Source organism: Citrobacter gillenii (assembly GCF_013337685.1).
GTDB lineage: Bacteria > Pseudomonadota > Gammaproteobacteria > Enterobacterales > Enterobacteriaceae > Citrobacter > Citrobacter gillenii.
In genome coordinates this window covers 57,672-115,342 of sequence record NZ_SUQN01000010.1, presented here as the reverse complement: position 1 = coordinate 115,342, position 57,671 = coordinate 57,672, and the positions used below count along the sequence as shown (strand labels likewise).

The 57,671-nt window shown below is 52.5% G+C and carries 50 protein-coding genes and 2 pseudogenes (2 of these 52 cut by a window edge); 24 read left to right on the top strand and 28 right to left on the bottom strand.

Going from position 1 to position 57,671, the window contains the following annotated elements; genetic code table 11:
• Positions 1-162, bottom strand: the start of a protein-coding gene (gene fabR, locus FCH32_RS21310; RefSeq protein WP_003028862.1) for an HTH-type transcriptional repressor FabR. It extends 474 nt beyond the left edge of the window; 162 of the gene's 636 nt are visible here — the first part of the coding sequence; it begins with the start codon at positions 160-162; the stop codon falls past the left edge of the window.
• 191 nt (positions 163-353) lie between these two features.
• Here fabR and sthA point away from each other — a divergent pair, with 191 nt between their 5' ends.
• Positions 354-1,754 (top strand): Si-specific NAD(P)(+) transhydrogenase, encoded by a 1,401-nt coding sequence (sthA, locus tag FCH32_RS21305; RefSeq protein ID WP_096758790.1) that lies wholly within the window; start codon positions 354-356, stop codon positions 1,752-1,754.
• On the opposite strand, the gene oxyR is transcribed toward sthA, so the two are convergent.
• The 4 genes from oxyR to argC form a co-directional block, all read right to left on the bottom strand.
• Positions 1,737-2,654, bottom strand: coding sequence for a DNA-binding transcriptional regulator OxyR (gene oxyR / locus FCH32_RS21300; protein ID WP_115259743.1), 918 nt, complete (start codon positions 2,652-2,654; stop codon positions 1,737-1,739). The genes sthA and oxyR overlap by 18 nt on opposite strands.
• Before the next feature lie 292 nt (positions 2,655-2,946).
• The gene (gene argH, locus FCH32_RS21295) at positions 2,947-4,320 is read right to left on the bottom strand and encodes an argininosuccinate lyase (RefSeq protein WP_174361478.1); all 1,374 of its coding nucleotides are present in this window, start codon (positions 4,318-4,320) and stop codon (positions 2,947-2,949) included.
• 107 nt (positions 4,321-4,427) lie between these two features.
• The gene (argB, locus tag FCH32_RS21290) at positions 4,428-5,204 is read right to left on the bottom strand and encodes an acetylglutamate kinase (RefSeq protein WP_117343671.1); all 777 of its coding nucleotides are present in this window, start codon (positions 5,202-5,204) and stop codon (positions 4,428-4,430) included.
• Between the two features lie 7 nt (positions 5,205-5,211).
• On the bottom strand, positions 5,212-6,216 hold the full coding sequence (gene argC / locus FCH32_RS21285) for an N-acetyl-gamma-glutamyl-phosphate reductase (RefSeq protein ID WP_115259745.1): 1,005 nt from the start codon (positions 6,214-6,216) through the stop codon (positions 5,212-5,214).
• A 155-nt stretch (positions 6,217-6,371) separates the two neighbouring features.
• On the opposite strand from argC, the gene argE reads away from it, so the two are divergent.
• The 6 genes from argE (at position 6,372) to gldA (ending at position 15,449) form a co-directional block, all read left to right on the top strand.
• On the top strand, positions 6,372-7,523 hold the full coding sequence (gene argE, locus FCH32_RS21280) for an acetylornithine deacetylase (protein WP_096758795.1): 1,152 nt from the start codon (positions 6,372-6,374) through the stop codon (positions 7,521-7,523).
• A 280-nt stretch (positions 7,524-7,803) separates the two neighbouring features.
• Positions 7,804-10,455, top strand: a complete 2,652-nt coding sequence (ppc, locus tag FCH32_RS21275) for a phosphoenolpyruvate carboxylase (protein WP_115259747.1) — start codon at positions 7,804-7,806, stop codon at positions 10,453-10,455.
• 211 nt (positions 10,456-10,666) lie between these two features.
• Positions 10,667-12,400, top strand: coding sequence for a phosphoethanolamine transferase CptA (locus tag FCH32_RS21270; RefSeq protein ID WP_137400463.1), 1,734 nt, complete (start codon positions 10,667-10,669; stop codon positions 12,398-12,400).
• A gap of 151 nt (positions 12,401-12,551) precedes the next feature.
• Positions 12,552-13,403 carry a helix-turn-helix transcriptional regulator gene (locus FCH32_RS21265; RefSeq protein WP_135912757.1) on the top strand — a complete coding sequence of 284 codons (852 nt, stop codon included), beginning with the start codon at positions 12,552-12,554 and terminating at the stop codon, positions 13,401-13,403.
• A gap of 268 nt (positions 13,404-13,671) precedes the next feature.
• Positions 13,672-14,334 carry a fructose-6-phosphate aldolase gene (fsa, locus tag FCH32_RS21260; RefSeq protein ID WP_153880619.1) on the top strand — a complete coding sequence of 221 codons (663 nt, stop codon included), beginning with the start codon at positions 13,672-13,674 and terminating at the stop codon, positions 14,332-14,334.
• Between the two features lie 11 nt (positions 14,335-14,345).
• On the top strand, positions 14,346-15,449 hold the full coding sequence (gene gldA, locus FCH32_RS21255; protein ID WP_135912759.1) for a bifunctional L-1,2-propanediol dehydrogenase/glycerol dehydrogenase: 1,104 nt from the start codon (positions 14,346-14,348) through the stop codon (positions 15,447-15,449).
• A gap of 106 nt (positions 15,450-15,555) precedes the next feature.
• Here gldA and katG read toward each other — a convergent pair whose 3' ends face one another.
• From katG to FCH32_RS23285, 3 genes and pseudogenes are all read right to left on the bottom strand, one after another.
• Positions 15,556-17,736: a catalase/peroxidase HPI gene (katG, locus tag FCH32_RS21250; RefSeq protein ID WP_117343664.1), complete on the bottom strand. Its 2,181-nt coding sequence runs from the start codon at positions 17,734-17,736 to the stop codon at positions 15,556-15,558.
• A 167-nt stretch (positions 17,737-17,903) separates the two neighbouring features.
• Positions 17,904-18,791 (bottom strand): methylenetetrahydrofolate reductase, encoded by an 888-nt coding sequence (gene metF / locus FCH32_RS21245; RefSeq protein WP_096758802.1) that lies wholly within the window; start codon positions 18,789-18,791, stop codon positions 17,904-17,906.
• Positions 18,792-18,948: 157 nt separating this feature from the next.
• Positions 18,949-19,276: pseudogene (locus FCH32_RS23285) on the bottom strand (LysR family transcriptional regulator); the annotation flags it as partial.
• On the opposite strand from FCH32_RS23285, the pseudogene FCH32_RS23515 reads away from it, so the two are divergent.
• Positions 19,258-19,362, top strand: a pseudogene (locus tag FCH32_RS23515) (carboxymuconolactone decarboxylase family protein); the annotation flags it as partial. The pseudogenes FCH32_RS23285 and FCH32_RS23515 sit on opposite strands and share 19 nt — an antisense overlap.
• 100 nt (positions 19,363-19,462) lie before the next feature.
• On the opposite strand, the gene metL reads toward FCH32_RS23515, so the two are convergent.
• Both metL and metB read right to left on the bottom strand, forming a co-directional pair.
• Positions 19,463-21,895 carry a bifunctional aspartate kinase/homoserine dehydrogenase II gene (metL, locus tag FCH32_RS21240; RefSeq protein ID WP_115259753.1) on the bottom strand — a complete coding sequence of 811 codons (2,433 nt, stop codon included), beginning with the start codon at positions 21,893-21,895 and terminating at the stop codon, positions 19,463-19,465.
• 2 nt (positions 21,896-21,897) lie between these two features.
• Positions 21,898-23,058 carry a cystathionine gamma-synthase gene (gene metB, locus FCH32_RS21235; protein WP_096758808.1) on the bottom strand — a complete coding sequence of 387 codons (1,161 nt, stop codon included), beginning with the start codon at positions 23,056-23,058 and terminating at the stop codon, positions 21,898-21,900.
• 265 nt (positions 23,059-23,323) lie between these two features.
• Here metB and metJ point away from each other — a divergent pair, with 265 nt between their 5' ends.
• A complete protein-coding gene (gene metJ, locus FCH32_RS21230; RefSeq protein WP_003825168.1) occupies positions 23,324-23,641 on the top strand; it encodes a met regulon transcriptional regulator MetJ in 318 nt (105 codons plus the stop codon).
• A 120-nt stretch (positions 23,642-23,761) separates the two neighbouring features.
• Here metJ and FCH32_RS21225 read toward each other — a convergent pair whose 3' ends face one another.
• The 3 genes from FCH32_RS21225 to rpmE form a co-directional block, all read right to left on the bottom strand.
• Positions 23,762-25,186, bottom strand: a complete 1,425-nt coding sequence (locus FCH32_RS21225; RefSeq protein ID WP_174361477.1) for an MFS transporter — start codon at positions 25,184-25,186, stop codon at positions 23,762-23,764.
• Between the two features lie 89 nt (positions 25,187-25,275).
• Positions 25,276-25,956, bottom strand: coding sequence for an oligogalacturonate-specific porin KdgM family protein (locus FCH32_RS21220; RefSeq protein ID WP_096758810.1), 681 nt, complete (start codon positions 25,954-25,956; stop codon positions 25,276-25,278).
• Between the two features lie 336 nt (positions 25,957-26,292).
• Positions 26,293-26,508 (bottom strand): 50S ribosomal protein L31, encoded by a 216-nt coding sequence (rpmE, locus tag FCH32_RS21215; RefSeq protein ID WP_096758811.1) that lies wholly within the window; start codon positions 26,506-26,508, stop codon positions 26,293-26,295.
• A 332-nt stretch (positions 26,509-26,840) separates the two neighbouring features.
• On the opposite strand from rpmE, the gene priA reads away from it, so the two are divergent.
• The 7 genes from priA to rraA all read left to right on the top strand — a co-directional run bounded on the left by priA (position 26,841) and on the right by rraA (position 34,819).
• Positions 26,841-29,039, top strand: a complete 2,199-nt coding sequence (priA, locus tag FCH32_RS21210) for a primosomal protein N' (RefSeq protein ID WP_115259756.1) — start codon at positions 26,841-26,843, stop codon at positions 29,037-29,039.
• Between the two features lie 156 nt (positions 29,040-29,195).
• A complete protein-coding gene (cytR, locus tag FCH32_RS21205; protein ID WP_096758813.1) occupies positions 29,196-30,221 on the top strand; it encodes a DNA-binding transcriptional regulator CytR in 1,026 nt (341 codons plus the stop codon).
• Between the two features lie 93 nt (positions 30,222-30,314).
• A complete protein-coding gene (gene ftsN, locus FCH32_RS21200; RefSeq protein ID WP_115259758.1) occupies positions 30,315-31,280 on the top strand; it encodes a cell division protein FtsN in 966 nt (321 codons plus the stop codon).
• Positions 31,281-31,372: 92 nt separating this feature from the next.
• Positions 31,373-31,903 (top strand): ATP-dependent protease subunit HslV, encoded by a 531-nt coding sequence (gene hslV, locus FCH32_RS21195; RefSeq protein ID WP_003028805.1) that lies wholly within the window; start codon positions 31,373-31,375, stop codon positions 31,901-31,903.
• A 9-nt stretch (positions 31,904-31,912) separates the two neighbouring features.
• The gene (hslU, locus tag FCH32_RS21190; protein WP_096758815.1) at positions 31,913-33,244 is read left to right on the top strand and encodes an HslU--HslV peptidase ATPase subunit; all 1,332 of its coding nucleotides are present in this window, start codon (positions 31,913-31,915) and stop codon (positions 33,242-33,244) included.
• Between the two features lie 67 nt (positions 33,245-33,311).
• On the top strand, positions 33,312-34,241 hold the full coding sequence (gene menA, locus FCH32_RS21185; protein ID WP_117343660.1) for a 1,4-dihydroxy-2-naphthoate polyprenyltransferase: 930 nt from the start codon (positions 33,312-33,314) through the stop codon (positions 34,239-34,241).
• A gap of 92 nt (positions 34,242-34,333) precedes the next feature.
• Positions 34,334-34,819, top strand: a complete 486-nt coding sequence (gene rraA, locus FCH32_RS21180; protein ID WP_115259760.1) for a ribonuclease E activity regulator RraA — start codon at positions 34,334-34,336, stop codon at positions 34,817-34,819.
• Between the two features lie 39 nt (positions 34,820-34,858).
• Here the strand turns inward: rraA and FCH32_RS21175 are convergent, their stop codons facing one another.
• From FCH32_RS21175 to zapB, 3 genes are all read right to left on the bottom strand, one after another.
• Positions 34,859-35,248 (bottom strand): hypothetical protein, encoded by a 390-nt coding sequence (locus FCH32_RS21175; RefSeq protein ID WP_117343659.1) that lies wholly within the window; start codon positions 35,246-35,248, stop codon positions 34,859-34,861.
• Positions 35,245-35,913, bottom strand: a complete 669-nt coding sequence (locus tag FCH32_RS21170) for a hypothetical protein (RefSeq protein ID WP_174361476.1) — start codon at positions 35,911-35,913, stop codon at positions 35,245-35,247. The genes FCH32_RS21175 and FCH32_RS21170 overlap by 4 nt, the downstream gene beginning before the upstream one ends.
• Positions 35,914-36,005: 92 nt before the next feature.
• On the bottom strand, positions 36,006-36,251 hold the full coding sequence (gene zapB, locus FCH32_RS21165) for a septal ring assembly protein ZapB (protein ID WP_115259761.1): 246 nt from the start codon (positions 36,249-36,251) through the stop codon (positions 36,006-36,008).
• Between the two features lie 428 nt (positions 36,252-36,679).
• On the opposite strand from zapB, the gene FCH32_RS21160 reads away from it, so the two are divergent.
• The 4 genes from FCH32_RS21160 to fpr all read left to right on the top strand — a co-directional run bounded on the left by FCH32_RS21160 (position 36,680) and on the right by fpr (position 41,085).
• Positions 36,680-37,525, top strand: a complete 846-nt coding sequence (locus tag FCH32_RS21160) for an MIP/aquaporin family protein (RefSeq protein ID WP_096758820.1) — start codon at positions 36,680-36,682, stop codon at positions 37,523-37,525.
• Positions 37,526-37,546: 21 nt separating this feature from the next.
• Positions 37,547-39,055 (top strand): glycerol kinase GlpK, encoded by a 1,509-nt coding sequence (gene glpK, locus FCH32_RS21155; RefSeq protein ID WP_096758821.1) that lies wholly within the window; start codon positions 37,547-37,549, stop codon positions 39,053-39,055.
• Positions 39,056-39,232: 177 nt separating this feature from the next.
• The gene (gene glpX / locus FCH32_RS21150; protein WP_174361475.1) at positions 39,233-40,243 is read left to right on the top strand and encodes a class II fructose-bisphosphatase; all 1,011 of its coding nucleotides are present in this window, start codon (positions 39,233-39,235) and stop codon (positions 40,241-40,243) included.
• A 95-nt stretch (positions 40,244-40,338) separates the two neighbouring features.
• Positions 40,339-41,085, top strand: a complete 747-nt coding sequence (fpr, locus tag FCH32_RS21145; protein WP_096758823.1) for a ferredoxin--NADP(+) reductase — start codon at positions 40,339-40,341, stop codon at positions 41,083-41,085.
• 86 nt (positions 41,086-41,171) lie between these two features.
• Here fpr and FCH32_RS21140 read toward each other — a convergent pair whose 3' ends face one another.
• On the bottom strand, positions 41,172-41,594 hold the full coding sequence (locus FCH32_RS21140) for a DUF805 domain-containing protein (RefSeq protein WP_096758824.1): 423 nt from the start codon (positions 41,592-41,594) through the stop codon (positions 41,172-41,174).
• Positions 41,595-41,819: 225 nt separating this feature from the next.
• Here FCH32_RS21140 and FCH32_RS21135 point away from each other — a divergent pair, with 225 nt between their 5' ends.
• Both FCH32_RS21135 and tpiA read left to right on the top strand, forming a co-directional pair.
• Positions 41,820-42,419 carry a YiiQ family protein gene (locus FCH32_RS21135; protein WP_096758825.1) on the top strand — a complete coding sequence of 200 codons (600 nt, stop codon included), beginning with the start codon at positions 41,820-41,822 and terminating at the stop codon, positions 42,417-42,419.
• Positions 42,420-42,527: 108 nt separating this feature from the next.
• Complete coding sequence (tpiA, locus tag FCH32_RS21130) at positions 42,528-43,295, top strand: triose-phosphate isomerase (protein WP_096758826.1); 768 nt, start codon at positions 42,528-42,530, stop codon at positions 43,293-43,295.
• 41 nt (positions 43,296-43,336) lie between these two features.
• On the opposite strand, the gene FCH32_RS21125 is transcribed toward tpiA, so the two are convergent.
• From FCH32_RS21125 to cpxP, 10 genes are all read right to left on the bottom strand, one after another.
• Entirely contained in the window at positions 43,337-44,809 is a 1,473-nt protein-coding gene (locus tag FCH32_RS21125) for a DASS family sodium-coupled anion symporter (RefSeq protein ID WP_174361474.1), read from the bottom strand.
• A 112-nt stretch (positions 44,810-44,921) separates the two neighbouring features.
• Positions 44,922-46,226, bottom strand: coding sequence for an SLC13 family permease (locus FCH32_RS21120; RefSeq protein ID WP_174361473.1), 1,305 nt, complete (start codon positions 46,224-46,226; stop codon positions 44,922-44,924).
• 86 nt (positions 46,227-46,312) lie between these two features.
• The gene (locus FCH32_RS21115; protein ID WP_174361472.1) at positions 46,313-48,550 is read right to left on the bottom strand and encodes a toxin-antitoxin system YwqK family antitoxin; all 2,238 of its coding nucleotides are present in this window, start codon (positions 48,548-48,550) and stop codon (positions 46,313-46,315) included.
• A gap of 1 nt (position 48,551) precedes the next feature.
• Positions 48,552-49,580 (bottom strand): DUF4097 family beta strand repeat-containing protein, encoded by a 1,029-nt coding sequence (locus FCH32_RS21110; RefSeq protein ID WP_174361471.1) that lies wholly within the window; start codon positions 49,578-49,580, stop codon positions 48,552-48,554.
• Between the two features lie 50 nt (positions 49,581-49,630).
• The gene (locus FCH32_RS21105; RefSeq protein ID WP_174361470.1) at positions 49,631-50,302 is read right to left on the bottom strand and encodes a hypothetical protein; all 672 of its coding nucleotides are present in this window, start codon (positions 50,300-50,302) and stop codon (positions 49,631-49,633) included.
• Positions 50,303-50,367: 65 nt separating this feature from the next.
• The gene (locus FCH32_RS21100) at positions 50,368-51,129 is read right to left on the bottom strand and encodes a CDP-diacylglycerol diphosphatase (RefSeq protein WP_174361469.1); all 762 of its coding nucleotides are present in this window, start codon (positions 51,127-51,129) and stop codon (positions 50,368-50,370) included.
• Between the two features lie 103 nt (positions 51,130-51,232).
• Positions 51,233-52,222, bottom strand: coding sequence for a sulfate/thiosulfate ABC transporter substrate-binding protein Sbp (gene sbp, locus FCH32_RS21095; RefSeq protein WP_096758830.1), 990 nt, complete (start codon positions 52,220-52,222; stop codon positions 51,233-51,235).
• Between the two features lie 199 nt (positions 52,223-52,421).
• The gene (gene pfkA, locus FCH32_RS21090) at positions 52,422-53,384 is read right to left on the bottom strand and encodes a 6-phosphofructokinase (protein ID WP_117343655.1); all 963 of its coding nucleotides are present in this window, start codon (positions 53,382-53,384) and stop codon (positions 52,422-52,424) included.
• Positions 53,385-53,568: 184 nt separating this feature from the next.
• Positions 53,569-54,471, bottom strand: coding sequence for a CDF family cation-efflux transporter FieF (gene fieF / locus FCH32_RS21085; RefSeq protein WP_096758832.1), 903 nt, complete (start codon positions 54,469-54,471; stop codon positions 53,569-53,571).
• A 147-nt stretch (positions 54,472-54,618) separates the two neighbouring features.
• Positions 54,619-55,119 carry a cell-envelope stress modulator CpxP gene (cpxP, locus tag FCH32_RS21080; protein WP_117343652.1) on the bottom strand — a complete coding sequence of 167 codons (501 nt, stop codon included), beginning with the start codon at positions 55,117-55,119 and terminating at the stop codon, positions 54,619-54,621.
• Positions 55,120-55,269: 150 nt separating this feature from the next.
• On the opposite strand from cpxP, the gene cpxR reads away from it, so the two are divergent.
• Together cpxR and cpxA are read left to right on the top strand one after the other, a co-directional pair.
• Positions 55,270-55,968 (top strand): envelope stress response regulator transcription factor CpxR, encoded by a 699-nt coding sequence (gene cpxR / locus FCH32_RS21075; RefSeq protein ID WP_005121756.1) that lies wholly within the window; start codon positions 55,270-55,272, stop codon positions 55,966-55,968.
• Positions 55,965-57,338: an envelope stress sensor histidine kinase CpxA gene (gene cpxA, locus FCH32_RS21070; RefSeq protein ID WP_096758834.1), complete on the top strand. Its 1,374-nt coding sequence runs from the start codon at positions 55,965-55,967 to the stop codon at positions 57,336-57,338. Before cpxR ends, cpxA begins: the two co-directional genes overlap by 4 nt.
• 66 nt (positions 57,339-57,404) lie before the next feature.
• Here the strand turns inward: cpxA and yiiM are convergent, their stop codons facing one another.
• Positions 57,405-57,671: the 3' end of a 6-hydroxyaminopurine reductase gene (yiiM, locus tag FCH32_RS21065; RefSeq protein ID WP_096758835.1), read on the bottom strand. It continues 408 nt past the right edge of the window; only the last 267 of its 675 coding nucleotides appear in the window; its start codon lies beyond the right edge, outside the window; it ends in the stop codon at positions 57,405-57,407.

The window sequence follows — 57,671 nt, the reverse complement described above, 5'->3', positions numbered from 1 at the left end:
GCGAAAATGGCGATAAAATGAGGTTGGCGCAATGCCCGCTTCACGAGCAACTTCACGTAAACTGAGGCTGGCAAAACTGCGCTCTGCACTCAATTGACTAAATGCGGCCTCAACCAGCGAACGCCGGGTTTTTTCTTTTTGTTGCGCTCTAACGCCCATCACGATGTCTGAATCCTTCCTTATACCTTGCTGGCACTATACCAGAGATTAGGCGGTTGGCATGGCTTTGTGAATGATTGTTTACGCGCAGTTTGTGCTTCGACTTCGCAAAAAAGCACAACGATAATTGGGTTATCCTGACAACGATGTTACTATTCTGTTGCTTTTATGTATAAGAACAGGTAAGCCTGACCATGTCACATTCCTACGATTACGATGCAATAGTAATAGGTTCCGGCCCCGGCGGCGAAGGCGCTGCAATGGGTCTGGTTAAGCAAGGCGCGCGCGTCGCCGTTATTGAGCGCTATCATAACGTCGGCGGCGGTTGTACCCACTGGGGCACCATCCCATCTAAAGCACTCCGCCACGCCGTCAGCCGTATCATTGAATTCAATCAGAACCCACTTTACAGCGACCATTCCCGGCTTCTTCGCTCTTCTTTTGCCGATATTCTTAACCATGCCGATAACGTCATTAATCAGCAAACGCGTATGCGGCAAGGATTTTACGAGCGAAACCACTGTGAAATTTTGCAGGGGAATGCCCGTTTTGTTGACGAACACACCCTCGCTCTGGAGTGCCACGACGGTACGGTGGAAACGCTCACGGCAGATAAATTTGTTATTGCCTGCGGTTCGCGTCCCTACCACCCAAATGATGTCGATTTTTCTCATCCGCGCGTTTACGACAGTGATTCTATACTCAGCCTGCACCATGAACCTCGCCACGTTCTGATCTATGGTGCGGGCGTCATTGGCTGTGAATATGCGTCGATCTTCCGGGGAATGGACGTCAAAGTTGATTTGATCAATACCCGTGACCGTCTGCTGGCGTTTCTTGATCAGGAGATGTCCGACTCGCTGTCTTATCACTTCTGGAACAGCGGCGTGGTGATTCGCCATAACGAAGAATACGAGAAAATTGAAGGCTGCGATGATGGCGTCATCATGCACCTGAAATCCGGAAAGAAACTAAAAGCCGACTGCCTGCTGTACGCCAACGGTCGTACCGGTAACACCGATTCATTAGCGCTGGAGAATATTGGCCTGAAGACGGACAGCCGCGGCCAGCTAAAAGTGAACAGCATGTACCAGACGGCGCTGCCGCATGTGTATGCCGTAGGGGATGTGATCGGTTATCCGAGCCTTGCTTCCGCAGCCTACGATCAAGGCCGTATCGCCGCCCAGGCGCTGGTCAAGGGTGAGGCCACCGCGCACTTGATCGAAGATATTCCGACAGGCATTTACACCATTCCCGAAATCAGCTCCGTCGGTAAAACTGAACAGCAACTGACGTCAATGAAAGTCCCTTACGAGGTTGGCCGCGCGCAGTTTAAACATCTGGCACGCGCACAAATCGTCGGGATGAGTGTCGGAACATTGAAGATTCTGTTCCATCGGGAGACCAAAGAGATTTTAGGGATCCACTGCTTTGGCGAACGCGCTGCCGAAATTATTCATATCGGTCAGGCAATAATGGAGCAAAAAGGTGGTGGTAACACCATCGAGTACTTCGTTAACACCACCTTTAACTACCCAACCATGGCGGAAGCCTATCGGGTAGCTGCACTGAACGGCCTAAACCGCCTGTTTTAACGTGTTGTCGAAATGGCCATCCATTGCACCACGGATGGCCTCTGCCAGCTGTTCATAACGGCTGCGCAGCGGCGAACCCGGACGGTACACCAGACCAATGGTACGACGCGGTTCTGGTTTAATACACGGCACATAGACCACACCATCACGCTTACGCTCCGGTGGGACAGCCAGCGCGGGCAGTAAAGTAATCCCGCTGCCTGCTGCCACCATGTTACGCAACGTTTCCAGACTGGTTGCCCGGAAATGGGTGTCTTCATCAGCACCGGCTTCAAAACAAAAGCCCATCGCCTGGTCACGCAAACAGTGACCATCTTCGAGCATCAACAGTTTTTCACCAGCCAGATCGGACATCGGTACGCGGTCGCGATTTGCCCATGGGTGATCTTCATAGATCGCCAGCATCATCGGCTCATCAAACAGCGGTACCTCGATAAACGCTTCACTCTCTTTCACCAGCGCCAAAATCACGCAGTCGAGTTTACCGCTGTCCAGTTGCGCCAGCAGCTGATGCGTTTGCGCCTCATGCAGGTACATTTCCAGTTTCGGGAAGGTCTGGTGCAACATAGGAATAATATGCGGCAGCAGGTAAGGTCCTACCGTTGGGATCAAACCAATATGTAGCGGGCCAGACATTGTCTCACCCTGTTGGCTTGCCATCTCCTTGAGCACTTTGACCTCGCGCAACACGGTGCGCGCCTGATCCACCAGCAGTAAACCCGCTTGAGTGAACAGCACTTTACGACTCGTCCGCTCCAGCAGCATAACGCCAAGCTCATCTTCGAGTTTGCGGATTTGCCCACTCAGCGTTGGCTGGCTGACGTGACAGGAGTCTGCCGCTCGTCGGAAGTGACGGTGTTCGGCAAGTGCTACCAGGTATTCAAGATCACGAATATTCATTATTCATCCTCCATTGCCACGATAGTTCGTAGCGATAGGTAGCATAGCAACGAACGATTATCCCTATCAAGCATTCTGTTTAATAATGCACCACAGAAACGGAACGGTACCCCTTTAACCCTTGAAGCTACTGTCCGTTCTCATACTCGAAATAACTAAAGCCAACGTGAACGTTTGCGGACCTCTGGTCCGCTTTTTTTTGCATAAAAAAGCCCGGCTTGATGCCAGGCTCAGATAACTATTTGCCGGATGGCGACGCGAAGGCGTTTACCGCCATCGGGCAAAACACACGTTACGCCAGGCGCGCCTTCGCGTAGTCGATCGCCTGCGCTACCTGCTGCGGTGAAACGCCCCCTTTCGCCACACGCTTATCGAGGCACGACTGTAGCGAGAGGATCGGGTACACGTCATCGCCAATCACGGCGCTGAATTTTTGCAAATCAGCCAGTGACAGTGCTTCCAGCGGTTTGCCCTGACGAATCGCCTCAACTACCGTTTCACCCACGATATGGTGTGCTTCACGGAACGGGACGCCTTTCGCCACCAGATAATCGGCCAGCTCCGTAGCGTTGGCATAGCCCTGCTGCGCGGCTTCCTGGCAACGTGGGCGTTTTACCTGAATACCGTCCAGCACCAGCGCCGCCATATGCAGGCAGTCCAGCCAGGTATCGAGTGCATCGAACAGCCCTTCTTTGTCTTCCTGCATATCCTTGTTATACGCCAGCGGCAGTCCTTTCAGCGTCATCATCATGCCAGTCAACGCACCTTGCACGCGGCCACATTTGCCACGAATCAGCTCTAATGCGTCCGGATTTTTCTTCTGCGGCATTAATGATGAACCGGAGGTTACGCGATCGGACAGTTCCACAAAACCGGCTTCCCCGGTATTAAAGAAAATCAGATCTTCAGCAAAGCGTGACAGGTGAACCATACCGATAGAGGCATCAGAGAGGAGCTCCAGCACATGGTCACGATCGGATACGCTGTCCAGACTATTGCGGGTCGCCGAGGCGAAACCCAGCCAGCCAGCCAATTGTTCGCGATCGATTTCATAGGCGGTACCCGCCAGTGCACCGCAGCCTAACGGGCTGACATCCAGACGCTTGAGCGTATCCTGCAAACGGCTCTCATCACGCGCCAGCATTTCAACATAGGCCAGACACCAATGAGCAAACGTCACCGGCTGGGCACGCTGCAGGTGGGTATAACCCGGCATGACGGCATCCTGATTATTCTCTGCTGTCACCACCAGCGCGCTTTGCAACTGACTGTTAGCAGACAACAATTCAAGCACCGTGTCTTTGCACCACAGTTTAAGATCGGTTGCCACCTGGTCATTACGGCTACGCCCGGTATGCAGTTTTTTACCCAACGGCCCGACTTTATCGATGAGCTTGCCTTCTACCCAACTGTGAATATCTTCCGCATCGCTTTGCAGGATCTGTTGCGGGTCGAGGCGTACTTCTTCCAGCAGTGTATTCAACGCCTCTTCCAATTGACATTGTTCATCAGCAGTCAACACACCGACCGTGACCAGCGCTTTGGACCAGGCCACAGAGCCGACGATATCCTGCTCGGCCAAGCGGTAGTCGAAGCGCAAAGAGTCGTTGAACTGTTTGAACCGCTGATCTGCTGCCTGTGTAAAACGCCCACCCCAAAGTGCCATAACGAATTTCCTTAATATGATATTTTGCCCGGTGGCGCTACGCTTACCGGGCCAACAAAACCCATGCAGGCCGGATAAGGCGACGCTGCCATCCGGCACAGTAATAGTTAAGCCAGAATACGCGTACCGATCGGCGTGCCGTTAAACAGCGCCGGGAGTTGTTCGGCATGACGCCAGGAAGCGATATCCACTGGACGCCCCAGCGTACGTGCCGCGTCCAGCGCCGCGTTCACCTTCACAATCATGCCATCGGTGATAATACCCTGCTCAATCAGCTGTTCTGCTTTGGCTGCGGTCATTTCGGCAATCCGCTGGCCTTTACCATCCAGAATACCGCTGACGTCAGACAACAGGATCAGATCCGCACCCAGCGTTGCCGCCAGCGCCGTCGCAGCCTGATCGGCATTGACGTTCATCAGTTGCCCTTCTTCCGTGACGCCTATCGAGCTGACGACCGGTAGAAAACCGTTTTCCAGTAGCGTGTTAATCAGCTTAGGAGAACCAGGCTGTGCCAGTCCAACATGACCTAACGCTACATCGAGCTGGGTCACTTTTACGCTGTCACCATCGCCAAGGTACAGACCAACAGCGTCAATATGGTGTTTCTTCGCCCACGCCAGCAGCGTTTTATTCGCCGTTCCGGCCAGGGCACCGGTAATGATGTCGATCTGGTCGGCTGGCGTCACGCGCAGACCATTTTTCTTTGTCACCGGCAAGTTGAGCCCTTTCATCAGCTCGTCAACCACGCAGCCGCCACCGTGCACAATGACCAGCGGACGCTGGTGCGACTCGCGATAATTGACCAGAGCGGTAAACAAACGCTCCAGCGCCTCTTCGCTATCCAGTAAAACGCCGCCCAGCTTGATAATTAATGGATTCATCATTGCACCCTTAAAGAAGAGACTGCGTTTCAGCAAAGCCGAAACGGATATTTGCGCACTGCATCGCCTGTGCGGCAGCGCCTTTCAATAAATTATCTTCGGTTGCCACCACAATCAGGTGCTCGCCCTGAACGGCAAAACCGATATCGCAGAACGGTAAACCCACCACATTTTTCAGGGCCGGGACACCGTTGTCATACAGACGAACCAGCGGTTTATCACCATAGGCCTGCTGCAGTGCTTGCGCCACCTGCGCATGGGTCACGCCCGGCTTCAAACGACAGGTGATGGTTTCCAAAATTCCGCGCGGGAAGTTGCCCAGATGCGGAGTAAAAATCACGTCCGCCCCCAAATGTGTGGCGATCTCCGGCTGATGGCGGTGGGTAAATACACCATACGGTTGCAGGCTCACTTCACAGAAGCTGTTCGAGATGGCAGCTTTACGTCCTGCTCCACTCACACCACTGGTGGCGTTAATTACCGGCCACTGGCTGAGATCAAGCAGGTTGGCATCAATCAGAGGCTTAAGCGACAACTGCGCCGCCGTGGGATAGCAACCCGGTACAGCAATCAGATTCGCGTCTTTTAGTTTGCTTGCACTCCACTCCGCCAGCCCGTAGACCGCTTGCTCCAGCAGCTCAGGATGCTGATGAGTAAAGCCATAATACTTTTCATAGAAGGCGCCGTCGTTAACACGGAACGCACCAGAGAGGTCAAACACCACACAGCCCGCTTCCAGAAACTGTGGCGCCAGGTCATGACTAACCTCATGGGCCGTCGCCAGAAACACAACGTCTACCCCTGCGCTAAACTCGCGGATATCCGACATGGGTTGCAACGGCAAATCAACAATGCCCTTTAACTGCGGATGTAAATCAGAGATTAATTTTCCTGCATCATTGCTTTGCGCTGAGACAGTCAAAGCGGTTATGTTCATATCAGGATGGCGATTTACATAGGTCACAAGCTCTGCACCAGCATAGCCACTGGCGCCCACAATCAGCGTATTCAACATCGGGGCTGTTCACCTTCTTATATTCGGTTGCCAGGTATAAGCCTTTATCACCTCACCTTACACTTGGTGGGTTTTATTTCGCTCAACATTATTGTATTTTTATTCACAAATACTGCATGAATATTGATACTATCATGACCCGAGGTGTGTCAACAATGAAAAACAATTTACCGCCATTTATCGAGATTTACCGCGCTCTGATTGCCACACCATCGATCAGCGCCACCGAAGAAGCGCTCGATCAAAGTAATGCAGGTTTAATCACTCTGCTGGCGGATTGGTTCAAAGATTTAGGCTTCAGCGTTGAGGTACAACCGGTTCCCGGCACCCGTAATAAATTCAATATGCTGGCAAGTACAGGCACCGGTGCAGGCGGCCTGCTGCTCGCCGGTCATACCGACACCGTACCGTTTGACGACGGACGTTGGACGCGCGATCCGTTCACCCTGACCGAACATGACAACAAGCTCTACGGACTGGGTACGGCGGATATGAAAGGTTTCTTCGCGTTTATTCTCGATGCACTGCGTGATGTCGATGTGAAACAGCTGAAAAAGCCGCTCTACATCCTGGCCACCGCCGATGAAGAGACCAGTATGGCGGGCGCACGCTACTTCTCTGAAAATACGGCGATTCGCCCGGATTGCGCGATCATCGGTGAGCCAACATCCCTGCAGCCAATTCGCGCACACAAAGGCCATATTTCCACGGCGGTACGCGTACTCGGCCAGTCTGGCCATTCCAGCGATCCAGCGCGCGGCGTGAACGCCATTGAACTGATGCACGATGCCATCGGCCATATTATGCAGTTGCGCGACTCGCTGAAAGCACGCTATCACCACGATTCATTCACCGTGCCTTACCCGACGCTGAACCTCGGCAGCCTGCATGGCGGCGATGCCTCCAACCGTATTTGCGCCTGCTGCGAACTGCACATGGATATCCGCCCGTTGCCGGGAATGACGTTAAGCGACCTGAATGGCTTACTGACGGACGCGCTGGCCCCGGTGAGCGAACGCTGGCCTGGCCGACTGACGGTTTCCGAGCTGCACCCGCCGATCCCGGGTTACGAATGCCCGCCGGATCACCAACTGGTCGAGGTGGTGGAAAAACTGCTCGGCGAGAAAACCGATGTGGTGAACTACTGCACAGAAGCACCGTTTATCCAGACGCTGTGCCCGACGCTAGTACTGGGACCAGGTTCCATTAATCAGGCACATCAACCAGATGAATATCTGGAAACACGCTTCATTAAGCCAACCCGCGAATTAATTACCCAGGTTGTGCATCATTTTTGCTGGCATTAACCGAACGTCGCCTTGCTAATCCTTTAGTGGTAAGCAAGGCGATTCTTTTAACATTTGCATAAGCAACGCTTATTTGACGCGATGTGAATTAAATAACGTAAATTCCCGCCATTTTTTCGTTTGCTGAACCGATTTCGCAGCAATTGACGTCAGGTGTTTTACGTGGCTTTATAAAAGACGACTAAAAAGTTAAGTCCGAAAGATTTCGCGTTGCAGCCAATGCCGCTGGGACACGAAAGATACAGGACATATTCAAAACAGATGGGGTGTCTGGGATCATATGAACGAACAATATTCCGCGTTGCGTAGTAATGTCAGTATGCTCGGCAAAGTGCTGGGAGAAACCATCAAGGATGCGCTGGGAGAGAACATTCTCGATCGCGTAGAAACAATCCGTAAGCTGTCTAAATCATCCCGCGCTGGCAATGAAGCGAACCGTCAGGAACTGCTCACTACGCTGCAGAATCTGTCTAACGACGAGCTGCTGCCAGTTGCCCGTGCGTTTAGTCAGTTCCTGAACCTGGCCAATACCGCCGAACAGTACCACAGCATTTCGCCAAAAGGCGAAGCTGCCAGCAACCCGGAAGTGATTGCCCGTACCCTGCGTAAACTGAAAGACCAGCCTAACCTCGATGAAGCGACAATCAAAAAAGCCGTGGAATCGCTGTCTCTGGAGCTGGTCCTGACCGCACACCCAACCGAAATCACCCGCCGTACGTTGATTCATAAAATGGGTGAGGTTAACGCATGCCTCAAGCAGCTTGATAACAAAGACATCGTCGATTACGAACGCCACCAGTTGATGCGCCGCCTGCGCCAGCTAATCGCCCAATCATGGCACACGGATGAAATCCGTAAACTGCGTCCCAGCCCGGTTGATGAAGCCAAATGGGGCTTCGCCGTGGTTGAAAATAGCCTGTGGGAAGGTGTACCGAACTATCTGCGTGAACTGAATGAACAGCTGGAAGCGCATCTGAACTACAAGCTGCCAGTCGATTTTGTCCCAGTCCGATTCACCTCGTGGATGGGCGGTGACCGTGACGGTAACCCGAACGTAACGGCAGATATCACCCGCCACGTGCTCCTGCTCAGCCGCTGGAAAGCGACCGATCTGTTCCTGAAAGACATCCAGTTTCTGGTTTCTGAACTGTCGATGGTCGAAGCCACGCCTGAGCTATTAGCGCTGGTGGGTGAAGAAGGCGCGGCAGAACCCTATCGCCATCTGATGAAAATGCTCCGTTCGCGTCTGATGACGACCCAGGCCTGGCTAGAAGCGCGACTGAAAGGCGAAAAATTGCCGAAACCTGCAGGTCTGCTGACACAAAACGAGCAGCTATGGGAACCGCTGTACGCGTGTTATCAGTCACTGCAAGCCTGCGGTATGGGCATCATCGCCAATGGCGAACTGCTCGATACCTTGCGCCGAGTGAAATGTTTTGGCGTCCCGCTGGTGCGTATCGATATTCGTCAGGAAAGTACCCGTCATACCGAAGCGCTGGGCGAACTGACCCGTTACCTGGGCATTGGCGACTACGAAAGCTGGTCAGAAGCAGACAAACAGGCCTTCCTGATCCGAGAACTGAACTCCAAACGTCCACTGCTGCCACGCAGCTGGGAACCGAGTAACGATACCCGCGAAGTCCTCGATACCTGTCGGGTGATTGCCGAAGCACCTCATGGTTCTATTGCTGCCTACGTGATCTCGATGGCGAAAACACCGTCGGATGTGCTGGCCGTTCACCTGCTGCTGAAAGAAGCTGGCATTGGTTTTACCATGCCGGTAGCGCCGCTGTTTGAAACGCTGGACGACCTCAACAATGCTGACGATGTAATGACTCAGTTGTTGAATATCGACTGGTACCGCGGTCTGATTCAGGGCAAGCAGATGGTCATGATTGGCTACTCTGATTCCGCAAAAGACGCAGGCGTGATGGCGGCGTCCTGGGCGCAATATCAGGCGCAAGATGCGTTGATCAAAACCTGCGAAAAAGCCGGCATTGAACTGACGTTGTTCCACGGCCGGGGTGGTTCAATCGGCCGCGGTGGCGCTCCGGCCCATGCGGCACTGCTCTCACAACCACCTGGCAGCCTGAAAGGCGGACTGCGCGTCACTGAGCAGGGTGAGATGATCCGCTTCAAATACGGTCTGCCGGAAGTGACCATCAGCAGCCTGTCTCTGTACACCGCCGCGATCCTGGAAGCCAACCTGCTACCACCGCCGGAACCGAAAGACAGCTGGTGCCATATTATGGATGAGCTGTCAGATATCTCCTGCAAGCTGTACCGTGGCTACGTGCGTGAGAACAAAGACTTTGTACCTTACTTCCGCTCAGCAACTCCCGAGCAGGAACTGGGTAAATTACCGCTCGGCTCACGTCCAGCTAAGCGCCGTCCGACCGGTGGGGTAGAGTCTTTGCGTGCCATTCCATGGATCTTCGCCTGGACACAAAACCGCCTGATGCTCCCGGCCTGGCTGGGCGCAGGTACCGCACTGCAAAAAGTGGTTGAAGACGGTAAACAGAGCGAACTTGAAGCGATGTGCCGCGACTGGCCATTCTTCTCCACGCGCCTTGGCATGCTGGAAATGGTGTTCTCGAAAGCGGACCTGTGGCTGGCAGAATACTACGATCAGCGTCTGGTCAAAAAAGAGCTGTGGCCGTTAGGTGAAGAACTGCGCCACCGTCTGGAAGCCGACATCAACGTGGTACTGGCAATCGCCAACGACTCACATTTGATGGCCGACCTGCCGTGGATTGCCGAGTCAATTCAGTTAAGAAATATTTATACCGATCCGTTGAACGTGCTACAGGCTGAACTGTTACACCGTTCGCGTCTGGCAGAAGAACAAGGTGAAGCCCCCGATCCGCGCGTTGAACAAGCGCTGATGGTCACCATCGCCGGTGTCGCAGCGGGTATGCGTAATACCGGTTAAGTAAGCCCCCCCTGTCACCCTCGTGCAATTGCGCGGGGGTGACCTCAAAAACGCTTGTCATAACCGTTTCATTTCAAATATATTCTTGCCTTGATTCATTTATTTTATGAATGAATCATCAACGAAACGCGATCTTAACGTCGCGACGCTTCAGATCTCCTTAAGATTTAGCCGCTACTCTTGGCGACACGATTAATGACAGGCTCACACTATGCAATCCTTACAACTCCAGACTAAACCCCCGTTTAGCTGGAAAGCCCTAGGTTGGGCACTTCTCTATTTTTGGTTTTTTTCTTCATTACTGCAGGCCATTATTTATTTTAGCGGTTATAGCGGATCGACCGGATTACGTGACTCATTATTATTTAGTTCGCTATGGTTGATCCCGGTATTCTTATTCCCTAATCGTATACGTATTATTGCCGCCGTCATTGGCGTCGTGCTGTGGGCCGCGTCGCTCGCCGCACTGAGTTATTACGTCATTTACGGGCAGGAGTTCTCACAGAGCGTGCTGTACGTGATGTTTGAGACTAATGCCAACGAAGCCAGCGAATACTTAAGTCAGTATTTCAGCCTTAAAATTGTCTTCATCGCGCTGGCCTATACCGCCGTAGCGATTCTGCTGTGGACGCGCCTGCGCCCGGTTCATATTCCCTCCCCCTGGCGTTATCTGGTGTCGTTTGCGCTGTTATACGGCTTGATTCTGCACCCGATGACCGTCAATACATTTATTAAGCATAAACCTTTCGAGCAAACGCTGAACGGTCTTGCTGCTCGTATGGAGCCCGCCGCACCGTGGCAGTTTATTTCTGGCTATTATCAGTATCGTCAACAACTAACCTCATTGAACAGTCTGCTGAATGAGAACAATGCGCTACCGCCACTGGCGCACTTTAAAGACAACTCTGGCGATGCTCCGCGCACGCTGGTGCTGGTGATTGGTGAGTCAACTCAGCGTGGGCGCATGAGCCTGTACGGCTATCCGCGTAAAACCACGCCGGAACTGGACGCGCTGCACAAATCCGATCCTAACCTGACCGTATTCAATAATGTTGTGACCTCTCGTCCTTACACTATTGAAATCCTGCAGCAGGCGCTGACCTTTGCTAACGAGAAGAACCCGGATTTATATCTGACGCAGCCGTCGCTGATGAACATGATGAAGCAGGCGGGGTATAAGACCTTCTGGATCACTAACCAGCAAACCATGACCGCCCGTAACACCATGCTGACCGTATTTTCCAAGCAAACGGATAAGCAGTTCTATATGAACCAGCAGCGAACGCAAAGTGCGCGCGAATATGACAGCAACGTGCTGGCACCGTTTAAAGAAGTGCTGGCCGATCCGGCGCCGAAAAAATTCATCATCGTTCATCTGCTGGGAACACATATTAAGTACAAATTCCGCTATCCGGATGGTCAGGGGAAATTCGACAACAATATCGACCACGTTCCTGCAGGCCTGAGCAACGATGAGCTGGAAGCCTATAACGATTACGACAGCGCTAATGTGTATAACGACCACATCATTGCCAGCCTGATTAACGACTACAAAGCCACCGATCCGAACGGCTTCCTGCTCTACTTCTCCGACCATGGCGAAGAGGTGTATGACACGCCGCCGCATAAAACGCAGGGGCGTAATGAAGACAACCCAACGCGTCATATGTACACGGTGCCGTTCCTGCTATGGACGTCTGAAAAATGGCAGGCTGCACACCCGCGTGACTTCTCACAAGATGTCGATCGTAAGTACAGCAGCTCTGAACTTATTCATACCTGGTCTGATTTAGCGGGCTTTACCTACGATGGATTCGACCCGACACGTGCCATTACCAACCCGCAGTTCAAAGAGACAACCCGCTGGATTGGTAATCCGTACAAGAAAAACGCCCTGATTGATTACGATACTCTGCCTTACGGCGATCAAATCGGTAATCAATAACAGGCTGCCGGATGCGCTACGCTTATCCGACCTACAGCTCGCAATGACTTGTAGGCCGGATAAGGCATTAGCCGCCATCCGGCAATAATCACTTGAGGGCGGTTGCTTTCAACGTTACTGTGGCCCTGTCAGTTGCCAGCAAGGGATTCACATGTATCACGACGTCAGCCACCTTCTCTCCCGCCTGATTAACGGTCCCCTCCCGCTGCGGCAGGTGTGTTTCGCCAGCACCAACGGTTCAATGCCGGAATTAGCCTATCAGGTTGATTTTCCCCGTCTGGAAATTGTACTGGAAGGCGAGTTTGCTGATGTCAGCATCGGAAACAAACTTACCTCTGGTGATGTGCTGTACGTCCCGGCAGGTGGTTGGAATCTCCCGCAGTGGCACACGCCGGTCACCACGCTCAGCATCCTGTTCGGCAAACAGCAGTTAGGTTTCAGCATCGTTCAGTGGGATGGAAAACAATGTCAAAACCTCGCCAAACAACACGTTGCGCGGCGCGGACCGCGTATTGGCTCCTTCCTGCTGCAAACGCTACATGAGATGCAGATGCAGCCACAGGAGCAACAAACGGCCAGGTTGATCGTCGCCAGTCTGTTAAGCCACTGTCGCGATCTGCTGGGCAGCCAGATCCAGACCGCGTCGCGTAGTCAGGCGCTTTTCGACGCTATTCGCGACTATATCGACGAACGCTACGCCTCGCCGCTGACCCGCGAATCCGTCGCCCAGGCATTCTACATTTCACCGAATTACCTCTCACACCTGTTTCAGAAAACCGGGGCGATTGGTTTTAACGAGTATCTGAACCATACGCGACTGGAACACGCTAAGGCGCTGCTGAAGGGTTACGACCTGAAGGTGAAAGAAGTGGCACACTCCTGTGGATTTGTCGACAGTAACTACTTCTGTCGCCTGTTTCGTAAGAATACAGAGCGTTCTCCGTCAGAGTATCGTCGGCAATATCACAGCCAGTTAACGGAAAAAGAGGCACATCGGCAGTGAAGCCGTTGCGTAGCGACACAGACTGAGCACAAATCCATCATTTACTGGATTTTTGTAATATGCAAGAACCCTCAAAACTCTCTATACCCCAGAATAAACCCATAGCTAATTAACATGTGATGTATCTCTCACTTTGACAGATACATTACATTTATCCAGTTTTTGGCAGATTTGTCAGATAGCGCACGACTGTAAAACGCTCTTATCCTGTACGCAGAACAGCATTCCGGCAACGGGCGGCTAACCGAATATTAAGAGGGTGTTTTGTATGGAACTGTACCTGGATACCGCCAACGTGGCGGAAGTTGAACGTCTGGCACGCATCTTCCCGATTGCTGGCGTCACTACCAACCCAAGCATCGTGGCGGCAAGTAAAGAGTCCATCTGGGATGTACTGCCGCGTCTGCAAAAGGCAATGGGCAAAGACGGCATTCTGTTCGCGCAGACCATGAGCCGTGATGCGCAGGGGATGGTGGAAGAAGCTAAGCGCCTGAGCCTCGCCGTACCAGGTATCGTCGTTAAAATCCCGGTCACCGCCGAAGGTCTGGCGGCCATCAAGCAACTGAAAAAAGAAGGTATTACCACCTTAGGCACCGCCGTGTACAGCGCAGCGCAAGGACTGCTGGCCGCGCTGGCGGGAGCAAAATATGTCGCCCCTTATGTGAACCGTGTTGACGCCCAGGGCGGAGACGGTATCCGCACGGTACAGGAACTGCAAACATTGCTGGAGCTGCATGCACCAAACAGCATGGTGCTGGCAGCCAGCTTTAAAACGCCACGCCAGGCGCTGGATTGCTTACTGGCAGGATGTGAAGCAATCACCCTGCCATTAGATGTAGCGCAACAAATGCTCAATACCCCTGCGGTAGAGTCTGCAATAGAGAAGTTTGAGCAGGACTGGAACAACGCATTTGGTCGGATCACTCTTTAAGGAGATAACGTATGGATCGCATTATTCAATCACCGGGTAAATACATCCAGGGTGCCGATGTTATTACTCGTCTTGGCAGTTACCTCAAACCACTGGCGGAACGCTGGCTGGTTGTTGGAGACAAATTTGTCTTAGGCTTTGCCCAACCCGCCCTGGAAAAAAGCTTCCAGGATGCCGGTCTGGCGCTGGAAATCGCCCCGTTTGGCGGCGAATGTTCACAAAACGAAATCGATCGCCTGCGCGGCGTCGCGGAACAAGCGCAGTGTGGCGCGGTATTAGGTATTGGTGGCGGTAAAACGCTGGATACCGCCAAAGCACTAGCCCACTTTATGGGCGTGCCGGTTGCCATTGCACCGACCATTGCCTCAACCGATGCCCCCTGCAGCGCGCTGTCGGTAATTTACACCGATGCAGGTGAGTTCGATCGCTATCTGCTGCTGCCGAACAACCCGGACCGGGTCATTGTGGATACCAAAATTGTCGCGGGGGCACCGGCTCGTTTACTTGCCGCCGGCATTGGCGATGCGCTGGCAACCTGGTTTGAAGCCCGCGCCTGTTCACGCAGCGGCGCCACCACCATGGCCGGTGGTCAGTGTACTCAGGCGGCACTGGCGCTAGCCGAGCTGTGCTACAACACGCTGATCGAAGAAGGCGAAAAAGCGATGCTGGCCGCCGAGCAGCACGTGGTGACCCCAGCACTGGAGCGCGTGATTGAAGCCAACACCTACCTGAGCGGCGTCGGTTTTGAAAGCGGTGGGCTGGCCGCAGCACATGCTATTCACAACGGCCTGACGGCCATCCCGGATGCACATCACTATTATCACGGTGAAAAAGTGGCATTCGGTACGTTAACGCAGTTAGTACTGGAAAATGCGCCGGTAGAAGAAATTGAAACCGTGGCGGCACTGTGCCACTCCGTTGGTCTGCCAATCACCCTTGCCCAACTGGATATCAAGCAGGATATTCCGGCCAAAATGCGCATCGTGGCCGAAGCAGCCTGTGCCGAAGGCGAAACCATTCACAACATGCCTGGCGGCGCCACGCCGGATCAGGTTTACGCCGCGCTGCTGGTGGCAGATCAGTACGGTCAGCGATTCCTGCAAGAGTGGGAATAAGCACGGTTTGACCGGATGGCGGCTTCGCCTTATCCGGCCATGCCCAACGGCCAATAAAAATCCCCGCAATTGCGGGGATTTTCTGTATGCCATCCGGCCTCTTGCTTTACAGCAGGTCGAAACGGTCCAGATTCATCACTTTCACCCATGCCGCGACAAAGTCTTTCACAAACTTCTCGTGGGCATCGCTGCAGGCATACACTTCAGCCACAGCACGCAGGACCGAGTTAGAACCAAACACCAGGTCAGCGCGGGTTGCCGTGTACTTCACTTCGCCGCTCAGACGGTCGCGACCTTCAAACAGCTCCTGTGACGCATCAACCGCCTTCCACTCATGACGCATATCCAGCAGATTGACAAAGAAGTCAGTGCTGAGCACGCCTGGGCGATCGGTAAAGACGCCATGCTGGCTACCATCGAAGTTTGTTCCCAGCACACGCATACCGCCCACCAGCACGGTCATTTCCGGCGGGGTTAACGTCAGTTGCTGCGCTTTATCGATCAGCAGCGACTCGGTGGTCGAAACCTCAGGACGGGAACGATAATTACGGAAACCATCGGCAATCGGCTTGAGCAGTTCAAACATCTCAATATCAGTCTGATCCTGACGCGCATCCACACGGCCCGGCGCAAAAGGTACATTGATACTGACACCTGCCGCGCTTGCCGCCTTCTCCACACCAACGACGCCTGCCAGCACGATGATATCGGCTAACGAGGCGGTATGCGCCGATTTATAAATACCTTCCAGCACCGGCAGAACACGGGCTGCCGTCGCATTCACATCCCAGCCGCGTTGCGGGTTCAGCGCCAGACGCGCCCCGTTAGCCCCGCCGCGTTTATCGCCCCCGCGGAACGTTGACGCAGAAGCCCATGCCACCGACACCAACTCGCCCACGGAAAGCCCGGAAGCCGCAATGGTCGCCTTCAGGTTAAGGATATCTTCTTCGCTTGGGTTGAAGAACGCGTGCGGCAGCGGATCCTGCCAAATCAGATCTTCCTGCGGGACTTCTGGTCCAATGTAACGTGATTTTGGCCCCATATCCCGGTGCGTCAGCTTAAACCACGCGCGAGCAAAGGCTTCGTTAAACGCCTGCGGATCGTTGAGGAAACGACGGGAGATCTTCTCGAATTCCGGATCAAAACGCAGCGTCAGATCGGTAACCAGCATCGTCGGCTTACGTTTTTTCGACGGATCAAACGGATCCGGAATAATTTCAGGGGCATCGACCGCTTCAAACTGGATAGCACCGGCCGGGCTGCGGGTCTGTACCCATTCGTATTTGAACAGGTTCTCGAAGAAATAGTTGCTCCACTGGGTCGGCGTTTGCGTCCAGACCACTTCCAGACCCGAGGTGATGTTGTCTGCGCCCACACCGCTGCCATAGCTGCTGGCCCAACCTAAGCCCTGGGCCTCAATCGGTGCCGATTCTGGATCGGGGCCGACGTGCGATGCAGGACCTGCACCATGGGTTTTACCCAACGTATGACCACCGCCAATCAGCGCCACGGTTTCTTCGTCATTCATCCCCATGTTGCCGAAGGTGGCACGAATCGCTGCTGCCGCGGAAAGCGGTTCACCGCTGTGATCCGGCCCTTCCGGGTTCACGTAGATAAGTCCCATCTCAGTCGCACCCAGCGGGGCTTTCGCCAGCTCTTCCGGATGGCGGTGCGTCAACCAGGCTTTTTCGTCACCCCAGTTCACATCAAGATCCGGTTCCCATACGTCTTCACGACCGGCACCAAAGCCAAAGGTACGGAAGCCGGAGTTTTCCAGCGCCACATTACCCGCGAGGATAAACAGGTCGGCCCAGGAAATTTTCTGACCATATTTTTGCTTAACAGGCCACAACAGACGACGTGCTTTATCCAGGCTCACGTTGTCTGGCCAGGAGTTCAGTGGTGCAAAACGCTGCTGTCCGCGACCTGCGCCACCGCGTCCATCAATGGAGCGATAGGTCCCTGCGCCGTGCCATGCCATACGGATAAACAAACCGGCATACGTGCCCCAGTCAGCGGGCCACCACGGTTGAGATTCGGACAGGAGGGCTCTGAGATCCCCTTTCAGGGCAGAATAGTCGAGTTTGCTAAATTCTTTGCGGTAATTGAAATCTTCACCCAATGGGTTTGAACGGTTGGAGTGTTGGTTCAAAAGGTCTACGCGGAGTTGATTCGGCCACCAGTCGCGGTTATTTCTTCCTGCTCCCGCGCTGGGATCGTGACCGCCTTGATGGAAAGGACACTTACCGGCAGTTGATGCGTTTTGGCTATCGTCGGACATGCTCATCTATATGCTCCCTTTACAGTGTTCTAGCTACGATATACACCACCAGAGATAAGATATAGTCGAAAAAACCCACAGATTCGATAGCTAAATCCTTTTATATTTTTAGTTACAGAGATGTAGATCAAAATGATCAACAAAAAGCCCTCCGTAGAGGGCTGATGTTACAATTAAGCAGGCCTGACGCCCAGCGTATGGCATATCGCGTAGCTCATCTCGGCGCGATTGAGCGTATAGAAATGGAAATCTTTCACCCCTTCACGGCTTAAAATCTTCACCATGTCCATGGCAATGTTAGCGCCCACCAGCTTGCGGGTTTCCGCGTCATCATCCAGACCGTCAAACATCGTCGACATCCAGGAAGGGATGCGCACGTTGGTCATGTCAGCGAATTTTTTCGCCTGCTTAAAATTAGAGACCGGCAGGATACCCGGGATAATTTCCACATCGATACCTGCGGTTACGCAGCGGTCACGAAAACGCAGATAGCTTTCCACGTCGAAGAAAAACTGGGTGATCGCGCGATTCGCTCCGGCGTCGACCTTACGCTTCAGGTTGAGCAGATCGGCCTGGGCGCTTTTCGCTTCCGGGTGGACTTCCGGATAGGCCGCAACAGAGATATCAAAGTCTGCCACTTCTTTGAGTAACCCAACCAGATCGGCGGCGTACATATCCGGTTTGCCACTGCCTGGCGGCAGGTCGCCGCGCAGGGCCACAATATGACGAATCCCGTTGTTCCAGTAATCCTGAGCGATAATTCGCAGCTCGTCGCGAGTAGCATCAATACAGGTCAGATGCGGGGCCGCTTCAAGACCGGTGCGATCCTTAATCCCCTTAATGATGCTGTGCGTGCGGTCACGCTCACCGGAGTTTGCGCCGTAGGTCACGGAGACAAACTTGGGCTTCAGACTGCTCAGGCGATCGATTGAGTTCCACAGTGTTTGCTCCATTTCACTGGTGCGCGGCGGGAAAAACTCAAACGAAACGTTAATCTGACCCTGGACTTCAGCCAGGCTCTGATTCAGGGCTTCCCGCTGGTTGGCGTGAAAAAAGCTCATACCTTACCTCATCAATCTTTTGTCGTTATATGTTGTGTTGTGAACTGCTATACGTTTAGACGTCTAGATGTAAAAATGACGGAAAAGCGCCGTAACGTCAACATAAAAATCATCGTGAAAGGTGAGGAATACTCAGTGAAGATGAAAATAATTCACTTTAGCGTGCAGAAAGGAAGGACGCCGAGAGTAATGAAGGAAGCCATTGCAGGCGAGATTCTTGTTCAGGCGGTAATATCAGTCCGACAGTGATGCACAATTCCGTGTCGCATAGCGGACGAAAAACCACTCCCTGCCGCTGGATAGCTGCAAACGATGCCGGAAACAGGCTCACCCCCTCGCCACGTGCAATACGCGCGAGCAGAACATCATACTCCAGCGGCTCTTCAATACAGACAGGCGAGCGGGATCACGGTGAGTCCAGTAGCCTCCAGCGGCAGCGCCACACTAGCCGCGTCCAGTTTTCCACGCCGCACCTGGCGCGTTAGGTAACGCCACACCGCAGCTAAAGGTGCACATTGCCGCTGCGCTGAACGGGCTGTTCGCCGCAAAAGAGGTGTTTGCGAAACAGTAAAGATGCCGGATGGCGATGCTTGCGCATCTTATCCGGCCTACACGGCATTACCCTTACTACGTAGGCCGGATAAGCGTAGCGCCATCCGGCAACACACACCCTACAGCAACTGCGCCAGACGATTAATATCCGACTGAATCGCCCCGGCGGTCACATCACGACCCGCCCCCGGCCCACGGATCACCAGCGGGTTATCGCGGTACCAGCGGCTTTCGATGGCGAACACGTTATCGCACGGCAGCAGCGCCGCCAGCGGGTGTTCAGGGCGAACCGCTTCCACCCCCACACGCGCTTTGCCGTTGGCATCGAAACGTGCCACGTAGCGCAGTACCAGCCCCATTTCACGGGCGGCCTCCAGCCGCTGAACCATCTGCTCATTCAGCTCATCGCCATTTTCAAAGAAATGGTCAATAGAGCCTTCTTCACAGTGCGCAGGTACCAGTGACTCCACGCGAACCTGGTCCGGCTCGATGTCGTAACCCGCTTCACGCGCCAGGATCACCAGCTTGCGCATCACATCTTTACCAGAAAGGTCAACGCGCGGGTCTGGCTCGGTCAGCCCCTGCTGCCACGCCTGATCCACCAGATCGGTAAACGGAACAGAACCGTCAAATTGCAGGAACAGCCACGACAGCGTGCCGGAGAAGATCCCGCTGATCGACAAAATGGTGTCTCCGCTGTCAATCAGATCCCGTACGGTATGATTGATCGGCAATCCGGCACCGACAGTGGCGTTATACAGCCAGTGACGACCGGTTTTCTCAAAGGCGTCGTGGATTTGGCGATACTTATTACTCGTGCTTGCGCCAGCCAGTTTATTGGCGCTAATCACGTGAAAACCGTGGCTGGCGAAATCCAGATACTGATCCGCCAGTTGTTCACTGGCGGTGACGTCCAGCACGACTAAATCGTCATACGGGTGCGCGCGCATCCACAGGAACAAGGATTCTTCATCCTGCTCTACCGCTTCATCATCAAAGAAGGCTAACGCGCGGCTGGCGTCCAGTCCTTCGTAATTTAGCAGGCTACGGCGGCTATCCACCACGCCTGCCAGCACGAATTCAAAACCGGTACGCGCAGACAGCGTGCTCTGCTCACGGGCAAACAGCTCCAGCCAGCGAGAACCGATATTCCCCTTGCCAAACAGCACCAGGCCGATGCGTTTTTCAGCGCGGAAAATTGACTGGTGCAGACCCTGGATCAGGCTTTCGGTCGGGCCAGTACGCAGTACGGCAACCAGGCTGATACCCTCTTCTGACTGCCAGGTAAACTCAACCGGCTGCCCCTTCAGTTGTTGCCAGAAACGGTGGCAGTGCAGCGGGTTACGCGTCACCCCAGCACCCACCATCGCCACCAACGCCAGGCCTTGACGCAAACGCAGCTCGCCCGGCAGGCCTGCTTCATCAAGAATTTTCAGCGCGCCGTCAGCAACTTCAGAGGTGTAGCAAAATTGCAGCAGTTGGCGATCAGGATGCACACCCACCGCCAGCGGACGCACCTGTGCACGTTTTAAAATCTGGTCGATATCTTTGTAAGCCAGCTTAAAGTCCTGACCTGTGGGCACCTGGAACTCAATCAGGCAAACGTCGTCATGGCTGGTGACAATACGCGCCCCGGTACCGGAAGCCAGCACGCGTTCAATGCGCGTCGATCCTTGCTCCGGCGTATAGCTACAGCGCAACTGGAGATCAATATCGCTGCCGGAAACCGGCTGTAAGGTACGGGCATGGAGAACCGGTGCCGCCAGACGCGCCAGTTCGCTGGCTTCATCAAGGCGCAGCAACGGCAGCAAACACGCATCTTTTACTTTGCGCGGATCCGCGCTGTACACCCCGGCGACATCGCTCCAGATAGTCACGCGGGAAACACCCGCCAGTGCGCCAACCTGGGTCGCGGAGTAGTCAGAACCGTTACGCCCCAACAGCACCGTTTCGCCCGCATTACTGCGGCTGATAAATCCGGTCACCACCAGGCGTTTCCCCGGATGCTGCGCCAACAGCTGTTGCAGTAAGGGATACGAAAGGCCTTCATCCACCTGCGGTTGAGCGCCGCGTTCCGCGCGCAAAAACTCGCGCGCATCCAGCCAGGCAGATTCCAGACCCTGCTGGTTAAGTACGGCAGACATCAGACGCGCTGACCACACTTCACCATGCCCGACTACTTCAGCGTAAACCGTATCGTTGACGCCGCCGTCGAGTAAACCGGCCAGACGCTCCAGATCGTGAATAAACTCGCCAATCAGCCCATCGGCCACGTCTGGTGGTAACAGACCGCTAATAAGCTCGCTCTGATAGCGGCGTAACGCCTGCTGAACCTGATGCGCAGAAAGGCGATCGGTCTGGCTTAACTTCAGCCAGCTAATCAACTGGTTAGTGGTACTGCCCGCCGCGGAAACAACCATCATGTCGTCAGGCTGAGAGTACTCAGCCATAATGCCTGCGACACGTAAATAACATTTCACGTCAGCCAGACTACTACCACCAAATTTGTGCAGTTGACGACCCTTCGCCCCTGCCTGCGCAATCACACTCATGTTTACCCCTTGTTTGCAGCCCGGAAGCCATTTTCCAGGTCGGCAATTAAATCTTCGCCATCTTCAATACCGGTGGAGATACGCAGCAGCGTCTCAGAAATGCCGGCAGCAGCACGTGCTTCTGGTGCCATCCCCGCGTGGGTCATGGTCGCGGCATGGGAGATCAGGCTTTCGACGCCCCCCAGTGATTCTGCCAGCGTAAACAATGATAACCCGCCAAGGAAGTCGCGCAGCGTTTGCTCATCACCATCCAGTTCAAAACTCAACATCGCGCCAAAGCCTTTTTGCTGACGCGCGGCAATTTCATGCCCCTGATTATCCGGCAGTGACGGGTGATACAGTTTTTTCACCAGCGGCTGGGTTTGCAAATAGTCGACAATCGCCTGGGCGTTGCGTTGTGCCACCTCCATACGAGGTGATAGCGTACGCAGGCCGCGCAACAGCAGATAACTATCAAATGCGCCGCCGGTGACGCCGATATTATTCGCCCACCATGCCAGCTCAGTGACCAGTTCTGGATCTTTTGCAATCACCACGCCAGCCACGACATCTGAGTGACCATTTAAATATTTCGTGCATGAATGCAACACCAGATCGGCGCCCAATGCCAGTGGATTTTGCAGTGCCGGGCTTAAAAACGTGTTATCAACGACGCTTACCGCGCCAGCCTCACGCGCCAACTGGCAGATTTTCGCAATATCGACCACGCGTAACAGCGGATTACTTGGGCTTTCTACCAGCACCAACGTCGGTTTCTCCGCCAACGCGGCCTTCAGCGCGGCTTCATTGCCTTGATCGACAAACAGCACGCGATAACACCCACGCTTCGCCAGACTGTCAAACAGGCGATAGCTGCCGCCGTAACAGTCGTGCGGCGCCACTAGCAGGTCGCCCGGCTTCAGGAACACCGTAGTTACCAGATGAATTGCCGACATACCGGTACTGGTCAGCACCGCGCCCGCACCGCCTTCCAGCTCCGCCAGCGCACGCTGGACAACATCACGCGTCGGGTTACCGCGACGTGAATAGTCATGGGCCCGAGGCTCGTTGAATCCGGTAAAATTATAGGTGCTTGAAAGGTGAATCGGCGGGACAACGCAACCGTACTGCTCGTCGTCATTTAATCCGCTACGCACTGCGATGGTGGCCTGTTTACGCGTCATATTGAGGAGTTCCTGGCTGAGCCGGTGAATAGTCAGACCCCAGAGTAATCATTGTTACAATAGCCGTCAATACATCTGGACATCTAAACTTCTTTGCGTATAGATTGAGCAAATTCAAAATAGCCGTTAAAATTATATGCATTAGCGTACATCTGCGTCGGCTAACTTCGTGTCAGGGCCGCGCCACTACGATAAACTACGCACAGTTATGGTCCGGGCTCAGGTTCTGGCCTCAAATTTAATGACAAAGAGGATTAAGTATCTCATGGCTGAATGGAGCGGCGAATATATCAGCCCATACGCTGAGCACGGTAAGAAGAGTGAGCAAGTCAAAAAGATTACGGTTTCCATTCCTCTGAAGGTGTTAAAGATCCTTACCGATGAACGCACGCGTCGTCAGGTGAACAACCTGCGCCACGCCACCAACAGCGAACTGCTGTGTGAAGCGTTTCTGCATGCCTTTACCGGACAACCGTTACCCAACGATGACGATCTGCGCAAAGAGCGCAGTGATGAAATCCCGGAAGAAGCCAAGGTAATTATGCGTGAACTGGGGATCAACCCGGAGACGTGGGAGTACTAACTAGTTAAAACGGCGGCTGACGTTGCAAAAGATGAGAAGACGCGGGACTGCTCCCGCCTCTTCTCATCCTGTTTCTCCTAACGCATAACGCGCGATACAGAGCCTCATACCTTCACAAGGTTACTTACTAATACCATTAAGCTTATTCAATGTTTCTTCCATTTTGAGCGTTTCTTTACGGTTCAACGGATAGAAATAAATCAGCACGACCGCCGCCAAAAACAGGCATAAAGCCGGCAAGAGATTCGCCATCGTATAAATATTTTCCTGCACAATGCTGGTTTGCACCGCACCGCCGGTTGATGACGATTGATAACCAATGATCGCCAGCATAAAGCCGCCAATGGCCCCTGCGCACGCCTGACCCACCTTGCGGGCAAAGAAGTTCACGCCATAAACGGTACCATCCTCACGATCGCCGGTGACATACTGGTGGTAGTCGCAAACATCGGTCATGAACGCCCAAATCATCAGGTTGAATAACCCCGCCCCCAGCGTCGCCAGGAACAGGAAAACCAAATAGACTTTCGCGTCGGTGATATGGGTAAAGTACATGATCACGTACATGACCACCGAAAAGAGCAGCGCACCTACGCTGGCTTCTTTCTTACCAAATCGCTTCGTGAGCCAGGATGCCGAGGGTGCCAGCAAAATCAAGGAACCAAAGGTAAACAGTAACGCGACAGACATCGCCTCTTTATTGTGGAAATAGTCATTAAACAGATAGGTCATATTGGTGCCGGAAAGCCCCTGATTAATCACGATCAGCAGATCCACAACAACTAAAACAATCAATGCTTTATTGCGTATCAACCCTTTCAGAAGCACCGACACGGGCATGCTATCTTTTTTTTCCACCCGCACGCGTTCCGTCGTTAAATGGCAGGTCAGCGTTAAAAAGATAAAGCCCAGTATTGCGCAACCAATGGCGATCCAGAAGAAGTGCTGCCCGGAAATCACCTGGCTTCCGTCCACCAGAGTGGTGTACATCAGGATAGGAATAAAAAAGCCGGTTGCCCCGCCGCCGATTGCGGACCCAACGCTGCGGTAGGTTGAAAGCGATACGCGATCTTCCGGGTTAGAGCTAATCGCCGCAGACATGGCACCATAAGGAATACTCACAGTCGATAGCAGTGAGCCGTAAATGAAATAGGATACGCAGATGTAGATAATTTTCGCCGTATAAGAAAAGTCTTGTACAAACGGCAGAAACAGGACGACCGCAATGATACAGAATGGATACTTCATGCGGCGTACCCAAGGGTTAAAACGCCCGTACGCCGTCAGTTTAGACGTATCACATAAGCGCCCTACGCCAACATCGACAAACGCATCAAAGAGTTTGGTCACAAAATAAAGTGAGCCAACAATAACGCCAGAAACACCGAGTACGTTGGTGTAATAAATCATTAAAAAGCTATTCACTAACCCAAGAATAAAACAGGTTCCCAGGTCACCACATAAATAACCAATTTTATCTCTGAATCCGAAAGGTCTGACGGCAATACTGCTATTGCTTCTAATCATAGTTCCATCATTGGACATGATGTCAACTCCTTAGATACACTATTCACGCAAATTATGCTTATATCCCGATACTCAGCGTAATAAACCGATGAGAAGAGTATTAGCGATCAGAAGTTATAACCGAGACCGACACGATAACGGGTCTGACGATCGTCTGTCGTTGTTGTGTTATAACCTGATGAAACATTACCGATTTCAACAAAAGGAACCCAGGAACCTATGTTATAAGCAACCCGGAAGTTATACTCATAATCTTCGCTTTTGTTGTTATATAAATCTTCACTATCGGCAATTTTATAAATGCCGTTCAGTTCAAACATCCAGTTATTGATGTTATAACCAACCCAGGCTTCAGGGCGATAAACCATACGGTCATCTTTACCCTCCGTGTTTCTACGCATGTACTCTTGACGATAGCGGAACGCGGTCCACCAGTTGTCATTGATGTTATACTGCACGCGAATATAAGGCTTATAAATCGTGATGTTATCGCCAGTCTCGATTGCAATACCCGGCTGCCAGGTAAGCCCCTGCGAAGTAAATTGATAGCTTGCTGTATACTCGTTGCCGTTACTTTCCATATTGTTCCACGCATCATTCGATTGCGAGTCATCGGAACGTGAGATAGCTTCGACTGCCACACCAAAACCGGTAGCAAAACGGTGAGACATATAAACACGGTCATAGTTACGGCCATCGTCATAATATTCATGGCGGTAATCAACATAACCTGCGTGTGCAGCTGCAGAGAATAATGGAATAAGTAATAATGCGGAGTTTAATTTCATAAACGTCCCTTCCCATAAACAATTAAGGAATGAATCCATATGACCTCCCTAAAAAGGATAATCAAATTGGATCTATGAATAATTTTAGATTTCCCAAAAATTGTATTTAAGCTGGAGGGACAAAACCTTTTAAATTTTGCCAAAAACTCAAATCAGTGGCAAAGACGTAAAGATAAAAACGATAAAGATCACCAATAGAAACATTTTACCGATAAAATAAAAACGCCGTTTTATTTATGCATTGGTTTTACATTCACCGCAAGCATACATATTTCAGCACTGATTCACAGGTACAAAAAAAGCGCCTTACGGCGCTTTTTTCCGACAGCAAAAAACTTATTTGCTGGTACCCGGTACGCTGAAACGCTTGTTGAAGCGGTCAACACGGCCACCGGTAGCAACATCACGCTGTTTGCCAGTATAGAACGGGTGGCATTTACCGCACACGTCGAGGTTCAGATCGTGACCAACGGTAGAGCGGATTTTCATGACGTTACCGCAAGAGCAGTTTGCAGTAATTTCTTCGTATTTCGGATGAATATCTTTTTTCATGGGGAGAACCTCAGTTAAGGCCGCGTCGCTCTTCCAGCCCTAACGCCAGACACCACGCGATGTTAATTATTCCCCGTCACCTTTCACACTGCTGATGCGTTGCCTGCGTTCACTCACTCTGGTCACATAGTTCACTATGCTCCCAGAGATTCGCTCGCTTGCCGCCTTCCAGCTGCGCGAAACTCTCGGGTAATGGTCAGTATTTGACGCAATCAATTTGCATCAAAGGCGGCGAATCATACAGAAATTAGCCTGCTCATGCAAACTGATCCGCATTCCGCTCCTCACTAATGTGTATACTAACCCGCCAGAATTCAAGTCAGGATGATTCAATGCCCGTTGCTCACGTTGCCTTACCCGTCCCGCTACCCCGCACCTTTGACTACCTCTTACCGGAAGGTATGAGCGCCAAAGCCGGGTGTCGCGTGCGTGTACCCTTTGGCAAACAGCAAGAACGCATTGGCATTGTCCTGTCAGTTAGCGAGAACAGCGAACTGCCGCGGAGCGAACTAAAAGCGGTCATTGAGGTGCTGGACAGCGAACCGGTCTATTCGACCTCCGTCTGGCGCTTACTGCTGTGGGCCGCAGATTATTACCATCATCCCATTGGTGACGTGCTGTTTCACGCCCTGCCGATGCTACTGCGCCAGGGGCGTCCCGCCACCAACACGCCAATGTGGTACTGGTTTGCCACCGAAGAAGGCCATGCCACTGACCTGAACAACCTGAAACGCTCACCGAAGCAGCAGCAGGCGCTGGCAGCACTGCGACAGGGAAAAATCTGGCGGGATCAGGTGGCCGACCTCGAATTTAATGATGCGGCATTGCAGGCGCTACGCAAAAAAGGTCTGTGCTCCCTGGCAAGCGAAACGCCTGGATTCAGTGACTGGCGCACGCACTACGCCGTCTCTGGCGAGCGTTTAAGGCTGAATACCGAACAAGCCACCGCCGTTGGAGCTATTCACAGCGCATCGGACAGCTTTAGCGCCTGGCTACTCGCCGGCGTCACAGGCTCTGGCAAAACGGAAGTCTATTTAAGCGTACTGGAAAATGTCCTCGCTCAGGGCAAGCAGGCGCTGGTGATGGTGCCGGAAATAGGCCTGACGCCGCAAACCATCGCCCGCTTTCGTGAACGCTTCAATGCTCCGGTCGAAGTCCTGCACTCTGGTTTAAATGACAGCGAACGTCTTTCTGCATGGCTGAAAGCAAAAAACGGTGAAGCAGCAATTGTCATCGGTACCCGCTCATCGCTGTTCACCCCGTTTAAAAACCTCGGCGTAATTGTCATCGACGAAGAACATGACAGCTCCTATAAACAGCAGGAAGGCTGGCGCTATCACGCCCGCGACCTGGCGGTTTACCGTGCGCACAGCGAGCAGATCCCGATTATCCTCGGCTCAGCCACACCGGCGCTGGAAACGCTGTGCAACGTACGACAAAAAAAATATCGCATGTTGCGCCTGACGCGTCGCGCCGGAAATGCCCGTCCCGCGACGCAGCACGTGCTGGATCTGAAAGGTCAGCAGGTACAGGCCGGACTGGCCCCGGCGCTGATCGCCCGCATGCGTCAGCATCTGCAGGCTGATAACCAGGTTATCTTGTTTCTTAATCGCCGGGGTTTTGCCCCTGCGTTGTTGTGCCACGACTGCGGCTGGATTGCTGAATGTCCACGCTGCGATCACTACTACACGCTGCATCAGGCGCAGCATCATCTGCGCTGCCACCACTGCGACAGCCAGCGCCCGATACCGCGTCAGTGCCCTTCCTGCGGCTCTACGCATATGGTACCGGTTGGACTCGGCACCGAGCAGCTCGAACAGGCCTTAGCGCCGTTCTTTCCCGGCGTGCCGATTTCACGTATCGATCGCGATACCACCAGCCGTAAAGGGGCGCTTGAGCAGCATCTGGCGGAGGTCCATCGCGGCGGAGCACGCATTCTTATCGGGACGCAAATGCTGGCGAAAGGCCACCACTTCCCGGACGTCACGCTGGTGGCGCTGCTGGATGTGGATGGGGCATTATTCTCTGCTGACTTCCGCTCCGCAGAGCGCTTTGCCCAGCTCTATACCCAGGTATCCGGGCGCGCAGGACGTGCCGGGAAACAGGGCGAAGTGGTATTGCAGACGCATCACCCTGAACATCCGTTGCTGCAAACCTTATTGCATAAAGGCTATGACGCCTTTGCCGAGCAGGCACTGGCCGAGCGACAAACGTTGCAACTCCCACCGTGGACCAGCCACGTGATCGTGCGGGCAGAAGATCACAACAACCAGCAGGCACCGCTGTTTTTACAACAGTTACGTAATCTGATTCAGGCCAGCCCGCTGGCCGACGATAAGCTGTGGGTATTGGGCCCGGTTCCCGCGCTGGCCCCCAAACGTGGCGGTCGCTATCGCTGGCAAATTTTGTTGCAACATCCGTCACGAATTCGACTGCAGCATATCGTCAGCGGCACGCTGGCGTTGATCAATACCCTGCCCGAAGCACGCAAGGTCAAATGGGTGCTGGATGTCGATCCCATTGAGGGATAAGCCCTCATGATGCGAGGCGGATCGTAAAATTAAATATCCATCACACTTTTTATGAAAATTCTGTAACTGCTTCGATTCACTATCTGATAAAAATGTTTCAGATGAAGGTTACCCAGGGACAGAGCTGCTCCAGCAGCGCCCTGGCGAGGAGAAAGAGTGAAACCGAACAAGCAGGTCACTGCCGCAACGATGAAAGATGTTGCCCTGAAGGCGAAGGTCTCCACGGCAACCGTTTCCCGTGCATTGATGAATCCAGACAAAGTCTCTCAATCAACCCGTAACAAGGTTGAGCAGGCCGCTCTGGAAGTAGGATATTTACCGCAGTCAATGGGCCGCAACGTTAAGCGTAATGAATCACGTACCATCCTGGTCATCGTCCCGGATATTTGCGATCCCTTTTTCAGCGAAGTCATTCGCGGCATAGAAGTCACCGCCGCCGAGCAGGGTTATCTGGTGCTGATCGGCGATTGCGCGCATCAGAACCAGCAGGAAAAGACCTTTCTTAACCTCATTATTACCAAGCAAATTGACGGCATGGTGCTGCTCAGCTCACGCCTGCCATTTGATGCCAGCGTAGAAGAACAGCGCAATTTACCGCCGATGGTGATGTCCAATGAGTTCGCGCCTGAGCTGGAACTGCCCACCGTTCACATTGATAACCTCACCGCCGCCTTTAACGCGATGAACTATCTGCTGGAGTTGGGGCACAAACGCATCGGCTGTATCGCCGGACCAGAAGATATGCCACTGTGCCACTATCGCCTGCAAGGTTACGTTCAGGCGTTACGTCGCAGTGGGATTACCGTCGATCCGCATTTTATTGCGCGCGGCGATTTTACCTACGAAGCGGGGGCTAACGCGCTAAAACAACTGCTTGAACAGCCTCAACCACCGACAGCCGTCTTTTGCCACAGCGACGTCATGGCGCTGGGCGCACTTTCCTACGCCAAACGCCAGGGACTGAAAGTGCCTGACGACCTGTCGATTATTGGCTTTGATAACATTTCACTGACGGAATATTGTGATCCACCGCTGACAACCGTCGCACAGCCGCGTTTCGATATCGGACGTGAGGCTATGCTGTTACTGCTCGATCAACTCCAGGGGCAAAATGTCAGCAGCGGGTCACGTTTACTGGACTGTGAACTCATTATTCGGGGCACCACCCGGGCACTGACGTAAAGTAAAGTGCTTTCGGACTCCCCTGTCTGGTCAAAGGCCCGCCGCTTAAGTAACATGGCGGGCTGACGAACGAATAAATACAGCGAAACGATAGTGGCACAACGAGATTATGTACGTCGCGGCCAACCGGCACCTTCGCGGCGCAAAAAGAGCACCTCACGGAATAAGCAACGCAATACGCCTGCGGTGTCACCCGCGATGGTCGCTATTGCAGCAGCCGTACTCGTGACCTTTATCGGTGGTCTGTACTTCATTACGCATCACAAGAAAGAAGAGTCCGAGACGCTGCAAAACCAGAAAGTTACCGGCAATGGCATTCCGCCGAAGCCGGAAGAACGCTGGCGATACATCAAAGAACTTGAAAGCCGTCAACCAGGCGTGCGCGCACCAACCGAACCCTCTGCGGGCGGTGAAGTGCTGAATGCCGATCAGCTGACCAATGAGCAGCGCCAGTTGCTGGCGCAAATGCAGGCTGATATGCGTCAGCAGCCTACTCAGCTCAACGAAGTTCCGTGGAATGAGCAAACGCCTGCGCAGCGCCAGCAAACGCTGCAGCGTCAGCGTCAGGTGCAGCAACAGCAATGGAGCAACGCGCAGCAGCAGGCTCAGCAGCCACGCCCTCGGGCAACGGAGCAGCCTCAGCAGCAGCAAACACGTACCGCACAAGCCGCGCCGGTGCAGCAGCCTCGTCAAACGCAGCCCAAACCTGCGGCCCAACAGCCATACCAGGATCTGCTGCAGACGCCTGCACATACTGCTGCCGCTCAGCCGAAGACGCAGCCAGCAGCACCGATTACCGAAGTGCCGAAGCAGACTGCTGAGAAAAAAGATGAGCGCCGCTGGATGGTGCAGTGTGGGTCGTTTAAAGGGGCTGAACAGGCAGAAACCGTGCGTGCACAGCTGGCTTTTGAGGGCTTTAACTCCCGTATTACCACCAACAACGGCTGGAATCGCGTGGTTATTGGCCCACTCAAAGGCAAAGAAAACGCTGACAACACCATCAGCCGTTTGAAAGTAGCGGGTCACACAAACTGTATTCGACTGTCTGCCGGGGGTTGAAACCCCCAAAATCCCCCCCATCTATACTTGCATTACGCCCCGTACATCTGTGCGGGGCCTGAATTCCGTATTTGTAACCAAGGGGTCTGCTCGTGACAACAATAGTAAGCGTACGCCGTAACGGCCATGTGGTAATCGCCGGTGATGGTCAGGCCACACTGGGTAACACCGTAATGAAAGGCAACGTGAAAAAAGTCCGCCGTCTGTACAACGACAAAGTCATCGCGGGCTTTGCGGGCGGCACTGCGGATGCATTCACGCTGTTTGAACTGTTTGAACGCAAACTTGAAATGCATCAGGGTCACCTGGTGAAAGCTGCCGTTGAGCTGGCGAAGGACTGGCGTACCGACCGTATGCTGCGCAAACTCGAAGCGCTGCTGGCTGTTGCCGATGAGACTGCATCACTCATCATTACCGGTAATGGCGATGTCATTCAGCCAGAAAACGATCTGATTGCCATCGGCTCCGGCGGTCCCTACGCCCAGGCTGCGGCACGTGCTCTGCTTGAAAACACCGAGCTTGGTGCCCGCGAGATTGCTGAGAAAGCGTTGGATATTGCAGGGGATATCTGCATTTATACCAACCACTTCCATACCATCGAAGAATTGAACTCCAAAGCGTAAGGATCCCCCATGTCTGAAATGACCCCACGCGAAATTGTCAGCGAACTGAACAAACACATCATCGGCCAGGATAACGCCAAGCGTTCCGTGGCGATTGCTCTGCGTAACCGCTGGCGCCGCATGCAGCTCGACGAAGAGCTGCGCCATGAAGTTACGCCAAAAAACATTCTGATGATTGGCCCAACCGGCGTCGGTAAAACCGAAATCGCCCGTCGTCTGGCAAAACTAGCCAACGCACCGTTCATCAAAGTTGAAGCCACGAAATTCACCGAAGTCGGCTATGTGGGTAAGGAAGTTGACTCCATCATCCGCGATCTGACAGATGCTGCCATTAAAATGGTCCGCGTCCAGGCGATCGAGAAAAACCGCTTCCGCGCCGAAGAAATGGCGGAAGAACGTATTCTCGACGTACTGATCCCACCAGCTAAAAATAACTGGGGACAGTCTGAACAGCCTCAGGAACCTTCCGCTGCACGTCAGGCATTCCGTAAAAAACTGCGTGAAGGCCAACTGGACGACAAAGAGATTGAAATTGATCTCGCCGCTGCGCCGATGGGCGTAGAAATTATGGCACCTCCTGGCATGGAAGAGATGACCAGCCAGCTGCAGTCCATGTTCCAGAACCTGGGCGGCCAGAAACAAAAACCGCGTAAGCTGAAAATCAAAGAAGCCATGAAGCTGTTGATTGAAGAAGAAGCGGCGAAGCTGGTAAACCCGGAAGAACTGAAGCAAGACGCTATCGACGCCGTTGAGCAGCACGGGATCGTGTTTATCGACGAAATCGACAAAATCTGTAAGCGCGGTGAATCCTCCGGTCCGGACGTGTCCCGTGAAGGCGTGCAGCGCGACCTGCTGCCGCTGGTCGAAGGCTGCACCGTCTCGACCAAGCACGGCATGGTGAAAACAGATCACATTCTGTTTATCGCTTCCGGCGCGTTCCAGGTGGCGAAACCGTCCGACCTGATCCCGGAACTGCAGGGTCGTCTGCCAATTCGTGTAGAATTGCAGGCACTGACCACCAGCGATTTTGAGCGTATCCTGACTGAGCCTAACGCCTCTATCACCGTCCAGTACAAAGCACTGATGGCAACTGAGGGCGTTAATATTGAGTTCACGGAAGATGGCATTAAGCGCATCGCTCAGGCCGCCTGGCAGGTCAACGAAACCACCGAGAACATCGGTGCCCGTCGTCTGCACACCGTGCTTGAGCGTCTGATGGAAGATATTTCCTATGATGCGAGCGATTTAAACGGCCAAAGCATCACAATTGATGCCGAATATGTGAGCAAACATCTGGATGCGCTGGTCGCAGATGAAGATCTGAGCCGTTTTATCCTATAATCGCGTTCAATGCATTTTCATCACTGTTGATGGGGCTGATAAAGCCCCATTTTTATTGGCGCTAAATATGACTGAACAACAACAAATTAGCCGCTCACAAGCCTGGCTGGAAAGTTTACGACCTAAGACCTTACCGCTCGCCTTCGCGGCGATCATCGTCGGTACGGCATTAGCATGGTGGCAAGGGTATTTCGATCCGCTGGTGGCTCTGCTGGCATTGATAACGGCGGGGCTGCTGCAAATCCTGTCCAATCTCGCAAACGACTATGGCGATGCTGTCAAAGGCAGCGACAAGCCTGACCGCATTGGACCGCTGCGTGGCATGCAAAAAGGGGTGATCACCCAACAGCAGATGAAGCGCGCATTAATGGTCACCGTGGCCTTAATTTGCCTGTCCGGCCTGGCACTAGTGGCGGTGGCCTGCCACACGATGGCTGATTTTGTCGGCTTCCTGGTGCTCGGTGGCCTGTCGATTATCGCGGCGATCACCTATACCGTCGGCAATCGCCCCTATGGCTACATCGGCCTCGGTGATATTTCCGTGCTGGTTTTCTTCGGCTGGCTGAGCGTGATGGGCAGTTGGTATCTGCAGGCCCATACGCTGATCCCCGCGCTAATCCTGCCAGCCACCGCCTGCGGTCTGCTGGCTACCGCCGTACTCAACGTCAATAACCTGCGTGATATCAACAGCGACAGGGAGAACGGTAAAAACACGCTGGTAGTGCGTCTGGGGGCCGTGAATGCACGTCGTTACCATGCCTGCCTGCTAATGGGGACGCTGGTTTGCCTGGCACTGTTTAATCTGTTTTCGCTGCAAAGTCTGTGGGGATGGCTGTTCATCCTGGCCGCTCCGCTGCTGATTAAGCAGGCGCGATACGTAATGCGTGAAATGGATCCGGCAGCAATGCGTCCGATGCTGGAACGCACCGTAAAAGCGGCACTGTTAACTAACCTGCTGTTTGTGGTTGGAATTTTCCTAAGCCAGTGGTCTGTTTAACTGACAAATATCAATTAACAATTGATGATTTTGCCAACAGTACACATAGCGCGATATACTAAAAATTCTCGCAGCAACTGAACGTTGAGCCTATGAAATACGATACATCCGAGCTTTGTGACATCTACCAGGAAGATGTCAACGTCGTGGAACCACTGTTCTCTAACTTTGGGGGACGGTCGTCGTTTGGCGGACAAATCACCACGGTAAAATGTTTCGAGGACAACGGGTTGCTGTACGATCTGCTCGAACAAAATGGCCGTGGTCGCATTCTGCTGGTCGATGGCGGCGGCTCTGTCCGTCGTGCTCTGGTTGATGCCGAACTGGCGCGGCTGGCGGTACAGAATGAATGGGAAGGTCTGGTCATCTACGGTTCAGTACGCCAGGTAGACGATCTGGAAGAACTGGACATCGGTATCCAGGCAATTGCCGCTATTCCGGTGGGTGCCGCAGGTGAAGGCATTGGAGAAAGCGATGTGCGCGTCAACTTCGGTGGCGTGACGTTCTTCTCCGGCGACCACCTGTACGCCGACAATACCGGGATGATCCTCTCCGAAGACCCGCTCGATATCGAGTAATCGAAAAAGGCCATCAGCAAATTTGATGGCCTTTTATTTTCATTCATCCGATTTGTAGTGGATGACTTTCACATCATAATTCCCAGCCCTAGCTTCAACAACGACACTCATCATCTCGCGACTTGCAGGATAAGATTCAATGTATGCGTTTAATTTTTCCTCTGCTCTCTGAACATCACTCTTTGGTATCCCCGTAAAAACTATTTCACTGCGTTGAAGATGGCTACCTTCATCTGCATGGCTTACAAAAAACCAGTCGCTGGATACCCTTGGAACCTGTTTAAGAGGTTCTGGCGTTAACAGCTGATAAATTAATAAATTCTTCTGCGCATAGTTTTTTTTTGTAAAAATGCTCGCCATGAAATAACAATACAACAGCGCAAAGAAAATCATAAAACCAATAATAATACCTGATATACGAGACATCATATGCGGAGTTCCCAAACATAATCAGGATTTGCAACAGGTTTTATTACATCCATAAATAAAGGTAACTCCCCTGAATAGGGTTCATGTTTCGTCCCCTTATCTAAAGGATCGGGAAACAGTAACGGAATGACGCTTTTATTCTTAAATTCACCAACCGGACCATAGAAGTCCCATATCCGATAAGCCTTTTCTTTCGAGCATATCTGAAGATAAGAGGTGTAATCTGCGTAATGTACTGCTTGGTAAAAACCAAATAAATTCGATACCAAATCTTCGGCACTATAGCCACTATCAGTTAAATAAACGTAAGGCCAAAAATCCTGTAAGGATTCAAAGCGATGTGACGTACTTAAGAATATCGATAAAGCAACACCTTGCAGAGTTCGTTCCTGCAATCCTCGTCGCACCATGAATCTACGATATATGCCAGTATTAATATTTAGGCCATGAATGCTTTTGGACATACTTTGATGATAATTTACTTCATAAAATTCGCTATCACCACCACGAGCCCTTGTCATTTCAAACCAGAGCTTTTCAGCTCCAGCCGGATTGGCATGACCTAAATCAATCCATCCTAGATTCTCTGTATAGATAAGACCGTATCTAATATCTCTGGTGATAAATCGATCCGAATTATCAATAATATCATTTCTTTTTGTCATATCGTATTCTTTGAAATTTGAGAATTACGATATCCTAAAGTCTACATAGTAAAAAGGCATCCATAATGGATGCCTTTCTCAAGAAATCAGAATTAGACTTCTTCCATACGCCCCAGGAGAGCATGCAGACGATCCTGCCAGCCGCTCTGCTGTTCTTTCAGGCTGTTGTTCTCACGCTCCAGCTCTTCACGCTGCTGCTGTGCAGACTGAACTTCCTGCGACAGTGAGTTGTTTTTTTCTTTCAGCTCTTCGATTTCCATCTGCAACAGCGTGATGGTATCAATCGCCTGCTGTACTTTTGCTTCCAGTTTCTCAAACACTTCTAATGACATCGTCATACCTCTCCTGAATTGCAAGGCGTTGATGGATAAAAATCCTCGTCCCGATAACGGTGACGCCTTAATAAAAACGCGCGTTCTCTACTTAGCACCGATTGTATGAAGCCGCGCCATCCCTGTCCAGCAGCATCCCGCGTAGATTGCGGTTTGCAACACTTTTAATCCTTGTCCTGGCGACAAACACCCTATAGCTCAAAAGTGTTAACATATTGGTTAATGAAATGATTCAGCTCACACTAGTTATGTATTACAAATACCTCGTTATGGCGCGAAAACGCTCATTTTGTTGATGCAGCACACACATTTTAATTTCGATATTTCTCGTTTTTGCTCGTTAACGATAAATTAACAGTGTGCCTACCGGGCTCCGGGGATGTCAGTGACCTTCTCGCACACAATAAACATTAATCTCTCTTCAGGATCCGATTATGAGTCAAACATCAACCTTGAAAGGCCAGTGCATTGCTGAATTCCTCGGTACCGGGTTGTTGATTTTCTTCGGTGTGGGCTGTGTTGCTGCACTCAAAGTCGCTGGGGCGACTTTTGGGCAGTGGGAAATCAGTATCATCTGGGGTCTGGGGGTAGCGATGGCTATCTATCTGACGGCAGGCGTTTCTGGTGCACACCTGAATCCGGCGGTCACAATCGCACTTTGGCTGTTTGCCTGCTTTGATAAGCGTAAAGTCGTACCTTTTATCATTTCACAAATTGCCGGCGCCTTTTGCGCAGCGGCTTTGGTTTACGGGCTTTATTACAATCTTTTCATCGATTTCGAACAAACCAACCATATCGTGCGCGGTAGCGCTGAAAGCCTCAATCTGGCAGGGACATTCTCAACATATCCAAACCCGCATATCAATTTTGTGCAGGCCTTCGCAGTTGAAATGGTCATTACCGCTATTCTGATGGGGCTGATTTTGGCACTGACCGACGATGGTAACGGTGTGCCACGTGGTCCACTGGCGCCGCTGCTGATCGGTTTATTGATCGCAGTTATTGGTGCCTCTATGGGACCACTGACCGGTTTTGCAATGAACCCGGCACGTGACTTCGGACCGAAACTCTTCGCCTGGATGGCTGGATGGGGTGAGATTGCCTTCACGGGCGGTCGCGATATTCCTTACTTCCTGGTACCGGTGTTTGGCCCGATTACCGGCGCGATTTTGGGCGCATGGGCATATCGCAAACTGATTGGTCGCCATTTGCCGTGCGATGTCTGCGCGATTGAAGAGAAAGACGTCGCGGCCAACACTCAACAAAAAGCTTCGCAGTAATGTGACTACGGGACAAAAATCATGACTGAAAAAAAATATATCGTTGCGCTCGACCAGGGCACTACCAGCTCCCGCGCGGTCGTAATGGACCACGATGCAAATATTGTTAGCGTTTCACAACGCGAATTCGAGCAAATCTACCCGAAAGCCGGTTGGGTAGAACACGACCCGATGGAAATTTGGGCGACTCAAAGCTCTACGCTGGTAGAAGTGCTGGCGAAAGCCGATATCAGTTCCGACGAAATTGCCGCGATCGGGATTACCAACCAGCGCGAAACCACTATCGTCTGGGAGCGTGAAACCGGTAAACCTATCTATAACGCCATTGTCTGGCAGTGTCGTCGTACCGCGGATATTTGCGAGAAACTTAAGCGCGACGGTATGGAAGACTATGTCCGTAACAACACCGGGCTGGTCATTGACCCGTACTTCTCTGGCACCAAAGTGAAGTGGATCCTCGACCACGTAGAGGGCTCGCGTGAGCGCGCTCGTCGCGGCGAACTGTTGTTTGGTACCGTGGACACCTGGCTTATCTGGAAAATGACTCAGGGGCGCGTACACGTAACGGATTACACCAACGCCTCACGTACCATGCTGTTCAACATCCATACCCTGGACTGGGACGACAAAATGCTGGACGCGCTGGACGTCCCGCGTGCCATGCTGCCGGAAGTGCGTCGTTCTTCTGAAGTCTACGGTCAGACCAACATTGGCGGTAAAGGCGGCACGCGTATTCCTATCTCGGGTATCGCGGGTGACCAGCAGGCCGCACTGTTCGGTCAGCTGTGCGTGAAAGAAGGGATGGCGAAAAACACCTACGGCACCGGCTGCTTCATGCTGATGAATACCGGCGAGAAAGCCGTGAAGTCTGAAAACGGGCTGCTGACCACCATCGCCTGCGGTCCGACCGGGGAAGTAAACTATGCGCTGGAAGGCGCGGTGTTTATGGCCGGCGCATCCATTCAGTGGCTGCGTGATGAAATGAAACTCATCAGCGATGCGTTCGACTCCGAATACTTCGCCACCAAAGTGAAGGACACCAACGGTGTGTACGTCGTTCCGGCATTCACCGGTCTGGGTGCGCCATACTGGGACCCGTATGCGCGTGGTGCCATCTTTGGCCTGACCCGTGGCGTTAACTCCAACCACATCATCCGTGCAACGCTTGAGTCTATCGCTTATCAGACCCGTGACGTGCTGGAAGCAATGCAGGCCGACTCCGGTATTCGTCTGCACGCGCTGCGTGTCGACGGTGGCGCGGTCGCCAACAACTTCCTGATGCAGTTCCAGTCCGACATTCTTGGCACCCGCGTTGAGCGCCCGGAAGTACGTGAAGTGACTGCACTGGGTGCCGCATACCTGGCAGGTCTGGCCGTTGGCTTCTGGCAAAACCTGGATGAACTGCAGGAAAAAGCGGTCATCGAGCGTGAATTCCGCCCAGGCATCGAAACCACCGAACGTAACTTCCGTTACAGCGGCTGGAAAAAAGCGGTTAAACGCGCCCTGGCGTGGGAAGACCACGAAGAGTAACCCGTCATTGCCGGATGGCACGGCCTACTGATACGAATCTGACGTAGGCCGGATAAGACGCGTTAGCGTCGCCATCCAGCAATATCTTCGTGCGGGGCAATCCCGCACACACATCAATAATCCCGCCCTCTCCCCTGTGCTACACTTCGCGCCATTCCTTTCTGCTACGAGTTTGCAATGAGACGAGAACTTGCCATTGAATTTTCACGCGTAACCGAAGCGGCAGCGCTGGCTGGCTATAAATGGCTGGGACGCGGCGATAAAAATACCGCCGACGGCGCAGCGGTGCACGCCATGCGTATTATGCTCAACCAGGTCAATATTGACGGCACCATCGTGATTGGCGAAGGTGAAATTGATGAAGCGCCGATGCTGTTTATCGGTGAGAAAGTCGGTACCGGTCACGGCGATGCCGTAGACATTGCGGTCGACCCTATCGAAGGTACGCGCATGACGGCAATGGGCCAGGCGAATGCGCTGGCGGTCCTCGCAGTTGGTGACAAAGGCTGTTTCCTCAACGCGCCAGATATGTACATGGAGAAGTTGATTGTCGGCCCTGGAGCCAAAGGGGCTATCGACCTGAACCTGCCGCTGGAAACAAACCTACGTAATGTCGCCGCCGCACTCAACAAGCCGCTCGGCGATCTGACCGTGACGATTCTGGCCAAACCTCGCCACGATGAGGTTATCGCAGAGATGGCGAAGCTTGGCGTTCGCGTGTTCGCCATTCCCGATGGCGACGTCGCAGCCTCCATTCTGACCTGTATGCCAGACAGCGAAGTTGACGTGCTGTACGGCATTGGCGGCGCACCGGAAGGTGTCGTTTCTGCCGCCGTCATCCGCGCGCTGGACGGCGACATGCAGGGTCGTTTGCTGGCACGTCATGACGTCAAAGGCGACAGCGAAGAAAACCGCCGTATCGGCGAACAGGAACTGGCCCGCTGCCAGGCGATGGGCATTGAAGCCGGTAAAGTGCTGCGTCTGGACGAAATGGCACGTAGCGATAACGTTATCTTCTCCGCCACCGGGATCACCAAAGGTGATCTGTTGGATGGAATCAGCCGTAAGGGCAATATCGCCACCACCGAAACGCTGCTGATCCGCGGCAAGTCGCGCACGATCCGTCGTATTCAATCCATCCACTACCTTGATCGCAAAGATCCTGATGTGCAGGCGCATATCCTGTAACAAATTTGTTTGATTGAGCCTTCCAGTCCTTCGGGGCTGGAAATCTTTCGTGCAACGAACGAAGATAAGGCAATCAAAGCAGACAGGAGGACACCATGGCAGATTGGGTAACAGGCAAAGTCACTAAGGTACAGAACTGGACCGACGCCCTGTTTAGTTTGACCGTGCGCGCGCCGGTTCTCCCCTTCACTGCGGGTCAGTTCACTAAGCTTGGTCTGGAGATCGACGGCGAACGCGTCCAGCGCGCCTATTCCTACGTGAATGCACCAGACAACCCCGATTTAGAGTTTTATCTGGTGACAGTGCCTGACGGGAAGCTGAGTCCACGTCTGGCCGCGCTAAAACCTGGCGATGACGTACAGGTGGTCAGTGAAGCCGCGGGTTTCTTTGTGCTGGATGAAGTCCCCGATTGCGATACGCTGTGGATGCTGGCAACCGGCACGGCGATCGGCCCGTACTTATCCATTCTGCAACTGGGCAAAGATGTCGATCGCTTTAAAAATCTGGTGCTGGTCCATGCTGCCCGTTATGCCGCCGATTTAAGCTACCTGCCGCTGATGCAGGCGCTGGAAAAGCGTTACGAAGGGAAATTACGTATTCAGACCGTCGTCAGCCGTGAAACAGCTGCAGGTTCGCTTACTGGCCGCGTTCCCGCACTGATTGAAAGCGGTGAGCTGGAAAAAGCAGTCGGTCTGCCGATGGATACCGCCACCAGCCATGTGATGCTCTGTGGGAACCCACAGATGGTACGCGATACCCAGCAGTTGCTGAAAGATACCCGGCAGATGACCAAACACCTGCGTCGCCGACCGGGCCATATGACCGCTGAGCATTACTGGTAAGGGTGTTTGCCTGAAGTCACTTTTGCCGGATGGTGGCTTCGCCTTATCCGGCCTACGGGTGACACTTTCGCCATCTGGCATTGTATTCACGCTTTGTACTTCACGTCCTGCGTATCCTTACCAAACTTATTCTCGCCCTGGGTGCCAACAAACGCGCCCAGGTCAATCAGCATGCCGACCAGAATCAACGTGGGGACAAAGCGTCCGACGACCCACGGCAAGACGCTGGGTAACATCGTCCAATTTCCTGCCAGCAGCATCCACGCCAGAATCATCAATAGCGCCCATGCGCCAGAGCGTCCCCGGTCATGCAGGCGTTTTACCGTCACCGCCGCTGTCGGCCATAACAAGCACACCAGGCAAAAAGCCGCTGTCTGAATATCGAGAAGTTTTTTACTCGCCAGCGAGAACAGAACCAGCATACCGACAATCCAGAGGCCGACCCAAATCCAGAAATCACGGCGTCCAATACGCCCTTTAATTGAGAATAACCACTGCTGTATGGTCATGTAAGTTCCTTTATTATTACCTTCAAGAACAGCTTACCCTTTTGACAAGCCCGACGGTTTTGCTCTATGGATTTCGAGTGGTGGGAAGGCGGCAAGTGAATGAGTCCCGATGAGCTTACTCAAGTAAGTGATTCGGGTGAATGAACGCAGCTAACGCACCTGCCACTTGAAAGACGACGAGTATATCGTTTTAATCGTGGTCAGTCATAATGAAAGGTACGATTGATGAAGCAAGGATTTACTCTGTTTTTATTATTGTTTTCAGCCCTGTCCGCAAGCCCTGTGGCTCGGGCGGAAGCGCCCTCGACGGCAACCACTGCCCCCTATCTGCTGGCGGGCGCGCCGACGTTTGATCTGTCGATCAGCCAATTTCGTGAAAACTTTAATACGCAGAATCCGAAGCTTGCATTAAATGAATTCCGCGCCATCGACAGCAGCCGTGATAAGGCAAATCTCACCCGAGCAGCCAGTAAAATCAATGAAAACCTGTATGCGTCATCAGCCCTTGAGCGCGGGACGTTGAAAATTAAAAGCATGCAGATAACCTGGCTGCCGATCCAGGGGCCGGAACAAAAGGCCGCCAAAGCCAAAGCGCTGGAGTACATGAGTGCCGTCATCCGCACCGTAGCCCCCTTATTGACCAAAGAACAAAGTCAGAAAAAACTGCAAAAATTGCTCACCGCAGGCAAAAGTAAGCATTACTACGCAGAAACCGAGGGTGCAATTCGCTATGTCGTGGCAGATAACGGCGAAAAAGGGCTGACCTTCGCTGTTGAACCGATTAAGCTGGCGCTATCTGAAAATCTCGAAGGGTCGAATAAATGACAAAAAGCAAAGCCTTCATGATGATCAATCTCTATACTGTTTCACAGACCATGCTGCCCTGACGGGCGGCCATCTTCCTTAATTCGCTGACAAGCGTGGAGAAATGAAATGCGACATCCTTTAGTGATGGGTAACTGGAAACTGAACGGCAGCCGCCACATGGTAAACGAACTGGTTGCTAACCTGCGTAAAGAACTGGCTGGCGTTGCTGGCTGTGCAGTAGCAATCGCTCCACCGGAAATGTATATCGACCTGGCGAACCACGCTGCTGCCGGTAGCCACATCATCCTGGGTGCGCAGAACGTTGACCTGAACCTGTCTGGCGCATTCACCGGTGAAACCAGCGCTGAAATGCTGAAAGATATCGGCGCGAAATACATCATTATCGGTCACTCTGAGCGTCGTACTTACCACAAAGAGTCTGACGAACTGATCGCTAAAAAATTCGCCGTGCTGAAAGAGCAGGGTCTGACGCCGGTTCTGTGCATCGGTGAAACCGAAGCAGAAAACGAAGCGGGCAAAACTGAAGAAGTGTGCGCACGTCAGATCGACGCAGTACTGAAGACTCAGGGCGCAGAAGCATTCGAAGGCGTGGTTATCGCTTACGAACCTGTATGGGCTATCGGTACCGGCAAATCTGCAACTCCGGCACAGGCTCAGGCTGTTCACAAATTCATCCGTGACCATATTGCTAAAGCTGACGCAAAAATCGCTGAACAAGTTATCATCCAGTACGGCGGTTCCGTAAACGCAGCTAACGCGGCAGAACTGTTCGCGCAGCCGGACATCGACGGCGCGCTGGTGGGTGGTGCTTCTCTGAAAGCCGACGCCTTCGCCGTGATCGTTAAGGCAGCTGAAGCCGCTAAACAGGCTTAAGTTGTTGTAAGGGGGGCATTGCCCCCCTTGTCATCTCCGCGTTACCAATATCCCAGCCAGTGCCACCAGAAGGCACCCGTTACCCCCCAGATAGTCAGGTTGGCCACACTCATCACCAGCCCTGTTTTCCACCACTCAGCCAGCGTAACGTAACCCGAGCCAAAAATGATGGGCGCAGTACCTGTGCCGTAGTGCGTGAGCGACATCATCAACGAGGATGAGAATCCCAGCATCAGGCCAAGCAGCGCCGGAGGCGCACCGAGACCTAATCCCGCCGCGAAGAACGCCGCGAACATCGCCGTAATATGCGCGGTAGTGCTGGCAAAAAAGTAGTGCGAATAGACGTAAAGCAGAACCAGCAGCAGTGTGGCGATACTCCAGTGAACGCCGAGATGATCGATGGCACTTCCGACGCTGGTCGCCAGCCAGCCGACCAGGCCCAGTTTGCTCAGGAAGTCCGCCATCATTACCAGCGCAGCAAACCAGACTATCGTATCCCATGCCCCACGGCATTTGAGAATATCATCCCAGCTGAGTACCCCGGTCACTAACAGAATTGATAAGCCGATTAACGCCGCGCTGGTGGGGTTGACGGTCCAGGCACTGCCCATAATCATCGCAGGAACACCCGCCCACAGGCAGAGCAGCAAAACGAAAACCGCGAGGGTGATTTTCTCTGCCAGCGCAAGCGGGCCAAGCGCATCGAGCTTTTGCCGGGCGAACTGCGGCGCGTTCGGCGTGCGGGTAATGGCCGGCGGGTAGAGCCACCAGATAATAATGGGCATCACGATCAGTGAGACGACCGCAGGCAGAAGCGCAGCGATGGCCCACATTCCCCAGGTCATATTCAGTACCCCATCCGTCCCTTTGGTCAAAAAGCTGACAATCAGTGGGTTAGGCGCGGTCGCAGTAATAAACATCGCCGAGGTAATCGGGTTAATGTTGTAGTTCACCAGCGCCAGATAGCGGCCGGTAGAATCGTTTTCCTTATCTCCTGGCTGAGACCCGAGGCTTTCGGCAATCGCCCGCATGACCGGGTGAATAATCCCACCACCGCGCGCGGTATTGCTTGGGGTTACGGGGGCTATCAGCGTTTCCGCCAGGGTTAACGCCCAGGCAATACCCAGCGTCCGTTTGCCAAACAGGGCAATAAACCCATAGCCAATGCGCGCGCCCAGCCCCGTTTTCAACAGGCTTTGCGACAGCATGATGGAGATACCGATCAACCAGATCAGTTGGTTAGAGAAACCGCTCAGCGCATCACTCAGCGCCGCAGTCGGTTTACCAGGGTGAGTGACGCCGGTCATTGCCACCAGCATAATCGCGACAATCGCGATAGCGCCAATAGGCATGGCTTTGCCAATGATGGCCGCGATAGTGCCAATAAACAACGCCAGCAGATGCCACGCTTCGGGGGTAACGTCAGGAGGGCAAGGGATAACAAACCAGATAGTCAGGGTAATCACGATCGAGATAATGGCAGGCCAACAGCGTATAGGGGTCAATCTGTCCATGAGACAATCCTTGAGTTTCCAGCACGCAAGTATGCACATCGATATTACCCGGTATCGACATGCAGAATGCGATTCACCTTCTCAATACATAAATTTTTACGATTACAAGACGTTATAGCTTCTCCAGTACGCTAAACCACAGATAATCCAGCGGCAGCAGAACCAGGTACGTTGCCATAGCCAGCGTAATGCACAGCAGCATTCCTGCCCGTGCAGGCACTTTGCCTAGCGCCATCGCCACCACAATTGGCGATGCCTGATACGGCAGCAACGGAGTGGAATAGCCCAACACCTGAATCATAATCACCGACAGCAGCGGAAACCCGGTCGCATCGGCAAAGCTCTGTGCCAGCGTGGTATACAGCGCCGGAACGCCGTTGGCGGTCATAATAAAATTGAGCGCCGTGGTAATACCGGTTAACGCCAGAAAGCTGGTAAAGGGTTTATCCGCGTCCAGCGGCATCACGTGTAGCAACGCCTCCCCCACCGCGCTACCGATACCGGTTTGCGTCACGGTGATCGCCAGCCCCAGGATCCCCGCCACGTAAATACAGGTGCGGATGTTCACCCCGCTGGAAAACTCGTCCCCGTTAATAAAGCCTACCCGTGGCAACAGCGTAATGATTGCCGCCGCCAGCCCAGTCCAGGCCGGACCAATACCGTGCCAGCTTTCGCTGACCCACATCAGCAACACCACCGCTAACATCCAGGCCAGCCGTTTTTCATCGCGACTCATCGGCGCAGGTGGCATCACATCCATAGGGGCATGGGGCTTGCCGGGGAACAGCCAGCAGATCAGTCCAACCAGCAGCGCGCCTTTTAGCCAGCCGAGGACCGGCGTATGCAGCATTAAATAGGGTAGATAATTCAGATGGATACCGTAAGAACCTTCCGTTGCGCCGCTCATCACCAGATTCGGTACGTTGGCGGGTAGGATGGTGGCAGAAAGCTGGAACGTCCCAAAACCCACGGCTAACGCCAGACCGTACCAGGCACGGGTACCGTCGACAATGCCAGCGCGTTTCGCCATCACCGCGACAATCGGCATCAGCAGCGCAATACGCCCCATATTGGACGGCATCACAAACGCCAGCGCATAGCTCAGCAGCACCACGCTTGCGACCATTAACGGCCAGGAATCGGTCAACCGGGACGACAACGCCCGCGCCGCCCTGTCCGCCAGTCCCGTTTTACGTATCGCGATGCCCAACACGAAACCGCTGAAAACCAGCCAGAACGCCGACGAAGCAAAGCCGCCAAAAATCACCTCCGGTGGGGCGATTTTCGCCACCATTGCGACAGAGAAGAATATCAGTGCCGTAATGAACTCCGGTAACAGCGACGTGGCCCAGAGCAGAATGGTGATGCCAACCACCAGTGAAGGGATAAACAGAGGGTGCGTAAGCCAGAGCGACATGCCTGTCTCCTGTTGTTTTTTTCAACAAGAATACGGGGACAGGCACAGAGAGTAAACGCCAGATTAGGTGGGGTTACAGACCACGTTTATTCAGAGAGCGCTTTAAAGTTACCAGCCTGATGCCGTTTCCGCAGCTCTTCGACTGGAACCTCATGTCCTTGTTCATCATAATAATAATTTACACCGGTGCCATAAGGATCGACCGTTACCACATCTTCATTGCCGTCATGGTAGGTCGTCGCAAGACGTATCGTGTTGCTATACAACACACCATCATAATAGAAACGATCGCTAAAGGTTTTTTCTGAAGTCTTGACCAACTGCCGATCAATCACGCCCTGATTATCCCAGCTCGTACTTTCTATTTTCCGATTATTGTGTTGCAGAACTTTTGATGCCAGAAAACCAGAATCATGCCACCAGTATTCCATTCCGCAAACCGCTACGGTGTTTGACGGGGAACTACACCAATAATTGTACCGCGATAAGTTATTCTCGCTGGAATGAAAGGTGGATTGTTCTCTAAGACCTTCGCTGAGAATATGTGTATCTGCCAATAAGCGCATGCGAATGGGTTTATGTGCATAATCATCTGAGGATGAATAATCATAGCGGGTATCTTCTAGCGGGTAACTTCCACCTTCCCAGCGCGCATAAGAAAATAGCTTTCCGGAATAGTTAAATTTATATTCCACACCGAATTTTTCGCCATTTTTCCAGTGCACTAGCGATGCCAGAACGCCACCTTTGTGCCAGGTACGCCACTCACCCTCTTTTATCGAAGCGGCCAGGCTCGATGAGCGTTGATCGCAAACATCCTGATTGGCGAGGTTTTTACATAGCCCACTATCTCCGGGTGAAATAATTTTCCAATGTCGGAGTTCAGAAATCTGACCATTATCCTCGTAATAGACCTCTTCGCCCTGCAACTGACCATTCAGATAGTTTGCATGTCTTTTTAATTTCCCGTTAGGGTACCATTCGTTGGTTTCGCCATTTAATAAGCCACGTTGGTAATTTTTTATGGCAATATTTTGCCCCTCAGGGGTCGTCAGTCGCAGTTCGCCTTCCAGTAACCCACGATGGTATTTTGCATAACGGGGTTCGGTGGTCATCATCTCCTTCCACTCCCCCTCTTTATCACCGTTGAGGTACTGCCCTTCGTCTTCAACAACCCAGGACGAGTCAGAGCCCTTTTGCTGCACTTTCCGCTGCCAGCGCCCATTCAACGCTTTATTCTGCCAGGTCTCAATCGCAATGACCTCACCAGCATCAGAAAAGGTCTGCCATACACCATCTCTCTCATCATCTAGATACTTTCCTTCCTGTCGCTGCAAGTCAACGGTAAATTCCTGCCACCCGCCTTCACGTTTACCGTCGCGGTAATTACCTTTTTCCAGAAGCCGCCCTTCCTCTGCGCTATAGCTCGTTATCTCTCCGTCAATTTCACTATTGTGATATTGCCCGACCCTATTCTTAACTAACTGACATCCTTGCAGGCTGAAATCAACAAACGGCCCTTCTTTGCGAAAACTTTTTTCTGCCGTTACGTTCTGATAATAGAGTCCGGTAATGGCGAAGCCACTATCATCATTGCCGCAAGAGCCCTGGCGCAATACGTCCATCGTCAATGTATAACGCGTATTTTCATTTTTATTGTTTACTCGCTCGATAAATTTATCCGGAAAGATAATTGAATAGCCATTAACATCATTCATATTCTTAACATCATCATACATTTCATCAAAATAGCGTAGAAATTCAGAATGATATTTATCAGGTGAAGCAAGAATCTCAGTAAACAGCGGATCGGGTAAATCCTGTGGGAAGCTGGTCATTAAATACTGCTGCGGTAATAAACGACCGATAGCCTTGCGGGCGTTGACTACGGTAAATTTATCCAACGACGCGGCAACTTTTTCAAGTTGTGGTGTAAAACGTGTTAGCGGTAGCACACTATCCGAGTCCGCCCCCCATGCCCTGAGATGCGGTTTTCCTGCCGCATCACGATACATAACGATAATTTCATCCTGACCTCCCTGATCAAGATCTTGATAAAACACGGCAATAATAGAAACATTCCCTAGCGCGTACTGCCGATTTTCGCTTGGTTCATAATCCGATATCGTGTGATCTTCAGTCTCTTCCGTGGAGGAAAAGTACGCTGTGACCTTATTATCTTTCTGGTAAAACGTGAGCGTTTGACCGACAGGGGTCGCCAAAGGCCCATGAACCAGTTTCCCCAGCTCTTCGGCAATAACATTCCCGGAGGCTAACGATATGCCGAGCATTGCCGCTGGCATCCAACTACATCTTTTTTTCATCTTATTTGCTTCCCTGCTCTGCGGGCTGGAGAGTAAAAACACCGCCGATGGTTGAGAGCGTGATCTGCGTATTCCCTGGCTTTCCTTGTGCTAATTCCAGATGTTCGTCAGAGAGAGGTCGTTTAGCCGAGGTGGGCTTCTGTTGAGAAAGTTGATTCACAATATTATTTCCGGTGACGCCGTCCGCAATGATTTTCCCCTGCCAGTCTGCGGGAATAATCGTTGCTATTTCACCATCAGCAGAAAAGATATGCCCTTTTATCAGCGGTGTTCCCAAACGAATCGTCCCACTCCCTGTCTGCAAATCATTACTAAAATTCTCACAGGCTGGCGCGTTAATAGTTTGCTTGCCAGTGGTTTGTCTAATGCGGATCGTTTGAGCCTGCGAGTTGAGGGTCAAATCGCCATTCACCAGATCGACCGCCATCGTTCCCTCAGAGCGCTCGTCGGTCACAGATCCGCTACGTAGCTTCAGCGACAAATCGCTTTTCATCGCCTCCGTCCGAATGTGTCCATTAATAACATCAATGGACACATTGCCGCTGACGGCATTTTGCGCATCGACCTTTCCATTCACCACATTGATGCGAATAGTATTTTTCGTTCCCTTGAGATAAACGTCAGACAACGTACCATTGATCTGGTACTGACCAGTTGCAGGAAGGATAAGCGCCGCCGTCACACCTTTCACTTTTTGCAAATCGATGTCAGCCGGGGCAGGCAATGTTAGCGTGGCAGTCTGACCATCAAGAGACCATTGCGGCTCTTCTGAAGGGAGGTCGCCCGTAATTTTTCGCGTGGTAAGCGTCGATTCTTGAGCAATATTGACCTTTTGCAAATCCAACGAGACCTGCGGTTTACCGTCATCACGCGTAACAATGAGCAAGGCTCCCCTGGCAATATTTACCGTTAATGTACCGTTTTCAGGTAATGACCAGTCATATTTTTTCGCGTCGGCCGACACCGTCAGCAAGCACAGAGAAAGCGCGATGACGCAAGGCCATTGCGGAATGTATCTTCCTGAAAACATAGAATTTCCTTTCAAGTTCCATGCAATATTTTGTTAAAATAGTTCAACCATTAACGACGCTGACGAAGCGCATCCCGTTGTTCTTTAGGCATAACGAGATACGTTTCCTTAAGACTAGTATCTAATGGTTTATTATCTCTATAGTCATCAAGTGACTGTTTTATATCCCTTCGGTCACCACAGACGGCATTCAAATACTCTCCACCAAAAGAATAGACATCAACATTCATTACCGTATCGCAAGAATGAGAATTAATTATCTTCCTGGCAAAGTCGATGTTACGTTGATGATACGCATCATATTTATCACCATAGTATTTCACTGCCGGTGAGGTCGTGCTTTTCTCAAGCACCCAGTGATTAATTCTGCTGTCAGCACCTTGTTTAGCAAGATCTGAAAGCCTTCTGACAGATTCAGGCGGTAGCTTTAGTTCACTACCTTTTCCAGTCACACCTGAAATAAAAATATAATCGTTACTTTCGGCAGAGTAATTACGATAAACCACCTGCATTTCTGACAGATAGCTTTCACCACCGCTCCCGGTATAGGTAAATTTTTCTTCCGGTTTGATCTGATATATTTTCCAGGTTAACTTTAAATTATTCAGCCTGGTCTCTTTTTGTTGTGATGATTCAATTTTGTCTATTACATATAAATCATTTGCGAATGTAACGATAGAGTAACTAAACAATAAAATTGTAGGCAATGATATCTTGTACATGAAAATTCCCTTTTTATTTATGTCATCATCATATACCTAACTACAAGCGAATTCATTCAACGGAATCAATTTTCAGAATAATGCAGCAAATTACAGTCGTGATCCTGAATTTCCTCGGCGGAGGCGAGATTCAGCGACAGCAGATCGCGCTGGGTCGCCAGCAGGACAAAGGACTCATCGCTCTGACGCACCATCGCCAGCGCATAGCGCCCCATATGATCACGCGCATCCGGCACCTCTTCCGCCAGCATCATAAACGGGCTGCGCTGTGCCAGTTCGTTTTCCGTCACGCGGCGCGCCAGATACTCGTGCCCACGTAATCCCCCCGGCAAAGGCAGCCAGCGGGTGCTGATTTTCGCCATATTGTCATCCAGTTGCGTTCTAACGTCAGGACGCAGGCAAGAGATATGAATGTGGAAATGGTTTTGCGTGCGGCCAGACGGCGAGTTGATCGTGAGTGATACCGCTTTATCAGGAATTTCCTGGCCGTATTTTTGGCTCATAAAACCGCGCGCTTGCCAGGCGAGCCAGAAAAAATTCGGCGTGCCTGATTGCAACAGCAGCGGGCTTTCCGTGCCGTTAATGCGGTAAGTGGGCATCAATAAGTATTGCAGAGGGCCGTTACGGTCTTTGAACACCACATACCCGGCATCCGGTTTCACCTCCGCACACGGCGCAGGGTTATGCCGTTGCAGCTGGTTCGGCAGGCATTGCTCAAGAACAATCTGGCGTAATGCATCCGGGTTACCGTTGAGTTTCCAGTAACCTATGCCCGCAGCGGCAGCGATAATCATCACCACCAGTAAAAAATAGCCTGCTTTTTTCATTACGCGTTTCCTGTATCCCATTGAAGGGTAAGCGTAACGTAAAATGATGACAAATAAAAAAACCCGGTCGCGTTATGCCACCGGGCCTGCAAACACATCTGCGTTAGCGTTTACTGATTTGGTCAAACGTACCGCCGTTAGAGAAGTGCTCTTTCTGCGCTTTGGTCCAGCCACCAAACTCGTCGTCGATGGTGAACAACTTCAGCTTCGGAAAGGCATTTTCGTATTTCTTCGCCACGTCAGCATCACGCGGGCGGTAATAGTTTTTCGCCGCAATTTCCTGACCTTGCGGAGAATAGAGATACTTCAGGTAGGCTTCGGCCACTACTTTACTGTCTTTCTTTTCTACCACTTTGTCGACAATAGACACGGTCGGTTCTGCGAGAATAGATTCGCTTGGCGTGACGATCTCAAACTTGTCTTTACCCAGTTCGTTCGTCGCCAGCAGCGCTTCGTTTTCCCACGCGATCAGCACATCGCCAATTCCGCGTTCAACAAAGGTATTGGTAGAGCCGCGCGCGCCGGAATCCAGCACTTCCACGTTTTTAAACAGAGCTTTGACGAAGTCCTGAGCTTTGGCCTGATCGTTGTTGTTGTGGTGCAGGGCGTAACCCCATGCCGCCAGATAGTTCCAGCGTGCCCCGCCGGAGCTTTTCGGGTTTGGCGTAATGACTGACACACCCGGTTTAACCAGATCGTTCCAGTCATGAATCTGCTTTGGATTGCCTTTGCGCACCAGGAAGACGATGGTGGAGGTGTAAGGTGCAGAGTTGTCCGGCAGGCGTTTAATCCAGTTTTTATCGATACGGCCACGCTCAGCAATGGCGTCCACGTCATAGGCCAACGCCAGGGTAACCACATCGGCTTCGATACCGTTGATAACTGAGGTTGCCTGTTTACCGGAGCCACCATGTGACTGGCGGATCACCACGTTATCGCCCGTTTCCTGTTTCCAGTGCGCCGCGAAGGCTTTGTTGTACTGTTCGTACAGCTCACGCGTTGGATCGTACGATACGTTAAGTAACTGAATATCCTTTGCCAGAACGCTGGTCGATGCCAGCAATAATGTTAACCCTACGCCCCATTTGTTCATCGCCCAGCTCTCTTATTTAATGTTGTGATGAGCAGAGCGTGCCAGAAAGCGATCCAAACTTTAAAGAATAAAAAAAGATTTGCTATAACGTGGGGGAATATATGGAGTCGGATTTTTGCCTGATGGCGCTACGCTTATCAGGCCTACGATTTGCTCATGTAGGCCGGATAAGGCGCAAGCCGCCATCCGGCAATTGCAATCAGTACAGTTTTTTCGCGCAGTCCAGCCAGTCACCTTTGAACGGACGCTTCATATTCTCGATAGCGTCGATGATGTCGTGGTGAACCAACTGTTCGTTCTGAATACCGACGCAGCGACCGCCATGACCTTCAAGCAGCAGATCAATGGCATACGCCCCCATACGGGATGCCAGAATACGGTCGTAAGGCACCGGGGAACCACCACGCTGGATGTGACCCAGTACGGTTGAGCGCGTTTCACGGCCGGTTTCTTTCTCGATGTAATGCGCCAGTTCATCAACGTCACACATGTGCTCGGTGATCGCCACAATCGCGTGTTTCTTACCTTTGGCGATGCCAGCTTTGATTTCAGCGACCAGATCGTCACGGCTGAATTCAACTTCCGGAACGACGACGAATTCGCAGCCACCGGCAATTGCTGCCGCCAGAGTCAGGTCACCACAGTAGCGCCCCATCACTTCAACGATAGAGATACGCTGGTGAGAAGAAGAGGTGTCACGCAGACGGTCAATCGCTTCTACCACGGTACCCAGTGCGGTGAAGTAGCCGATAGTGTAGTCGGTGCCTTTAATATCGTTGTCGATAGTACCCGGCAGGCCAATGCACGGGAAACCCATTTCAGTCAGACGTTTTGCACCCAAGTAGGAACCGTCACCACCGATAACAACCAGGGCGTCAATCCCACGCTTCTTCAGGTTTTCGATAGCCACAGCGCGCACGTTTTCGTCGCGGAATTCCGGGAAGCGAGCAGAACCGAGGAAAGTACCGCCACGGTTGATCATGTCGGACACGCTATAACGGTCGAGCTGAACCATACGGTCTTCATACAAACCCAGGTAGCCATCATGGATCCCCATGACTTCCAGTCCTTCCGTCAACGCTGCACGTACAACACCACGGATTGCTGCGTTCATGCCCGGCGCATCACCGCCGCTTGTCAACACACCGATTTTCTTAATCATGACTACCTCTGAACTTTGGAATGCAAAATGAAATCTGCTGCCGGAAGTCGATTCCGCATATCGAAACGATCCAACGAATATGCAGATAGTATAACAATCACTTCCTGCTGAATTGATTCAGGTCAGGCCAAACGGTGGTAATTTATACACAAAATGCTGGCCCTGCTCACTTTTTTACAACGAATTATGAAAGCTCAAACATCTTGCCTTCCTTGGGTACGACTGAACAGGGATCCTGATGAATAATCACATCCGATCCCGGGAAACGCCGCAAAATCGCCTGCTCAACCTGTTCAGCCACTAAATGCGCCTGAACGAGCGGCAGATTATCTTCCATTTCCAAATGAATCTGAATAAAGCGGGTCGGCCCTGACTGCCGCGTGCGAAGATCGTGAGCGCCGCTGACTCCTGGCCATGACGTCACTATATCAATAATTTCCTGACGTTCTTCATCGGGCAAGGCGCGATCCAGCAAGGATTGCACCGCCTCGTAGCCCATACGCAATGCGCTATATAGAATATAGATGCCAATCCCGAGCGCAAACAAGGCATCCGCACGATGCCAACCGTACCAGGCCAGACCAAGCGCGACGAGAATAGCGCCGTTCATCATAACATCAGACTGATAATGAAGCATATCTGCCCGAACGGCCTGACTTTGCGTACGCTTAACGACCCAACGCTGAAACGTGACCAGTATGATAGTACAAATTAACGCAATGACGGTGACGATTACCCCAACGCCCGGATCTTTCATCGGCGTCGGTTGAACAAGATGCTGAATGCCTGTCAAAAATAAGAACAGCGCCGAGCCAGAAATAAACATACTTTGCGCCAGCGCCGCCAGCGATTCTGCTTTCCCGTGCCCGAACGTGTGTTCATCATCGGCTGGCTGTAAGGAATAGCGCACCACCAGCAAATTGGTTAACGACGCGGCAATATCGACCAAAGAGTCCACCAGTGCAGCCAGAATACTCACCGACCCGGTGTACCACCACGCAAAAATTTTGATCAAAAGTAACAGCGAAGCCATCACGGTCGCCGCGATAGCCGCCCGGCTCACCAGCCGCCCATAAGTTTGATTCATAAGCACTCCCATCAGGATATGCCGCTAGTATAACGGATGAACTAAAACAGTCAGGCAATAAGAAAGTGTCAAATTTTGGGCAAAAAAAACCCCCACATCATGTGGGGGAAGACAGGGATGGTGTCTATGGCAAGGAAAACAGGGTTACTACTGGGAACGTGAGTTGCTACTACTCAATAAATTCAACGATGAGCTTTTCTGCCATTGCGCGACATCGCGCAGCTGCTCCATTCGTTGTTCATGTTTCTCATTTAAAACCGCTTGCTGCTCGGGCGTTAACAGGCGATACATCTGGTTGCGGACCTTGGCGATTTCAACCTGGCGGGCAACCTGCTGTTGTGCCATCTTTTCTGCCTGAGCGCGCACAGCGCTTTCATCAAAATTCTCTGCGGTGACAAGACGATGCATTGTCTCCATTTCGCTAACATTAACAGGAGGCTGCTCATGTCTGGCCTGCTGCATTAAATCTCGCATCTGTTGACGTTGATGTTCGGTTAAACTGATACCGTCAAACATGTGGCTCTGCGCATTACGTTGCGAAGAGCTTTCACCCAGGTGCCAGTGATCGCCTGTGACGACTTCAGCTGCATGGCTAAACGTACTGAGTGCCAGCGTTGAGGCCATGACGGCAGCGGTAACTTTGCCCATCACTTGCTCCCAAAATCTTTTCTGTCGCGATTCAACGAGAGACAGTTTACGATTCGGGCTGCAAACATGCGTCAGGGGGTGTAAAACAACGTAAAGTCATAGATTAGCGCCGCCTGATGTCGTAATTTCTGCCTCGGAGGTACGTAAAAAATGAATAAAATACTGCTAGTTGATGATGACCGAGAGCTGACATCCCTGTTAAAGGAGCTGCTCGAAATGGAAGGTTTCGATGTGCTGGTTGCCCATGATGGGGAGCAGGCACTGGAGCTTCTGGATGACAGCATCGATTTACTTTTGCTCGACGTCATGATGCCGAAGAAAAACGGCATTGATACACTGAAAGCACTTCGCCAGACACACCAGACCCCCGTAATCATGCTGACCGCCCGCGGCAGCGAACTGGATCGCGTACTCGGCCTTGAGCTGGGCGCGGACGATTATTTACCCAAACCGTTTAACGACCGCGAACTGGTCGCGCGTATCCGCGCCATTCTGCGCCGCTCCCACTGGAGCGAACAGCAGCAGAACAGCGATAACGGCTCGCCGACGCTGGAAGTGGATGCGTTAAGCCTCAATCCAGGTCGCCAGGAAGCCAGCTTTGACGGGCAAACCCTGGAGTTAACCGGTACCGAATTCACCCTGCTGTATTTGCTGGCGCAGCATCTCGGCCAGGTGGTTTCTCGTGAACATTTAAGCCAGGAAGTGCTGGGCAAACGTCTGACACCGTTCGATCGTGCTATCGACATGCATATCTCGAACCTGCGTCGTAAGCTGCCGGAGCGTAAAGACGGGCACCCGTGGTTTAAAACCCTGCGCGGTCGCGGCTATCTGATGGTCTCCGCTTCATGATAGGAAGTTTAACCGCACGCATCTTTGCCATCTTCTGGTTAACGCTGGCACTGGTGCTGATGCTGGTGCTGATGTTACCCAAGCTCGACTCACGCCAGATGACCGAGCTACTGGATAGCGAACAGCGCCAGGGGTTGATGATTGAGCAGCACGTTGAAGCTGAACTGGCGAACGATCCGCCCAACGATTTGATGTGGTGGCGTCGCTTGTTTCGTGCGATAGACAAGTGGGCGCCGCCGGGACAGCGGTTATTACTTGTTACGACGGAAGGACGCGTGATCGGCGCAGAACGCAACGAAATGCAGATCATTCGTAACTTTATTGGTCAGGCCGATAACGCCGATCATCCGCAAAAGAAAAAATACGGTCGTGTTGAAATGGTTGGGCCTTTCTCCGTCAGAGATGGCGAAGATAACTACCAACTGTACCTCATTCGGCCTGCCAGCAGTTCACAATCTGACTTCATCAACCTGCTGTTTGACCGACCGCTGTTACTGCTGATCGTGACCATGTTAGTCAGCTCTCCGTTGCTGCTTTGGCTGGCCTGGAGTCTGGCAAAACCGGCACGTAAGCTAAAAAATGCGGCGGATGAAGTGGCACAGGGTAACCTGCGTCAGCATCCTGAACTGGAAGCCGGTCCGCAAGAATTCCTGGCGGCAGGTGCCAGCTTTAACCAGATGGTGACGGCGCTGGAACGCATGATGACCTCACAGCAACGCCTGCTGTCGGACATCTCTCACGAGTTGAGAACGCCGTTAACGCGTCTGCAACTGGGGACCGCGCTGCTGCGCCGTCGTAGCGGCGAGAGCAAAGAGCTGGAGCGTATTGAAATGGAAGCGCATCGACTGGACAGCATGATCAACGATCTGCTGGTCATGTCGCGCAATCAGCAGAAAAACGCGCTAGTCAGTGAAACCGTGAAGGCGAATCACCTGTGGGGTGACGTGCTGGATAACGCCGCCTTTGAAGCCGAGCAGATGGGCAAATCGTTCACAGTTAACTTCCCGCCAGGGCCGTGGCCGCTGTACGGTAACCCGAATACGCTGGAAAGTGCGCTGGAGAACATTGTTCGCAACGCCCTGCGCTACTCACACACCAGGATTGAAGTGGGCTTCGCGGTGGATAAAGACGGGATTACCATCACCGTGGACGATGATGGTCCGGGCGTGAGCCCCGAAGACAGAGAACAGATTTTCCGTCCGTTCTATCGTACCGATGAAGCGCGCGATCGCGAATCTGGCGGTACTGGTCTGGGTCTGGCAATTGTTGAAACCGCTATTCAGCAGCATCGTGGCTGGGTCAAGGCCGAAGACAGCCCATTGGGTGGTCTGCGCCTGGTGCTCTGGCTGCCACTGTATAAACGTGCGTAATTGTGCCTGTTGCGCCGGATGACGATGCTAACGCATCTTATCCGGCCTACAGGTTCAATAATCGCCTTATTTTCCCCACAATCTCCGCGAATTATCTTCGATCTTGCCGCTTAAGCGGCGTTTCTGCATGGTTCTGGTCCAGCTCTTTGACAGCCCCGCCGCCGACAGCAAACGGTGATACTGGTCGTCATCAAACGGCATATGCCAGGCAATGGCGATGGCCTCTTGCACGCTAACGTCACTCACACGAGACGCCAGTACCAGCGGCGCATCCGCCGATACCATGCCGGGTGCGATAACGCTGCACAACCAGCCGGTCTTGCCCGCATCCTG

Bases quoted from the DNA above. Each gene is read 5' to 3' on its own strand.
- FCH32_RS21265 (WP_135912757.1), top strand. From the start codon at position 12,552: ATGTATCACGACGTCAGCCACCTTCTCTCCCGCCTGATTAACGGTCCC.
- priA (WP_115259756.1), top strand. From the start codon at position 26,841: ATGCCCGTTGCTCACGTTGCCTTACCCGTCCCGCTACCCCGCACCTTT.
- FCH32_RS21140 (WP_096758824.1), bottom strand. From the start codon at position 41,594: ATGACCATACAGCAGTGGTTATTCTCAATTAAAGGGCGTATTGGACGC.
- pfkA (WP_117343655.1), bottom strand. From the start codon at position 53,384: ATGATTAAGAAAATCGGTGTGTTGACAAGCGGCGGTGATGCGCCGGGC.
- cpxR (WP_005121756.1), top strand. From the start codon at position 55,270: ATGAATAAAATACTGCTAGTTGATGATGACCGAGAGCTGACATCCCTG.
- sthA (WP_096758790.1), top strand. From the start codon at position 354: ATGTCACATTCCTACGATTACGATGCAATAGTAATAGGTTCCGGCCCC.
- FCH32_RS21105 (WP_174361470.1), bottom strand. From the start codon at position 50,302: ATGTACAAGATATCATTGCCTACAATTTTATTGTTTAGTTACTCTATC.
- FCH32_RS21135 (WP_096758825.1), top strand. From the start codon at position 41,820: ATGAAGCAAGGATTTACTCTGTTTTTATTATTGTTTTCAGCCCTGTCC.
- rraA (WP_115259760.1), top strand. From the start codon at position 34,334: ATGAAATACGATACATCCGAGCTTTGTGACATCTACCAGGAAGATGTC.
- glpK (WP_096758821.1), top strand. From the start codon at position 37,547: ATGACTGAAAAAAAATATATCGTTGCGCTCGACCAGGGCACTACCAGC.
- FCH32_RS21115 (WP_174361472.1), bottom strand. From the start codon at position 48,550: ATGAAAAAAAGATGTAGTTGGATGCCAGCGGCAATGCTCGGCATATCG.
- FCH32_RS21225 (WP_174361477.1), bottom strand. From the start codon at position 25,186: ATGTCCAATGATGGAACTATGATTAGAAGCAATAGCAGTATTGCCGTC.
- gldA (WP_135912759.1), top strand. From the start codon at position 14,346: ATGGATCGCATTATTCAATCACCGGGTAAATACATCCAGGGTGCCGAT.
- FCH32_RS21125 (WP_174361474.1), bottom strand. From the start codon at position 44,809: ATGGACAGATTGACCCCTATACGCTGTTGGCCTGCCATTATCTCGATC.
- FCH32_RS21100 (WP_174361469.1), bottom strand. From the start codon at position 51,129: ATGAAAAAAGCAGGCTATTTTTTACTGGTGGTGATGATTATCGCTGCC.
- fpr (WP_096758823.1), top strand. From the start codon at position 40,339: ATGGCAGATTGGGTAACAGGCAAAGTCACTAAGGTACAGAACTGGACC.
- oxyR (WP_115259743.1), bottom strand. From the start codon at position 2,654: ATGAATATTCGTGATCTTGAATACCTGGTAGCACTTGCCGAACACCGT.
- FCH32_RS21160 (WP_096758820.1), top strand. From the start codon at position 36,680: ATGAGTCAAACATCAACCTTGAAAGGCCAGTGCATTGCTGAATTCCTC.
- FCH32_RS21110 (WP_174361471.1), bottom strand. From the start codon at position 49,580: ATGTTTTCAGGAAGATACATTCCGCAATGGCCTTGCGTCATCGCGCTT.
- cpxA (WP_096758834.1), top strand. From the start codon at position 55,965: ATGATAGGAAGTTTAACCGCACGCATCTTTGCCATCTTCTGGTTAACG.
- glpX (WP_174361475.1), top strand. From the start codon at position 39,233: ATGAGACGAGAACTTGCCATTGAATTTTCACGCGTAACCGAAGCGGCA.
- metL (WP_115259753.1), bottom strand. From the start codon at position 21,895: ATGAGTGTGATTGCGCAGGCAGGGGCGAAGGGTCGTCAACTGCACAAA.
- hslU (WP_096758815.1), top strand. From the start codon at position 31,913: ATGTCTGAAATGACCCCACGCGAAATTGTCAGCGAACTGAACAAACAC.
- fieF (WP_096758832.1), bottom strand. From the start codon at position 54,471: ATGAATCAAACTTATGGGCGGCTGGTGAGCCGGGCGGCTATCGCGGCG.
- menA (WP_117343660.1), top strand. From the start codon at position 33,312: ATGACTGAACAACAACAAATTAGCCGCTCACAAGCCTGGCTGGAAAGT.
- FCH32_RS21175 (WP_117343659.1), bottom strand. From the start codon at position 35,248: ATGATGTCTCGTATATCAGGTATTATTATTGGTTTTATGATTTTCTTT.
- metB (WP_096758808.1), bottom strand. From the start codon at position 23,058: ATGACGCGTAAACAGGCCACCATCGCAGTGCGTAGCGGATTAAATGAC.
- cpxP (WP_117343652.1), bottom strand. From the start codon at position 55,119: ATGGGCAAAGTTACCGCTGCCGTCATGGCCTCAACGCTGGCACTCAGT.
- rpmE (WP_096758811.1), bottom strand. From the start codon at position 26,508: ATGAAAAAAGATATTCATCCGAAATACGAAGAAATTACTGCAAACTGC.
- argB (WP_117343671.1), bottom strand. From the start codon at position 5,204: ATGATGAATCCATTAATTATCAAGCTGGGCGGCGTTTTACTGGATAGC.
- argH (WP_174361478.1), bottom strand. From the start codon at position 4,320: ATGGCACTTTGGGGTGGGCGTTTTACACAGGCAGCAGATCAGCGGTTC.
- metJ (WP_003825168.1), top strand. From the start codon at position 23,324: ATGGCTGAATGGAGCGGCGAATATATCAGCCCATACGCTGAGCACGGT.
- FCH32_RS21120 (WP_174361473.1), bottom strand. From the start codon at position 46,226: ATGTCGCTCTGGCTTACGCACCCTCTGTTTATCCCTTCACTGGTGGTT.
- zapB (WP_115259761.1), bottom strand. From the start codon at position 36,251: ATGACGATGTCATTAGAAGTGTTTGAGAAACTGGAAGCAAAAGTACAG.
- argC (WP_115259745.1), bottom strand. From the start codon at position 6,216: ATGTTGAATACGCTGATTGTGGGCGCCAGTGGCTATGCTGGTGCAGAG.
- ppc (WP_115259747.1), top strand. From the start codon at position 7,804: ATGAACGAACAATATTCCGCGTTGCGTAGTAATGTCAGTATGCTCGGC.
- FCH32_RS21170 (WP_174361476.1), bottom strand. From the start codon at position 35,913: ATGACAAAAAGAAATGATATTATTGATAATTCGGATCGATTTATCACC.
- fsa (WP_153880619.1), top strand. From the start codon at position 13,672: ATGGAACTGTACCTGGATACCGCCAACGTGGCGGAAGTTGAACGTCTG.
- metF (WP_096758802.1), bottom strand. From the start codon at position 18,791: ATGAGCTTTTTTCACGCCAACCAGCGGGAAGCCCTGAATCAGAGCCTG.
- FCH32_RS21270 (WP_137400463.1), top strand. From the start codon at position 10,667: ATGCAATCCTTACAACTCCAGACTAAACCCCCGTTTAGCTGGAAAGCC.
- argE (WP_096758795.1), top strand. From the start codon at position 6,372: ATGAAAAACAATTTACCGCCATTTATCGAGATTTACCGCGCTCTGATT.
- katG (WP_117343664.1), bottom strand. From the start codon at position 17,736: ATGAGCATGTCCGACGATAGCCAAAACGCATCAACTGCCGGTAAGTGT.
- tpiA (WP_096758826.1), top strand. From the start codon at position 42,528: ATGCGACATCCTTTAGTGATGGGTAACTGGAAACTGAACGGCAGCCGC.
- FCH32_RS21220 (WP_096758810.1), bottom strand. From the start codon at position 25,956: ATGAAATTAAACTCCGCATTATTACTTATTCCATTATTCTCTGCAGCT.
- sbp (WP_096758830.1), bottom strand. From the start codon at position 52,222: ATGAACAAATGGGGCGTAGGGTTAACATTATTGCTGGCATCGACCAGC.